Annotated in this window: 57 protein-coding genes, 2 tRNA genes and 3 pseudogenes (1 of these 62 only partly in view); 33 read left to right on the top strand and 29 right to left on the bottom strand. The window is 66.9% G+C overall.

Going from position 1 to position 55,945, the window contains the following annotated elements; translation table 11 throughout:
* Positions 1-21 precede the first annotated feature (21 nt).
* Both ACFFRH_RS14970 and ACFFRH_RS14975 read right to left on the bottom strand, forming a co-directional pair.
* A complete protein-coding gene (locus tag ACFFRH_RS14970) occupies positions 22-585 on the bottom strand; it encodes a hypothetical protein (protein WP_344744930.1) in 564 nt (187 codons plus the stop codon).
* A 187-nt stretch (positions 586-772) separates the two neighbouring features.
* Positions 773-1,342: a hypothetical protein gene (locus tag ACFFRH_RS14975; protein ID WP_344744931.1), complete on the bottom strand. Its 570-nt coding sequence runs from the start codon at positions 1,340-1,342 to the stop codon at positions 773-775.
* A gap of 219 nt (positions 1,343-1,561) precedes the next feature.
* Here ACFFRH_RS14975 and ACFFRH_RS14980 point away from each other — a divergent pair, with 219 nt between their 5' ends.
* Positions 1,562-2,992 (top strand): serine hydrolase domain-containing protein, encoded by a 1,431-nt coding sequence (locus tag ACFFRH_RS14980; protein WP_344744932.1) that lies wholly within the window; start codon positions 1,562-1,564, stop codon positions 2,990-2,992.
* A gap of 270 nt (positions 2,993-3,262) precedes the next feature.
* On the opposite strand, the gene ACFFRH_RS14985 is transcribed toward ACFFRH_RS14980, so the two are convergent.
* Positions 3,263-3,883: an AAA family ATPase gene (locus ACFFRH_RS14985; RefSeq protein WP_344744933.1), complete on the bottom strand. Its 621-nt coding sequence runs from the start codon at positions 3,881-3,883 to the stop codon at positions 3,263-3,265.
* Between the two features lie 183 nt (positions 3,884-4,066).
* Positions 4,067-5,020 carry an Imm10 family immunity protein gene (locus tag ACFFRH_RS14990; RefSeq protein WP_344744934.1) on the bottom strand — a complete coding sequence of 318 codons (954 nt, stop codon included), beginning with the start codon at positions 5,018-5,020 and terminating at the stop codon, positions 4,067-4,069.
* A 484-nt stretch (positions 5,021-5,504) separates the two neighbouring features.
* On the opposite strand from ACFFRH_RS14990, the gene ACFFRH_RS14995 reads away from it, so the two are divergent.
* Together ACFFRH_RS14995 and ACFFRH_RS15000 are read left to right on the top strand one after the other, a co-directional pair.
* Positions 5,505-6,068 (top strand): hypothetical protein, encoded by a 564-nt coding sequence (locus ACFFRH_RS14995; protein WP_386157001.1) that lies wholly within the window; start codon positions 5,505-5,507, stop codon positions 6,066-6,068.
* 115 nt (positions 6,069-6,183) lie between these two features.
* Positions 6,184-6,534, top strand: coding sequence for a tyrosine-type recombinase/integrase (locus tag ACFFRH_RS15000; protein WP_386157004.1), 351 nt, complete (start codon positions 6,184-6,186; stop codon positions 6,532-6,534).
* A gap of 196 nt (positions 6,535-6,730) precedes the next feature.
* Here the strand turns inward: ACFFRH_RS15000 and ACFFRH_RS15005 are convergent, their stop codons facing one another.
* On the bottom strand, positions 6,731-6,841 hold the full coding sequence (locus ACFFRH_RS15005) for a helix-turn-helix domain-containing protein (RefSeq protein ID WP_386157329.1): 111 nt from the start codon (positions 6,839-6,841) through the stop codon (positions 6,731-6,733).
* Positions 6,842-6,980: 139 nt separating this feature from the next.
* Between ACFFRH_RS15005 and ACFFRH_RS15010 the strand changes: the two are divergent.
* The 6 genes and pseudogenes from ACFFRH_RS15010 to ACFFRH_RS15035 form a co-directional block, all read left to right on the top strand.
* Positions 6,981-7,355 (top strand): annotated as a pseudogene (locus ACFFRH_RS15010) (SMP-30/gluconolactonase/LRE family protein); the annotation flags it as partial.
* 108 nt (positions 7,356-7,463) lie between these two features.
* Positions 7,464-7,952: a cupin domain-containing protein gene (locus tag ACFFRH_RS15015; RefSeq protein ID WP_386157007.1), complete on the top strand. Its 489-nt coding sequence runs from the start codon at positions 7,464-7,466 to the stop codon at positions 7,950-7,952.
* A gap of 40 nt (positions 7,953-7,992) precedes the next feature.
* The gene (locus ACFFRH_RS15020; RefSeq protein ID WP_386157010.1) at positions 7,993-8,337 is read left to right on the top strand and encodes a DUF1801 domain-containing protein; all 345 of its coding nucleotides are present in this window, start codon (positions 7,993-7,995) and stop codon (positions 8,335-8,337) included.
* Between the two features lie 196 nt (positions 8,338-8,533).
* Positions 8,534-8,704 (top strand): hypothetical protein, encoded by a 171-nt coding sequence (locus ACFFRH_RS15025; protein ID WP_386157012.1) that lies wholly within the window; start codon positions 8,534-8,536, stop codon positions 8,702-8,704.
* On the top strand, positions 8,704-9,177 hold the full coding sequence (locus ACFFRH_RS15030; protein WP_386157015.1) for a hypothetical protein: 474 nt from the start codon (positions 8,704-8,706) through the stop codon (positions 9,175-9,177). The genes ACFFRH_RS15025 and ACFFRH_RS15030 overlap by 1 nt, the downstream gene beginning before the upstream one ends.
* A gap of 36 nt (positions 9,178-9,213) precedes the next feature.
* The gene (locus tag ACFFRH_RS15035) at positions 9,214-9,537 is read left to right on the top strand and encodes a hypothetical protein (protein WP_386157017.1); all 324 of its coding nucleotides are present in this window, start codon (positions 9,214-9,216) and stop codon (positions 9,535-9,537) included.
* Between the two features lie 42 nt (positions 9,538-9,579).
* Here the strand turns inward: ACFFRH_RS15035 and ACFFRH_RS15040 are convergent.
* The 4 genes and pseudogenes from ACFFRH_RS15040 to ACFFRH_RS15055 all read right to left on the bottom strand — a co-directional run.
* Positions 9,580-10,083: pseudogene (locus ACFFRH_RS15040) on the bottom strand (ATP-binding cassette domain-containing protein); the annotation flags it as partial.
* A gap of 120 nt (positions 10,084-10,203) precedes the next feature.
* Complete coding sequence (locus tag ACFFRH_RS15045) at positions 10,204-11,427, bottom strand: amidohydrolase (protein WP_386157019.1); 1,224 nt, start codon at positions 11,425-11,427, stop codon at positions 10,204-10,206.
* Positions 11,424-12,920, bottom strand: coding sequence for an MFS transporter (locus ACFFRH_RS15050; RefSeq protein WP_386157022.1), 1,497 nt, complete (start codon positions 12,918-12,920; stop codon positions 11,424-11,426). Before ACFFRH_RS15050 ends, ACFFRH_RS15045 begins: the two co-directional genes overlap by 4 nt.
* Before the next feature lie 14 nt (positions 12,921-12,934).
* Positions 12,935-13,123, bottom strand: a pseudogene (locus ACFFRH_RS15055) (imidazolonepropionase); the annotation flags it as partial.
* 91 nt (positions 13,124-13,214) lie between these two features.
* Here ACFFRH_RS15055 and ACFFRH_RS15060 point away from each other — a divergent pair.
* Genes ACFFRH_RS15060 through ACFFRH_RS15070 form a run of 3 tightly spaced genes read left to right on the top strand, consistent with a single transcriptional unit; the run spans position 13,215 to position 16,990 of the window.
* Positions 13,215-14,270, top strand: a complete 1,056-nt coding sequence (locus tag ACFFRH_RS15060; RefSeq protein ID WP_344747500.1) for an Lrp/AsnC family transcriptional regulator — start codon at positions 13,215-13,217, stop codon at positions 14,268-14,270.
* A gap of 51 nt (positions 14,271-14,321) precedes the next feature.
* On the top strand, positions 14,322-15,719 hold the full coding sequence (locus tag ACFFRH_RS15065) for an L-serine ammonia-lyase (RefSeq protein WP_344747499.1): 1,398 nt from the start codon (positions 14,322-14,324) through the stop codon (positions 15,717-15,719).
* A gap of 50 nt (positions 15,720-15,769) precedes the next feature.
* Positions 15,770-16,990 (top strand): metal-dependent hydrolase family protein, encoded by a 1,221-nt coding sequence (locus tag ACFFRH_RS15070; RefSeq protein WP_344747498.1) that lies wholly within the window; start codon positions 15,770-15,772, stop codon positions 16,988-16,990.
* Positions 16,991-17,035: 45 nt separating this feature from the next.
* Here the strand turns inward: ACFFRH_RS15070 and ACFFRH_RS15075 are convergent, their stop codons facing one another.
* From ACFFRH_RS15075 to ACFFRH_RS15085, 3 genes are all read right to left on the bottom strand, one after another.
* Entirely contained in the window at positions 17,036-17,836 is an 801-nt protein-coding gene (locus ACFFRH_RS15075) for an alpha/beta fold hydrolase (protein ID WP_344747497.1), read from the bottom strand.
* A gap of 4 nt (positions 17,837-17,840) precedes the next feature.
* Complete coding sequence (locus ACFFRH_RS15080) at positions 17,841-18,695, bottom strand: enoyl-CoA hydratase/isomerase family protein (protein ID WP_344747496.1); 855 nt, start codon at positions 18,693-18,695, stop codon at positions 17,841-17,843.
* Positions 18,696-18,832: 137 nt separating this feature from the next.
* Complete coding sequence (locus tag ACFFRH_RS15085) at positions 18,833-19,363, bottom strand: TetR/AcrR family transcriptional regulator (RefSeq protein WP_386157028.1); 531 nt, start codon at positions 19,361-19,363, stop codon at positions 18,833-18,835.
* 362 nt (positions 19,364-19,725) lie between these two features.
* Here ACFFRH_RS15085 and ACFFRH_RS15090 point away from each other — a divergent pair, with 362 nt between their 5' ends.
* The gene (locus ACFFRH_RS15090) at positions 19,726-21,192 is read left to right on the top strand and encodes an MFS transporter (protein ID WP_344747494.1); all 1,467 of its coding nucleotides are present in this window, start codon (positions 19,726-19,728) and stop codon (positions 21,190-21,192) included.
* Between the two features lie 168 nt (positions 21,193-21,360).
* Here ACFFRH_RS15090 and ACFFRH_RS15095 read toward each other — a convergent pair whose 3' ends face one another.
* The 4 genes from ACFFRH_RS15095 to ACFFRH_RS15110 all read right to left on the bottom strand — a co-directional run bounded on the left by ACFFRH_RS15095 (position 21,361) and on the right by ACFFRH_RS15110 (position 23,367).
* Positions 21,361-21,984, bottom strand: coding sequence for an IS3 family transposase (locus ACFFRH_RS15095; protein ID WP_386157332.1), 624 nt, complete (start codon positions 21,982-21,984; stop codon positions 21,361-21,363).
* On the bottom strand, positions 21,981-22,274 hold the full coding sequence (locus ACFFRH_RS15100; protein ID WP_344747493.1) for a transposase: 294 nt from the start codon (positions 22,272-22,274) through the stop codon (positions 21,981-21,983). The genes ACFFRH_RS15095 and ACFFRH_RS15100 overlap by 4 nt, the downstream gene beginning before the upstream one ends.
* A gap of 158 nt (positions 22,275-22,432) precedes the next feature.
* Positions 22,433-22,666 (bottom strand): helix-turn-helix domain-containing protein, encoded by a 234-nt coding sequence (locus ACFFRH_RS15105; RefSeq protein ID WP_344747492.1) that lies wholly within the window; start codon positions 22,664-22,666, stop codon positions 22,433-22,435.
* The gene (locus ACFFRH_RS15110; RefSeq protein ID WP_344747491.1) at positions 22,666-23,367 is read right to left on the bottom strand and encodes a hypothetical protein; all 702 of its coding nucleotides are present in this window, start codon (positions 23,365-23,367) and stop codon (positions 22,666-22,668) included. Before ACFFRH_RS15110 ends, ACFFRH_RS15105 begins: the two co-directional genes overlap by 1 nt.
* A gap of 557 nt (positions 23,368-23,924) precedes the next feature.
* On the opposite strand from ACFFRH_RS15110, the gene ACFFRH_RS15115 reads away from it, so the two are divergent.
* A complete protein-coding gene (locus ACFFRH_RS15115) occupies positions 23,925-24,107 on the top strand; it encodes a site-specific integrase (RefSeq protein WP_344747490.1) in 183 nt (60 codons plus the stop codon).
* Between the two features lie 413 nt (positions 24,108-24,520).
* Here ACFFRH_RS15115 and ACFFRH_RS15120 read toward each other — a convergent pair whose 3' ends face one another.
* The gene (locus ACFFRH_RS15120; RefSeq protein ID WP_344747489.1) at positions 24,521-24,991 is read right to left on the bottom strand and encodes a hypothetical protein; all 471 of its coding nucleotides are present in this window, start codon (positions 24,989-24,991) and stop codon (positions 24,521-24,523) included.
* A 424-nt stretch (positions 24,992-25,415) separates the two neighbouring features.
* Here ACFFRH_RS15120 and ACFFRH_RS15125 point away from each other — a divergent pair, with 424 nt between their 5' ends.
* Positions 25,416-25,790 (top strand): nucleoside triphosphate pyrophosphohydrolase family protein, encoded by a 375-nt coding sequence (locus tag ACFFRH_RS15125; protein ID WP_344747488.1) that lies wholly within the window; start codon positions 25,416-25,418, stop codon positions 25,788-25,790.
* A 214-nt stretch (positions 25,791-26,004) separates the two neighbouring features.
* Positions 26,005-26,490 (top strand): tyrosine-type recombinase/integrase, encoded by a 486-nt coding sequence (locus tag ACFFRH_RS15130; protein WP_344747487.1) that lies wholly within the window; start codon positions 26,005-26,007, stop codon positions 26,488-26,490.
* 61 nt (positions 26,491-26,551) lie between these two features.
* Here ACFFRH_RS15130 and ACFFRH_RS15135 read toward each other — a convergent pair.
* From ACFFRH_RS15135 to ACFFRH_RS15150, 4 genes are all read right to left on the bottom strand, one after another.
* Positions 26,552-26,624 (bottom strand) — tRNA-Ala (locus ACFFRH_RS15135).
* Between the two features lie 187 nt (positions 26,625-26,811).
* Positions 26,812-27,549 carry an HAD family hydrolase gene (locus ACFFRH_RS15140; protein ID WP_344747486.1) on the bottom strand — a complete coding sequence of 246 codons (738 nt, stop codon included), beginning with the start codon at positions 27,547-27,549 and terminating at the stop codon, positions 26,812-26,814.
* Positions 27,550-27,578: 29 nt separating this feature from the next.
* Complete coding sequence (locus ACFFRH_RS15145; RefSeq protein WP_211264163.1) at positions 27,579-27,698, bottom strand: DLW-39 family protein; 120 nt, start codon at positions 27,696-27,698, stop codon at positions 27,579-27,581.
* A gap of 559 nt (positions 27,699-28,257) precedes the next feature.
* Positions 28,258-28,545 carry a GNAT family N-acetyltransferase gene (locus ACFFRH_RS15150; protein WP_344747485.1) on the bottom strand — a complete coding sequence of 96 codons (288 nt, stop codon included), beginning with the start codon at positions 28,543-28,545 and terminating at the stop codon, positions 28,258-28,260.
* A 397-nt stretch (positions 28,546-28,942) separates the two neighbouring features.
* On the opposite strand from ACFFRH_RS15150, the gene ACFFRH_RS15155 reads away from it, so the two are divergent.
* From ACFFRH_RS15155 to ACFFRH_RS15180, 6 genes are all read left to right on the top strand, one after another.
* A complete protein-coding gene (locus ACFFRH_RS15155) occupies positions 28,943-29,287 on the top strand; it encodes an STAS domain-containing protein (protein WP_386157038.1) in 345 nt (114 codons plus the stop codon).
* 224 nt (positions 29,288-29,511) lie between these two features.
* Positions 29,512-29,883, top strand: coding sequence for an STAS domain-containing protein (locus tag ACFFRH_RS15160; RefSeq protein ID WP_386157041.1), 372 nt, complete (start codon positions 29,512-29,514; stop codon positions 29,881-29,883).
* A gap of 284 nt (positions 29,884-30,167) precedes the next feature.
* On the top strand, positions 30,168-30,746 hold the full coding sequence (locus ACFFRH_RS15165; protein ID WP_386157043.1) for an ATP-binding protein: 579 nt from the start codon (positions 30,168-30,170) through the stop codon (positions 30,744-30,746).
* Positions 30,747-31,402: 656 nt separating this feature from the next.
* On the top strand, positions 31,403-31,669 hold the full coding sequence (locus tag ACFFRH_RS15170) for a ferredoxin (RefSeq protein WP_386157046.1): 267 nt from the start codon (positions 31,403-31,405) through the stop codon (positions 31,667-31,669).
* The gene (locus tag ACFFRH_RS15175) at positions 31,666-33,057 is read left to right on the top strand and encodes an NAD(P)/FAD-dependent oxidoreductase (RefSeq protein ID WP_386157049.1); all 1,392 of its coding nucleotides are present in this window, start codon (positions 31,666-31,668) and stop codon (positions 33,055-33,057) included. The genes ACFFRH_RS15170 and ACFFRH_RS15175 overlap by 4 nt, the downstream gene beginning before the upstream one ends.
* Positions 33,058-33,348: 291 nt before the next feature.
* On the top strand, positions 33,349-34,569 hold the full coding sequence (locus ACFFRH_RS15180; protein WP_386157052.1) for a cytochrome P450: 1,221 nt from the start codon (positions 33,349-33,351) through the stop codon (positions 34,567-34,569).
* A 36-nt stretch (positions 34,570-34,605) separates the two neighbouring features.
* Here ACFFRH_RS15180 and ACFFRH_RS15185 read toward each other — a convergent pair whose 3' ends face one another.
* Positions 34,606-35,322 carry a YqjF family protein gene (locus ACFFRH_RS15185; RefSeq protein ID WP_386157055.1) on the bottom strand — a complete coding sequence of 239 codons (717 nt, stop codon included), beginning with the start codon at positions 35,320-35,322 and terminating at the stop codon, positions 34,606-34,608.
* Positions 35,323-35,576: 254 nt separating this feature from the next.
* On the opposite strand from ACFFRH_RS15185, the gene ACFFRH_RS15190 reads away from it, so the two are divergent.
* The 3 genes from ACFFRH_RS15190 to ACFFRH_RS15200 all read left to right on the top strand — a co-directional run bounded on the left by ACFFRH_RS15190 (position 35,577) and on the right by ACFFRH_RS15200 (position 39,045).
* Positions 35,577-35,906, top strand: a complete 330-nt coding sequence (locus ACFFRH_RS15190; protein ID WP_386157058.1) for a putative quinol monooxygenase — start codon at positions 35,577-35,579, stop codon at positions 35,904-35,906.
* Positions 35,907-36,249: 343 nt separating this feature from the next.
* Entirely contained in the window at positions 36,250-36,837 is a 588-nt protein-coding gene (locus ACFFRH_RS15195; RefSeq protein WP_386157061.1) for a calcium-binding protein, read from the top strand.
* A 741-nt stretch (positions 36,838-37,578) separates the two neighbouring features.
* Entirely contained in the window at positions 37,579-39,045 is a 1,467-nt protein-coding gene (locus ACFFRH_RS15200; RefSeq protein ID WP_386157063.1) for a GMC oxidoreductase, read from the top strand.
* A gap of 275 nt (positions 39,046-39,320) precedes the next feature.
* Here ACFFRH_RS15200 and ACFFRH_RS15205 read toward each other — a convergent pair whose 3' ends face one another.
* Positions 39,321-40,196: an SDR family NAD(P)-dependent oxidoreductase gene (locus ACFFRH_RS15205; protein ID WP_386157066.1), complete on the bottom strand. Its 876-nt coding sequence runs from the start codon at positions 40,194-40,196 to the stop codon at positions 39,321-39,323.
* A gap of 95 nt (positions 40,197-40,291) precedes the next feature.
* On the opposite strand from ACFFRH_RS15205, the gene ACFFRH_RS15210 reads away from it, so the two are divergent.
* On the top strand, positions 40,292-40,726 hold the full coding sequence (locus ACFFRH_RS15210; protein WP_386157069.1) for a MarR family winged helix-turn-helix transcriptional regulator: 435 nt from the start codon (positions 40,292-40,294) through the stop codon (positions 40,724-40,726).
* A gap of 192 nt (positions 40,727-40,918) precedes the next feature.
* Here ACFFRH_RS15210 and ACFFRH_RS15215 read toward each other — a convergent pair whose 3' ends face one another.
* Positions 40,919-41,137, bottom strand: coding sequence for a hypothetical protein (locus tag ACFFRH_RS15215; protein ID WP_386157072.1), 219 nt, complete (start codon positions 41,135-41,137; stop codon positions 40,919-40,921).
* Between the two features lie 557 nt (positions 41,138-41,694).
* Here ACFFRH_RS15215 and ACFFRH_RS15220 point away from each other — a divergent pair.
* Complete coding sequence (locus tag ACFFRH_RS15220) at positions 41,695-48,366, top strand: LamG domain-containing protein (RefSeq protein WP_386157075.1); 6,672 nt, start codon at positions 41,695-41,697, stop codon at positions 48,364-48,366.
* A gap of 69 nt (positions 48,367-48,435) precedes the next feature.
* Here the strand turns inward: ACFFRH_RS15220 and ACFFRH_RS15225 are convergent, their stop codons facing one another.
* A complete protein-coding gene (locus tag ACFFRH_RS15225; protein WP_386157077.1) occupies positions 48,436-48,636 on the bottom strand; it encodes a hypothetical protein in 201 nt (66 codons plus the stop codon).
* Between the two features lie 79 nt (positions 48,637-48,715).
* Between ACFFRH_RS15225 and ACFFRH_RS15230 the strand changes: the two genes are divergently transcribed.
* The 4 genes from ACFFRH_RS15230 (at position 48,716) to ACFFRH_RS15245 (ending at position 51,030) form a co-directional block, all read left to right on the top strand.
* Positions 48,716-48,889: a transposase gene (locus ACFFRH_RS15230; protein WP_386157335.1), complete on the top strand. Its 174-nt coding sequence runs from the start codon at positions 48,716-48,718 to the stop codon at positions 48,887-48,889.
* Between the two features lie 19 nt (positions 48,890-48,908).
* Complete coding sequence (locus ACFFRH_RS15235; RefSeq protein WP_386157080.1) at positions 48,909-49,079, top strand: hypothetical protein; 171 nt, start codon at positions 48,909-48,911, stop codon at positions 49,077-49,079.
* A gap of 245 nt (positions 49,080-49,324) precedes the next feature.
* Positions 49,325-49,990: a nitroreductase gene (locus ACFFRH_RS15240; protein ID WP_386157082.1), complete on the top strand. Its 666-nt coding sequence runs from the start codon at positions 49,325-49,327 to the stop codon at positions 49,988-49,990.
* A gap of 473 nt (positions 49,991-50,463) precedes the next feature.
* The gene (locus ACFFRH_RS15245) at positions 50,464-51,030 is read left to right on the top strand and encodes a hypothetical protein (protein WP_344747970.1); all 567 of its coding nucleotides are present in this window, start codon (positions 50,464-50,466) and stop codon (positions 51,028-51,030) included.
* A 335-nt stretch (positions 51,031-51,365) separates the two neighbouring features.
* Here the strand turns inward: ACFFRH_RS15245 and ACFFRH_RS15250 are convergent, their stop codons facing one another.
* Complete coding sequence (locus ACFFRH_RS15250; RefSeq protein WP_344747966.1) at positions 51,366-51,920, bottom strand: shikimate kinase; 555 nt, start codon at positions 51,918-51,920, stop codon at positions 51,366-51,368.
* A gap of 225 nt (positions 51,921-52,145) precedes the next feature.
* On the opposite strand from ACFFRH_RS15250, the gene ACFFRH_RS15255 reads away from it, so the two are divergent.
* Together ACFFRH_RS15255 and ACFFRH_RS15260 are read left to right on the top strand one after the other, a co-directional pair.
* A complete protein-coding gene (locus ACFFRH_RS15255) occupies positions 52,146-52,673 on the top strand; it encodes a site-specific integrase (protein ID WP_344747965.1) in 528 nt (175 codons plus the stop codon).
* Positions 52,674-52,677: 4 nt separating this feature from the next.
* Entirely contained in the window at positions 52,678-53,022 is a 345-nt protein-coding gene (locus ACFFRH_RS15260) for a tyrosine-type recombinase/integrase (protein ID WP_344747964.1), read from the top strand.
* 66 nt (positions 53,023-53,088) lie between these two features.
* Here ACFFRH_RS15260 and ACFFRH_RS15265 read toward each other — a convergent pair.
* From ACFFRH_RS15265 to gyrA, 3 genes are all read right to left on the bottom strand, one after another.
* A tRNA-Ile gene (locus tag ACFFRH_RS15265) sits at positions 53,089-53,162 on the bottom strand.
* A 142-nt stretch (positions 53,163-53,304) separates the two neighbouring features.
* Positions 53,305-53,751, bottom strand: a complete 447-nt coding sequence (locus ACFFRH_RS15270; protein WP_386157338.1) for a DUF3566 domain-containing protein — start codon at positions 53,749-53,751, stop codon at positions 53,305-53,307.
* Between the two features lie 497 nt (positions 53,752-54,248).
* Positions 54,249-55,945, bottom strand: the 3' portion of a protein-coding gene (gyrA, locus tag ACFFRH_RS15275) for a DNA gyrase subunit A (RefSeq protein WP_344747962.1). It continues 853 nt past the right edge of the window; the window shows 1,697 of its 2,550 coding nt (coding positions 854-2,550); its start codon lies off the right edge, out of view — the gene reads right to left on this strand; it ends in the stop codon at positions 54,249-54,251.

Consider the following 55,945-nt stretch of genomic DNA (forward strand, 5'->3'; position numbering starts at 1 on the left):
CGGCCGGTGCGACGAGAGGGATCAGCCCTCGAACGACACGGTGGCGAACCGGTACCAGGTCTTGCCGTTCTCGTCCCCGTAGTGGGTACGGCCGGTCATGACCTTGCCGCTCCCCCCCTGCCAGCTGTGGCTGCTCTCCTTGTACTCACCGCTGGTGCCCCCGTCGATCAGCCACACCTGCCGCCCCTGCCAGTACAGCGCGGCGCTGCGGTACCTCGTGCCGCCGTTCTCGTCGTCCTCGTGCCACCTGCCGACGACCACCTGGTTGTCGGGGGCGCTGTAGTCGGACCTGCTCTCCCTCTGGGGGGAGGTCCAGTCTCCGCTGTGCACCTGGACCTGCTCACCGTTGATCAGAATCCGGCTGCAGTAGTAGGTGGTCTGCTTGTTCTCGTCGCCGTAGTGCGAGCGGCCGGTGAGCACCTGGTTCGGCGGGCAGGTGAACTGGACGCCCATCGACTCCCACACGGTCTCGGTGTAGATGCGTTCCACCTTGATCGTCGCCGCCGAGGCGGGAGAGGCCATGGTGGCGGCCGACAGGGCGGCGGCCACGGCGACGACGGACAGGGCCTTGCCATACGTTCTCATCGTCTTCGGTTCCTTTCGAAGTGCGATCACGCGCGAGGCGGCGGAGGCCGAGAAGAGTCCGGCCGGCTGCTCCCGGGATGCCGAAGGAGGGGACCACTGCGGGAATGGCCGGACCTGGCCGGTCGCGCCGCCCGGCGCGACGGTCAGCGGATCACCGCCGCTTCGAGGTCGGCGGCGGTCGGCGGGGTCAGCCCGCGAGGGTCACGGTGGCGAACCGGTAGTAGGTCTTGCCGTTCTCGTCCCCGCTGTGCAGACGACCGGTCATGACCGTGTTCCCGCTCGCGTGCCAGGTGTGGCTGCTCTCCTTGTACACGCCGCTGATGTCCCCGTTGGCCAGCAGCACCCGCTGGCCCCGCCAGTAGACGCCGGCGGTGCGGTACCTCGTGCCGCCGTTCTCGTCGCCTTCGTGCCACCTGCCGGCGACGGCCTGGTTGTCGGGGGCGCTGTAGTCGGACCTGCTCTCCTTCTGCCGGGAGGTCCAGTCGCCGAGGTGCACCTGGGCCTGCTCGCCGTCGATGAGGACGAAGCTGCAGTAGTAGGTGGTGGGGGCGTTCTCGTCGCCGTAGTGCGAGCGGCCGGTGAGCACCGTGTTCGTCGGACAGGTGAACGGGTCGATCCACTCCCGCACCGTCTCGGCGTAGGCGCGCTCGACCACGATCGTCGCGGCCGCGGCGGACGCGGGTGCGGGAGCCGCCACGGTCACGGTCGCCAGGGCGGTCAGGGCGGCCGCCGCGGCGGCCAGCGCCTTGTTCCTCATATGCGTGCCTCCTGTGACGCGTTTTCGCTTACCTCGCGGAGCGTCACAGGGCCTACTGGTGATCCACTTGTGTCTCGGTTGCAACGGCCGGGCACCTCAGCCGCACCCCTACCGGGGCTGGACGCGCTCCGCCGGGCGGCCGCGTTGGACCGCTACCCATTGCCCTTCCTGGCCCGTAATTCGATTGGGTGGATTTGGCCGTTTTGTTAGGGTGCGCGGATGCCTTCCCAACGCGCCCTACTGCCGCGGTCGACACCGGCCGCCTCGGGGATGTCGTCCCGCGCGGTCACCGCGCTGCTGGACCGGCTCGAAGCGCGATCCGTCGAGTGTCACTCCATCATGATCGTGCGCCGCGGTCACGTCGTCGCCGAAGGCTGGTGGGCACCGTACTCGGCCGAGCGCCCGCACCTTCTCTACTCGCTGACCAAGTCGTTCACCTCCGTCGCCGTGGGACTCGCGATCGCCGACGGGCTGCTCTCGCTGGACGATCGGGTGGTGGACGTGTTGCCCGGCCATGTTCCGGCCGGCATCTCGGATCAGGGGCGCCGCCTCACCGTTCACCACCTGCTGTCCATGACGACCGGACACCGTACGGACAGCCTCGCCGAGGCCTGGCGACTGGAACCGGACGACCTGGTGAAGGGCTTCCTGCGTGTGCCGTTTCCCGAGCCCGAGGGAACACGGCACGCCTACGACAACCCGACCACCTACGTCCTGGCCCGGATGGTGGAACGGGTCACGGGCCGCGGCCTCCCGGAACTGCTCGACGAGCGCCTCTTCAGGCCGATGGGCGTCGACCACGCCGAATGGGACCGGGTGGCGAGCGGTGCCGCCTTCGGATTCCACGGGCTGCACCTCACGACCGAGGCCGTCGCCGCCTTCGGCGAACTGCTGCTGCGCGGCGGCCTGTGGGGCGACCGGCGGCTCGTCCCGCGCGAATGGGTGGAACTCGCGACCAGACGGCACATCGAGACCCTGCAACTCGAGGATGGATCGGGGGGCGCCGACTACCTTTGCGGGTACGGCTACCAGTTCTGGATGTCGCGTCACGGTTACCACGGCAACGGCGCCTTCGGCCAGCATTGCGCGGTCGTACCGTCGCACGATCTCGTGGTCGTCGTGACCGGCGCCACCACGCGGGAACAGGAGACGTTCGACGCGATATGGGAGTGCCTGCTGCCCGGCCTGGACCAGGCGGGAAGCCTCCGGGACGACGAGATTCTCGCCGAACGGCTGCGGCGGCTGTCATTCGCGCCGGTGCCGGGTTCGGCCGTCCCGGAGCGTTCCGTCAAGGCGAGACTCGACGCCTCCGCCGAGGATTCGGCTCTGCCCGACGGAACCACGGTGATCGTCGATCCAGTGGCCCGCGGGTGGCTCCTGCGACTCGGGGCCTCCCTCGACGTCGAGGTCGGCCACGGCGAATGGCGGGAAAGCTCACCGCTCGGCCGCCCTGTCGTCGCGTCCGGCGCCTGGCAGGGCGACACGTTCGTCGCCGAGCTCCACGTCATCACCACCCCGCACCGGGTCCGGCTGGTGGTGGACACCGACTCGGGGACAGCGGTCGCGACGTGGAACATCGCGCCCCTGACCGGCTCCGATCTCGCGTTGCACCTGCGGTCGCCGCTGATGACACGACCCGACGTCACGTAGGCGATGTGGGCCGGGCTCGCAGGTGCCGGCCTGGTCCGGACCCTGATCGATCGTCGATGGACGCAGGTGTTCTCGGCCTCCCGGCCGGAGCCGGTCCACCGTTCATCGGGCCGCGGCCGGCCCGGTTCCACCACGGGTGCGCCTGGGCGCCCGACGTGGCGGTGACACCATCGCGGACGGCCGACCAGGCGCACCGGCGGCGTCGACCGGCGATGGGCCCGGCCGGGAGGTGATGGCCGACGGCGCCCGCCACGGCAGGACCCGAAGCGATCATCCCTGACCATGCCCCCTGACGGCTCGGAGCGGCGGGCGGCAGCGCCTACCAGGGCTCTTGGCGCGAGCCCGATGCTTCCGGCCAAGCTCCCGCGTCGTGGCCACGTATCGGCGTCGTGGCCACGTATCGGCTTCGGTTCGACGGACGATCTCGTCGACGACGTGCGCGAGCGGTGCGGTGGCGTCGATCGAGACGCCGTTTTTCGGAACGTCTTCTTTCGTCCGGTGCAATCGCACAACGAGTTCCCGTTCCGTCGGTTTGCCGCCCCACTCGTCTTCCGGCCGCCGGTCAAGCCGCCGGTTCAACGTGTCGAGGTCGACTTCCAGGACGAAGACGCCGTCAAACAGATCGATGAACCGTGAGAAGTTCCTGGAGCCGCCGCAGAAGAACGTCACCGCCTCGTCCTCGTCGGCGACCAGGGCTCTCACCTTGTCCACCTGCCAGATGTGGTGCTCGTGCGCCGGGCCACTCGTCGGCCTGCCCGTTTCCGGATCACCTTGGTAGGCCAACTCGGTGTCACCGTTGACGGCGTGGTAGCCGCGCCGCCGCAGTTCTTCGCAGACCGACGTCTTGCCGGTGCAGGAAACTCCTTCGATCAGATAGTTCCTGATGCCCACCGTCAGAGGGTAACCGAGGACGTGATCGCCCCCTCGATGTCGTCACCGACCGATTCCGGACCGCCGGCGGCTCGATGTCGCGGCGCTTCCGTTCGCCCGTCAAGCGGTGTTCTCGGCCGGTCGGGGGTGACCGTGATCGCCCCCCTCGTCACCCCCGTCGACGGCCCGCCACCGGCCCGGCGATCAGAGGTGCATGCCGTGGGGGTGCTGGTCGTGACGGCCGGACAGCAGGATCTCTCGCAGGCTGCTCCTGAGGAGTTCGACGCCGTCGTCGTCGATCTGGAGATCGATCCGGACGACGGGCTCCACGTTCAGTTCCTTCGCGGCCTCCGCGGTGAAGTGGAGCGTCAGGCGGCCGGAGTCGAGCTCGCAGTGAGTCACGCCGCCGTAGGTGGTGCCCGCCTGGTCCTCCCGGACGATGCAGTACGTGTCCATGTCCAGCTCGATCTCCTGCTCGTCCGTTTCCTCGGTGGACATCATGAAGATCAGGGCGTTCCCGGTGCCGTCCTCGTGTTCGGCCATCCCGAAAACGATCGTCTCCAGGGCCTCCTCCCGGCCGACGGTCCGCGCGACCATGGTTCCCAGAGGAGGCCAAGCGGAGCCGGGCTCGCCGTCCGCCGGTGAGGCGGGGAGGGAGCCGTCCTCGGGCAGGGGCACACCTTCGGGCCAGGCGGCGCGCATCCACGGCGGGGTGAGATCCGGCCTGCGCGGGAACATGGTCAGTTCCTCCACGTAGGCCCGGGCGGGCACCTCGACGGCCTGGGCGAAGGGCAACTCCATCCCGAAGGTGGGCGGCATCGCGGCGGTGTAGTCCCGGGAGAAAGGCGACTCCATGCCGAAGGTCTGCATCATGGAGTTGTACGACTTCCCGCGCAGGCTGTAGCCGAGCCGGCAGACGAACCACGTCCCCTCGTCCGGCTTGTACTCGGCCGCTTTCAGCTGATGGAAAAGGTCTCCGAGGTCCTTCCCATCTCGAATTCGCTGGGAACCGTCCGCCATCCGATAGGTGATCGCGGTCATACCGAAGGTGCCGAGCTGGCAGCGAAGGACATCGACCTCCCGCCATCCGTCCGGGGCGTCGGCCCGCACGGTCCGCCCGATTTCGATGCAGAGTTCGTGCGCGAGGTCGGACGACATACCCACCGTGCCTTTTCCATCGGGCGAACGAGAGCAGGAGCTTATCGGGCGTCTTTCCAGGTGGTTACGTCTGATCCTGGATGCGCTCAAGCTTCGCCCGCCGGAGGGTGAACCGCTCCAGGGTCAGTGGAGACTCCGATGTACCCCGGAGCGATTCACCACCGGTGCCGGCACGCTCTGTCCGGCCACTCGGGCGACAGTGCCAGTCTCAGGGAGAGGAACCCAAAGATCCCGGAACGGATAAGGCACCCGCCACCTCGACCAAAGCGAGGAACGTGCCCGCACGGTCCTTGGGAACGAAGTCCCGGGCCTTCGACCGCCCCCAGCCACGAGCGGAGATCGACCATCATCAGCCGATCGTGACAGTGGTACCGGCTCGCGTCGCCGGTACGAAAGGATTCTGACCGTGATCTTGTGACAGGCTTTCCGTCCGATTCGGAACCACTGGCGGAGAGCAGGACAGATGCGGATATGGCGTTGGTGGTTGGCGGCCGCGCTGTTCGCACTCTTCCCCTCCGTCCTGGCCCGGATCGGTGGTGAGCTCATCGCGAGTACCGGCCTTTTCTACTACGACATGCACGTCGTGGACGGGATCGGGATCTATCCCCTGGCACAGGGCCTCGGTGTCGGCTATCTCGGCTCTGCGGGCATGGACACCATGCGGGTGCTGTGGAACATCGAAGTGGCCGTACTCGCTTTCGCTCTTCCTGTGCCCGTGATAGGAGTCGCGGCTTTGCTCCGGCGACGGTGGCAGGATCGGGTCACCTTGGTCCTCGTCGTCGTACTGAGCGTCCTCGCGGCGGTCAACATCGCCGCCAACGTTGTCGGCCCCTGGTCGGACCTGACCCAGTGCCCGCCGACCGATTTTACGGGCCTGCCTGAGGACTACTCCTGCTACAGGAACGGCACAGGCGTGGGTGTTCCACCCTTCCTTTATAGCCCTGCGTATGCGTTCGCCGCCTACGTCCTGGTCACTCTTCGTCGTCGAGGACTCGCCGATGCACCTCACAAGCCTGTGAGCCGGGCCCCTTCCTCCACCGTTGCCTGACATCCAAGCGTTGCGCGTGGAGATCGGCCGACAGTGATGCGGCGGCGTGCCGCGGGGGTCAGCGGGTGCGCGGGCCGGTAGACGGCCCGGGTCGCCGCAGGCCGGGACCAAGCGCGTGGAACGTCAGTTGATGCAGCTCACCGGCGAGGGGCCCGTCTTCACCGAACCCAGGTCTGCGGCGGGCAAGCGAACCGCGGTGATCCCCGAGCTGATCATCGATGACCTGCGGGCGCACGTGAAGGACTTCACCCAGGACAACGACAACGGGCTGATCTTCGCGGGACCGGATGACGGGCCACTCCGGAACACCGACTTCAACCGCCGAGTCTGGGCTCAGACTCTCGTGAACGCGGACCTTCCGAAGATCCACTTTCACGACCTGCGACACACCGGCAACACCCTCGCCGCAAATGCCGGGGCGTCGATCCGGGAACTGATGGAACGCATGGGCCACTCCAGCACGTGAGCGGCGATGATCTGTCAGCACTCGACCGACGAGCGGCAACGGAAGGTCGCACGAAAGCTCGACGGCCTCGCCCGTGGGGCACTGGCGAAGGGATCGGGCACGCAACGAGAGCGGAAGAAGGCCGAATGAAGATCAAATCCCAGGTTACGGAAACATGCCTGACCTGGGCTTCTGTCTGTCCGAGAGGGAGCAGAGCCTAGAAGGTTCGAACTCCTGACATCCTGCTTGCAAACTGTGACACACGAGCCACGGATATACCCATACGATCGGCGACCTGAGTCTGGGTAAGCCCACGGCGCTTGCGCATCTCCGCGAGCCACCACCCCTGCGTCTCCTGACGCAGGGGTGGTGGCTCGCCTTCGAACGCCTCTTCGCCACCGGCGGTTTCAATCGCGCGCTCCAAGTGATCGCTCTCGCGCCACTCGCCGTCGACGCAGCAGGGTGGCCTATGGGTCGCGGTATGGGGCGGCGACCGCTTGGCACGGATCTCTTCGGACGGAGACTTGCTCGGCGGGGTCCCGCTGCCCGTGCACCAGTCTTCCTCCTGCACGTTCGGCGGATCCCGCCTCGACGTTCTGTACATCACGTCGGCCCGTGAAGGGCTCGACCTTTCCGACGACGACCCCGTGCACGCCATCGATCAGTTGGGCGCCTGGGCATGCCGTCGACGGCGTTCGCCGGATGAGTGGGGCCGCGATGGTTCGCCCCAACGTGGCAGCCGGTACTCCACAGTGAGGAACTCGCGCATCAAGAGGCGTACCGAGTCGTCGGATAAATTGGGGGTCCGGGGCGTATTTCGATGCGGCAGTGCTTCCGGATAGCGACTATTTGTCAGACCCGTTCGGTACGGTCGCGACCATGACCAACGTCACCTATGCCGCTGCCTGGGTGCCCGATGACGCCCCCCAGACAGTGAGTGCGGGACCTTCATGAGCTATCCAGAACCTCGCTACCTCGGCGACACGGGCGAGATCAACGCCACCTACCGCACCGCGGACCACGAGCCCGAGCTGCGGTCCTCCGGTGGCACCGTGACGCACTACCTCGCCACCGGGGCCTCGACGAACGGGCAGTTCGGGATGTACCGGTGGGAGATGGGCCCGGTGCCGGGCGGCCCGAGCCCGCACTTCCACCGCTCGATCTCCGAGTCGTTCTACGTCCTCGCCGGCACAATCCGCATCTACGACGGCACCCGGTGGATCGACACCGTCCCTGGCGACTTCGTGCACGTCCCTGAGGGCGGCATCCACGGCTTCCGGAACGAGTCCGGTGAACCGGCCAGCATGCTGCTGCACTTCTCGCCCGGCGCGCCCCGCGAGGGCTACTTCGAAGGGCTGGTCGAGTTCGCCGTGTCCGGGCGCCCCAGCGAGGAGGAACTCGCCGAGTTCTACCTCCGCCACGACACGTTCTGGGTATAGGCCCATCCTTTCCAACGAACAGTAAATAAAGGTGAAGAGCATGAACGACGACGTCACCCAGTACATCAACAAGACGCAGCCGTGGCAGATCGACGTGTGCGAGAAACTACGTGCGATGATCGGCGAGAGCATTCCAGGTGTCGAGGAACGGCTCCAGTACGGCAAGCCGCACTACCTCAAGAACGGGCACTACGCGGCCGTCATCGCGGTAGCCAAGGCCAAGGTCTCGTTCATGGTGTTCAACGCGACGGACGTCCCTGAGGTCAAGGGATTCCTCCGGGCAATGGGCGCCGGTGAACGCAAGACCGTCGACATCAAGGAAGGAGACGACGTCGACTACGCCGCACTTGCCGGCATCCTGGAAAAGACCACGGCCACCTTGTAGTCGCGAGGGCGTCTGCCGCGGCAGGGCCACGGCCCCGGCATCAGGGCTGACGGAGTTCTCGAATGTTGAGACGACCAGAAGGGGATTCGCAGGTCACGGGTTGATCGCGTACGGCGTGGCGAAGTCCCGACATGCAACAAGGCCCCGTAGAACGGCGGTTCTCACGCCAATCCGATCTACCTGAGCCTCGTTGTCCGTGCACTTTGCCATGCCGCCCGTCGTGTCCGCCATCAGCGCCACCACCAGCGCCGCTGACCAGCACGGATCTCTCACACCAGCCGATGAGGTCGTGGACACGGCCGGTCTGCGCCAGGCATGGGCCCAGATCCTCGTGATCGACGCGGACGGCGCTATCCACTTGCCTTGATGTTGGCCCTGGTCCAGGCGGCGATCGTGTCCGGCGCGGTCTCCTCCGCCGCGATCCGGCACTGGATCGCCCGCGCTCCGCAAGAGGTCCTGGCCCAGCTCGGCGCCCAGCGGGATCGGTGGACCGGCCTGTTCCACGCCCCGCGCCCCGATGCCGTGTGCCGAACGATCGCGCAGGTCAACGCCGCATATGTGGACGCTGCCTACGCCATGCACCGGACCGGCCAACTGCGCGAGTTGTACGACGATCCCGACGAACTGGTCCCCATGACCGTCGACGGCAAGACCCAGCGCGGCACCGCCACCCCCGGCACACCCGCCCGACATCGACTCGGCGCACAGTTGGCCGACGACGCCCTCATGGTCGCGACGATCGACGTCAGCTCCTCCAACGAGATCACTGCCTTCGCCCCGCTGCTGGACCAAATCGGCTGCCTGAAGAACGTCGTGATCAGCGCCGACAGGCTCCGATAGAGCAGAACTGATGCGACGGCCGCAAGAGCGGCGACGATGCCGGTGATGACGGCTGCCTTTGCCAGCATCACACCGGTGCGACGAGGGTTGACGGTGAGGCTCGTCCGGATCGACCCGCTGGAGTATTCGGTACTCACGCCCGCGGACGAGGAGCGTGTCACGATCGGTCTGTCGGATCGATACGTTCTCGCCACGCAGGGCGTCGGCAAGGCTGAGGGCGTCGGGCGAGACGACGCGCGTGGCCTGGGGTGCAACCGAGTCGATGACGTCGTCTATCGAGCCGGACGCGAGCAGCCTGCCCTGCCCGATGACGACAAGATCCTTGGCGACCAGGGACAGCTCGCTCATCAGGTGGGATGAGAGGAAGACGGTCCTTCCCTCGTCTGCGAGTTTCACGAGCAGGTGTCTCAGCCAGAGCACACCGTCGGGATCGAGACCGTTCACGGGCTCGTCGAGGACGAGCACGGCCGGATCACCGAGGAGCGCGGTCGCGATCCCCAGTCGCCGGCTCATCCCGAGCGAGAAGCCGCCAGCACGACGGCCAGCGACGATTCCGAGACCCACCATCTCGAGGACCTCGTCCACGCGAGCCCGGCCGATGCCGCGGGTCTCCCCAACCGCGAGCAGATGGTCGCGCGCACTCCGGCCGGGGTGGACCGATCGCGCATCGAGCATCACCCCGAGGTGCCGCATCGGGTCGCGGAGTTCCTGGTAGTGGCAGCCTCCGACCGTGATGCCGCCGCGGGTCGGGCGGTCGAGGCCCACCATCAGCCGCATCGTCGTCGATTTCCCCGCGCCATTCGGCCCGAGGAATCCGGTCACCACCCCGGGACGGACGGTGAACGACAGGTCGTCGACGACGGTCTTCTCGCCGTAGCGTTTGGTCAGATTCTGAGAAACGATCACCCCCCACGCTAGGAATCCGTCGACGGTGTGACATCTGCCCTCAGTACCAACATGGGTGTGTCCGTGGTACCGACCTCCGATGTCCGCAGTACCGGTGATGACGCTCGGTGCGTTCCCGGCTCACGTCCCGGTGGGCTCGAGACCCGCGCGCAACGCCTCATGTGAGAGTTGACCGAGGTGAGGTCCCGTGACGACGTCGACGACGGTGAGAGCCATCGCTAGGGCGCCGTCGATGGCGGCGCGTTCCGCGGCCGGGCCTGTCGCGTCTGCGGCGAACTCGGGGGTGTGCGGCGAGGACGTACTCCCGAGGACCGCGATAAGAGGGTGAATCGATGGCACCACGTGCGACACGTTTCCCATGTCGGTGGACCCGGCCGCGGGGCGCGGCCGTTCGCGTATTTCGCGGCCGAGCGATGCAAGGCTGCGGTCCCATGCGGCTGCCAGGATCGGATCCTGCCGCATGTCGGCGTATGTCGGCTCCGCTTCATCCCAGCTCCATGTGCATCCCGCCGCCGTCGCTCCTCCCTCGAAGCAGGTGAGAATTCGTCGTCGTGTCTCTTGCAGGTCCTCAAGGGTGTCGGCCCGAACCTCGACACGCACGGCGGCCGCGGCGGGGACGACATTGGTCGTCTGCCCACCCTCGGAAACGAACGCATTGGCGCGAACGCCGTCGGGGAGATGCTGGCGGAGCAGACCGAGGGCGACGAGTCCGATTGTCGCCGCGTTTGAGGCGTTGTCGCTGCTCGGAGTAGGCCCGCCCGTATGTCCCGGCCGGCCTTGGAACATGATGTGCAATCGGCACACGGCCTGCGTGCGGACATCGAGGCAGCGGACGTCCTCGCCGGGAGCACCGTGCACCATGAGGGAGAACGTGACGTCGTCCCACGCGCCCGCATCCAGCATGATCACCTTTCCGCCGCCGTGCTCCTCCGCGGGGGTGCCGAGCAGCTTGATACGGAGGCCGATTCGATCGGCGACAGCCGTCAGTGCGATGGCCGCGCCGACGGCTGCCGCGCCGATGATGTTGTGACCGCACGCGTGACCGATGCCGGGGAGCGCGTCGTACTCGGCGCAGATCGCCACGGTCACGTCGCCGCTCCCATAGGTCGCCTCGACCGCGGTGTCGAGTCCATACGCGCCGATCGCGACGTCGAAGCCCGCGGCCTCGAGCTCTCGCGCGACGAGGGTCGACGCGTAGCGCTCCTGGAAGGCGATCTCGGGAACTCGGTGTATCTCTCGGCTGAGTGCGATCGCGGACTCCTCCCATTCCGTCCGGGAGGCGAGGATTGCCTCCCGGACGGAATTGGACAATTCCGGATGGGAAGGGCGTTTTGCGATGGTCATCTTTCCTCGATCGGTTCGGCGGTGGGGGATTCGACGGTGGATGTCTCGTCGGTGTCAGGTTCTCTCGCCACGCGCATCCGCAGGGCGAGGGCGGAGAGCGCCAGGGAGATCGCTAGGCAGATCCCCCAGACGGCGAAGAACGACAGGGGCGTCGAACTCACCGCGGTCGATCCTTCGACGCTCCGCGTGGTGACGAAGAGGGACATCACCAGCGCGAAGACGGCGCCCGCGACCGCGCCCGCCGCAGTGCGCGCGGTGTTGAACAAAGCCGAGGCGATGCCCACGGAATCGGCGGGTGCGTTGCGCACCACGATCGAGGGGAGGACGGCGAGGAGGACACCGGCGGAAAGACCGCCCAAGGCCATCCAGGCGATGAACATCGCCGTCGACCCGGAGAAGATGATCATGAGGGCGAAGCTCGCCCCCGCGACGACGCCGGCCAGCGCGACGGCTCTCGGCGGGGTGACCCACCGCGCAAGGCGTTCGCCGAGCAGCGTCCCGGCGAACGCGGCGATCGCGTAGAGCACGATGATGGCGCCGGCACCGGCCGGGGGCAGACCGAGTCCGTATCCCTCCCGGGTCGGATCGCTGAGAAGCCAGAGGAAGCTCGCGGTCTGCCCGCCGTAGGTCTGCGCTCCGAAGAGGGCGGATACGACGATCGGCAGGCCGATGCCGCTCTTCGCCAGCATTGACAGATCGACCAGGGGGTTCTCCACCCGGCGCTCCACGAACACCCAGAGCGTGAGCACGGCGACGCCGCCGAGCACCAGAGAGAGGGTCCTCGCCTCGAGCCAGCCCCAGGCGCCGCCGTTCGAAATTCCCGTGAGGGTGGCGAGGAGACCGGCCGTGAGCAGGATCGCGCCCGCCCAGTCGATGCGGCCTTTCTTGCGTACGGTCGTCTCGGGCACGAGGAAGATCACCACCGGAACGCACAGGGCGATGAAGATCGCGGGGAACAGCAGGACTACGTTCAGGTTCTGCGTCGAGGCGTACAGCAGGCCAGAGGCGAGTGAGCCGACAGCCGCGCCGAGAGTGAGGGCACCGACCAGGACGCCGATGTTCCTGCTTGCCGACTTCGGGTCGCGGGAGCGGACGATCGCGAACTCGAGCGGCAGGAAAGCCGCCAGCGGCGCCTGAAGCGCGCGACCGAGAAGGAACAGCTCGAAGGTCGGCGCGAAAGCGACGACCAGCGAACCGACGGCAACGAGTGCCGCCGCGGCGACGAGGAGCCGCTTGTGACCGAACATGTCCCCGAGCTTCGCCAGGATCGGGACACACGCGACCGTGACCAGCATGTACATCGCGTTGACCCAGTTGAGGGAGCCCGCACTGACGGAGAACTGCTGCCCGATCGCCGCGAGCAGAGGCGAGAACCACCCCTGCAGCATGCCGCTCCCCAGCTCCATGACGACCAGAAAGCCCACGACGCCGAACGGCGATCGGGAGCGGAAGGCGAATCGCATCATCAATGACTCCAATGTCGGCGCGGACACAGACGCTTCATCTCACGCAGGCGCTCGCGCACGCCGTCGCGCAGGTTCACGGATCAGTGCCGCGCGTCACGGTGACGGTGGTGCCGATGCCGCCACCGGTCGCGGTGATCGCGCTCGGCGTCGCGGTTGCCCGGGTAGACGAGGTGGGTGCGGGCGTCGATCAGGCCCGGCGTGACGGGCGCGCCGAGGTTCTCCACGTCCTCGCGGTGACCGTATCGCCGAGATCATGATCAGGCGATTTCAGTCCAGTTATGTGCTGATAGTCGTACGCCGATGGCACTAAAGTGACAGTTTATGGACAAAAGAGACATTAATCCGCAGGTTCGCGGCCTTGATGAGATCGACAGGAGATTGATCCACGCGCTTCAGATCCATCCTCGGGCGCGATGGGCGGCGATCGCACCCATCGTGGGGGTGGATTCGGTGACGCTTTCCCGCCGCTGGGAACGCTTGTCCGGCGACGGTCTTGCCTGGGTCACCGGGCATCCGGGGGCTGACGCTCGCGGACCTTGCGCGATCCTCGAAGTGGAATCCAACCCTGGTTCGACCCTTGACATCGCTCGGGCATTGGCGGCCGATCGGGAGGCGTTCACCGTCGACCTCACAGCAGGCGGCCGCGACATGCTGGTCATCGTGGGCGCCGAGAGCCTGGACGCCCTCGGCGAATACGTCATGACCCGGATGAGTCGGCTTGAGGGCGTCCGCGCGACGCGGACACATCTCCTCTCCTCGCCGTTCACCGACGCGGGTCAGTGGCGACTCCGCTCGCTGAGCGCCGCCGAGGTCGCCGCGGTCAAACGCACGGTCTCGGCCGACACGCCCGAACCGGCGCGCATCGACCCCCGACTTGAGTGTGAGCTCCTGAAACTGCTCGGTGTGAACGGGCGTGTGACCATCGCCTCGATGGCGAGGGTTCTCGATGTCAGTGAGCGGCGCGTGCGGGAGACCATGGCTTCGCTGACGAGTAGCGGCCGCCTGGTGGTTCGTCTCGACCTCGCGCGGGCGCACTCCGGCTGGCCCGTACACGCATGGTATTTCCTGCGGGTCCCTGCCAGGTTGACCGCTCGGGCGGGGGCAGTCCTCGCCGGCATCAGCGAGATCCGCCTCGCCGTCTCGACAGTCGGCCCGTCCAATCTCGTCCTCTCCGTCTGGATGAAGACGCTGGCGGACGTTCAGAGGCTCGAGGTGGCGATCGAGGAGAACATCCCGGAAGTGGCGATCGCGGATCGATCGTTGGTGCTGCGGACGCTCAAGAAGGAGGGCCGCCACCTCGACGCGAACGGGAACGCAACCGGCGATTTCGTGCCGCTTCCGATGTCTTTCCCGCGTGCGGGAGCGCCTCCACGATAGAAACCTGCATCGGATGGATCGGGACCGCCATGGTGCGTACGGTCCTCATTCATGACTGTCTCGGAGCCAACTGTCGGCGTGTTCGACCTTTTCACGATCGGTATCGGCCCTTCGAGTTCGCACACGGTGGGCCCCATGAGAGCCGCTGCCGAGTTCGTTGATCGTCTCACGGGCGAGACGATCATCGATCGGGTGGACAAGGTGCGCGTGGAGATCTTCGGTTCCCTCGCCGCGACCGGTGCCGGACATGGCACATTCAGTGCCGTGCTCCTCGGGCTGGAGGGAGTCCGGCCCGATGCGGTGACCCCAGCGGAGATCACCGCAAAGCTCGCCGTGATCGAAGACACGGGGTTTGTCGCTCTCGGCGGCCGTCATCGCATCCACTGCCGCGCCGAAGACTTCATCCTCCGCCCGCTGACGGTCCGCGCCCGGCACAGCAACGCGCTGTCCTTCACCGCGTTCGACTCCACCGGCGCGGAGCTTGCCACGGATACGTACTACTCGATCGGTGGCGGCTTCGTCGTGCGTGATGGTGACGAGGACAATGCCGGACCTCCGGCGGCGCGTCGGCCCTTTCCGTTCCGCACCGCGGCCGAGCTGCTCACCATTTGCGAGGAGACCGGGTTCAGCATCGCCGAGGTAATGATGGCGAACGAACGGGTCCTGCGCTCGGAAACCGACATCCGGCACTTACTGCGAGGTTTGTGGGATGTCATGGAGTCGTGTGTCCGCTCGTCGATCGCCCGCGACGGCATTCTGCCCGGCGGCCTCGGCGTACGTCGCCGCGCCGGGGAATGGGCCGCCCGTCTCGCCGCGGAAGACCCCGACCACGTCAACGGATACTGGCAGCAACGAGTCAACCTCGTCGCCCTCGCCGTGAACGAGGAGAACGCGAGCGGAGGACGTATCGTCACGGCACCTACAAATGGTGCCGCGGGCATCATCCCCGCCGTGCTGTACTACGCCTTGCACTACACGCCGGCCAGCCGATCCACGACCACCGGCGAAGACGACATCGTCCAACGGTTCCTGCTCACCGCCGCGGCGATCGGCACCCTCTACAAGGCGAACGCGTCCATCTCCGGCGCAGAGGTCGGTTGCCAGGGCGAGGTCGGCTCCGCCTCGTCGATGGCCGCCGCCGGCCTTGCCGAGATCCTCGGGGGCACCCCCCAGCAGGTCGAGAACGCCGCCGAGATCGCCATGGAACACAATCTCGGCCTCACCTGCGACCCTATCGGCGGACTCGTCCAGATCCCGTGCATCGAACGCAACGCCATCGCCGCGGCCAAAGCCATCAACGCCGCGAACATGGCGCTCTGGGGGGACGGCGAACACCACGTCTCCCTCGACCAGGTCATCGCGACCATGCGGGAGACCGGCGCGGATATGAGCGACAAATACAAGGAAACCTCCCGCGGCGGCCTCGCCGTCAACGTCGTCGAATGCTGATCGGCGCCCAATGCGCCCCAGCCGGATCAGTCCAGGAGAAGCGAGCCCGCATGCACTCCCGTACCGTGTTCAAGAACGGCGTCGTCTTCGATGGCACGTCCGTCTCCGACGCCGATGTCGCCGTGGCCGGTGACCGCGTCGTCGCGATAGGCGTGGACCTGGATGGCGACGAGGTCGTCGACTGCACCGGAATGTCGATCGTTCCGGGCCTGTTCGACTGTCACGTCCACGTGATGGCGCGCGATCTCAACGTCGCGCGCACCGAACAGCAAGCCTTCTCGCTTCAGTACTTCGAAGCCGGTCGCAATCTGTCCCTGCTACTGGACCAGGGCATCACCTCCGCGCGAGACGCTGCGGGGGCGGACCTCGGCATCAAGCAGGCGATCGAGCGCAAGCTCATCGAGGGGCCGCGGCTGCAGATCGCCATCGTGATGCTGTCACAGACCGGAGGGCACAGCGATCTGCATCTCCCATCGGGCGGAGAACGCTCGGTGCCGATGATGCTCGAGCATCCCGGCCGACCACGCTCGATCGTCGACGGCGTGGACGGCCCCGGCGGCGTTCGGCGTGGCGTCCGGGAGGTCCTGCGCGCCGGCGCCGACGTGATCAAAATCGCCACGACTGGCGGGGTCATGTCGCTGGGAGACAATCCTCGGCATTCACACTTCCGTGACGACGAGCTCGCGGCCATCGTGGCGGAGGCCGCGGCAGCCGAAACCTACGTCTTCGCTCACGCGCAGGGGACCGAGGGGATCAAAGCGGCATTGCGTCACGGGGTTCGCTCGATCGAGCACGGCTACTATCTCGACGACGAGGCGGTCGCCCTCATGCTGAAGAACGAGACCTGGCTGGTCCCGACGCTCTCGGCGACGCGTGCCATCATCGACGCGGCGGCAAGCGGGGTGCCTATACCGGCCGAAAGTCTCGCGCTCGCCCAAGAGGCGCTCGAGGCTCACCGCGCGAGTTTCGCGCTGGCGGTCAACGCCGGCGTGAAGATCGCGATGGGAACGGATACCCCGCCGTACTGGAGCCCGTCCGCCAGTAACCTGGACGAGCTGGGACTCATGACCGAGGCGTCCTCCATGTCGGCGATCGAGGCGTGGCGAGCCGCGACGTCGAGCGCGGCGAAGCTGCTCGGGCACGACGATCTCGGCGTTATCGAGCCGGGCGGGCTGGCTGACATCGTCGTCGTGGACGGCGACCTGCTCGATCTTCGAGACCTTCGCGGCCGGATCCGTCAGGTGTGGCTCGCGGGTGTTCGCGTCCGCTGAGAACTCGTACAGGGAACGGATCCCGGCGGGGATCCGTTCCCTGTACTAATCCGAGCCGGTCAGGAAGGCCGCGATCAGCGCGGCGGCCGATTCGGGTCGTTCGTTCTCCCATGCGTGACCCGCGTCCGCGAGCTGCAGAACGCTGGCGCCGGGGATCTCGTCCGCCATCGCCAGGACGTCGGCGACCCGTATCGTCGCGTCCCGTCGACCGTGCACCACGAGGGTCGGCGACGTGACGGAGCCGAGAAGGCCACGCGTGTCGAACCCGCGCGTGGCGGCGAACCGTCGCACGAGCTGCTCGCTCGCGGACTCCGGCGTCTCCCCTTCCGAATCCCGCGGTCTCGCAGCGGCGCGGCCGACGGCGGGGGCCATCTGAGCCAGAAGAGCTCGGGCTCGCGCGTGATCGCCCGTTTCAAGCGCCCCGAGAAGGGCACGGACGCCGTCAGGAAGCCGGGCGGGATCGAAGGGGAACCGATTCGTGGAGCCGAGGATGAGCCGGTCCAATCGATCCGGATGCCGCAGTGCGAACGCCTGCGCGATCATTCCCCCGTAGGAGGTGCCCAGGACGTGGGCCTGGTCGAAGCCGAGAGCTGAGATCAACGCGGCGAGATCGTCAGCGAGATCGTCGATCGTGTACGGCTCCGGGGCGAAGACACTGGCACCCCGATCGCGCTGATCGTACGTTACGACCGTGAACGTGTCGATGAGGTAACGGCGGAATGCGTCGAAGAGGTCCTGCCCGATCTGCAGTCCGTGGACGAGGACAACCGGGGGCCCCGCTCCGTCGATCCGGAAGGAAGTGCGGCCACCGTTGGTAACGGTGACCGCACCCTCACCTCCGGTCACCGTCTCACCAGACCTTGCGCCGGCGTGCGTCCGTGACCAGATCAGGGTCGGGGATCAACGCCTTCGACCCGACCGTCGCGAGCGACTGCTGCGAGAAGTGAAAGCCGAAGTCCTCCGCGACGAGCTTGCGCCAGGGGCGGTTGACGATGTTGTGCGTCGCCCATCGTGCGAATCGCGGCCGCTTCATGATGTCGCGCGCGAGCTCCCACGCCTTGGGCAGCAGTTCCTCGCGGGGCAGGACGTCGCTCACGAGCCCGTACTCAAGCGCCTTGGGTGCCGGGATGGAGCTGCCCCCGTAGATCGCGTAGGCGGCGCGCTTGCTCCCCATGAGATGCTGCAGCGCGAGCGCGAGACCGTCACCGGGGGCGGTGCCGGCCATGAAATGGGGATCCATGAAGTCCGCGTCCTCGGCGGCCAGGGTAACGTCGCACATGAGTGCGAACTCGGTGTGAATGCCTGGCCCGTTCACCGCGGCGATCGTGGGGATGTCGATGTTGTTGACGAAGTTCTCAATCAGCTTCCAGGCGTCGATCGTCTGCTGAAAGATGTAGTCGGGCTCCTCCTCGACCAGCGGCTTCGGCCACGTCTGTCGCGGGTCGCCCTGGAACCAGGTCTCGCCCGTGCCGGTGATGATGAGCACGTGGTTCTCGGAGTCGTTGCCCACGTCCTGCCACACGCGGCTCCACGCGTTGTGGGCAGCCCAGTTGTGGACGTACGGGCCGCCGTCGGTGTGGAGCCGCAGCTCGATGATCCCGTTCTCGCGACGCATCTTGAAGAACGCCGCGTACCTCTCGGAGTACTCCTCAAGCGTCGTGGGGGGCACGTGACCGGCCCATCCGAAGCTGGACGCATTCGCCATCATGGCTCCTTTCGCCGAAGCGAGCCGACCTCGCTCGTTAATGAGACAAAGTATCTCTTTAACTGCGGTCGGTCGGTCTCCGCCACGCGGTGCGCAGGGAACGGCACTCGAACGCGCGCCCGTGAAGATTTCGCGACCTATACGGCATCTCCTTGCCGCAAACCGGCGAGGACTATGCCGACGATCTTGTCCGCGTCGTCTCTGGTGAATGGTCGAGTCCGGCGGACAAGGAACCACTGCACAGGTCCGGCGAGCATCATGTTCACGAAACGCGCATCGACGGCCGGCAGCTGACCAAGGGCCGCTGCCGCATCGAGCCGGAGTTGCAGATCATCCGTGCGCCGCTCAAGGAGTTCCAGGCCTATCTCGCGCAGGCCGTCGCTCTCGTCGGCCTTCCGCATCAGGATTTGCAGGACCGCGCGACCCTCCGGAGTGGCGGAGGCCTCTGCGAAGGCACAGACGAACGCGACCAGATCGTCGTGGATGTCACCGGAGTCGTGGAGGGGAACAAATGCCTCCGCGAACCGCGCGAGTATGTCGCGGAACAGGTCCCCTCGATTCGGCCAACGTCGGTACACCGTCGCCCGAGCGACCTGTGCTCGCGCGGCGAGGTCCTCGTACTGGAGGCCGTCAACCCCCTTCTCGGCCAGGATCTCGAGCGTGGCCACCCACAGACGCTCGCTGACCAGCCGCGTGCGGCCCCCCGGCCGGCGTGCCGGTTGTAGTTCTGCACTCATTCTCGTCGCATCGACGCGGATCCGGCCCACCTGCGTGTTCTGTCGACCGGTACGGCCACATCGATGACTCTCCCTCCGCTTCTCGTCGGCGACTCCCGATCGTAGTGACCGGACGATCATGCAACGATGTCGACCGAAACGTTCGCAAGACGCTCCATCCCGGCAGTTTCACGCGTCGAGTCGCCGCCCATGGCCATTTTCCTGCAAACGCTAGGGACGCCAGCCGGGCAGGCCGACAATGTCCGGAATCTCAGATCGATGCCCCGATCGAGTCCAGATTCAGGGAAGTGGCCATGCCTCAGACACCCACGAGCCCCTCCGAGACCGAGACTCCAGGCAGCGGGTGGAGCGGTCGGATCCTCTGGTGGGTCATCATCCTAATCGTCGCCAACACGGTGGTTGACACGGTCATCGTCGCACCGTTACTCGTGCTGCCGCAGATGTCGGAGTTCTTCGGAACCGACCAGAGCGCGTGGCTCAACGCCAGTGCGATCCTCGCCGGCGCGATGTGGGCACCGCTCCTCGGCAAGAGCGCCGATGTCTTCGGCAAACGCCGAATGCTCGTCCTCGCACTACTCGTGGGCGGCATCGGCGCGCTGGTCTGCCTCCTGGCCCCCAACATCGGGATCTTCCTGGTCGGCCGCGTGATTCAAGGCGCCGCCGTCGGCTCCGTGTTCATCACCGTCGTGTTCATCCGCCAGGTCTTCCCGCCCCGCGTCAGTATGACGTCCGTCGGCATCGTCACCTCTGGCTCTGCGGTCCTTGGCATCGTCTCGCCCTTCCTCTTCGAGATCGTCGTAGGTGCGTACGGTTTTCGCTCGGTCTTCGTCGTGTCCGCCGTGCTCGCGTTCTTCGCTGCGCTGACCGTCCGCATCTTCTTGCCTGAGTCGCCGATCAAGTTGAGAAGCCGCGTGGACGTCGCCGGCGCCGTTCTTCTCGGGGCGGGCCTCGCGGGCGTCCTGGCGTACATCAGCCTGGGCCATGACCTGGGCTGGATGAGCGCCGGCATGATCGCCCTGCTTACTGTCGGGATCGTCCTCCTTGGCGCATGGGTCCTGACGGCGCTGCGCCTGCCCGAACCCGTCATCGATCTGCGGATGCTTACTCGTCCCGTCGTAGCCACCCTGGTGGTCGTTGTGCTCGGCGCCGGCGCCTACCAGGCACTCCTTCAGCTGGTCGGGCTGATCGCGCAGACCTCCGTGGACGAAGGGCTGGGGTACGGGCTCGCCGGCGCGTCGGGTGCGCTCGGCTTGCTCTTCGCCGTGCCGTCCTTCGGCGCCATGACAGGCGGGATCCTCGCCGGATGGCTCGCCGGACGGATCGGCCCAGCCCGCACACTCGCCGGCGGAATGGTCATTGGCACATTCGCCACACTCGGGCTGCTGTTCTCCACCTCCGCTTTCCTCCCCGCCGTCATCTCCGCCGGATTCCTCGGCTTCACCGCCGGGGCCGTGATCACCTCCGGCTTCAATCTGTCGACAACGCTGGTGAGCGAGGAGAAACAGGGGATCGTGGCCGCTCTGGTCCAGGTAATGCTTGGTGTCGGCGCTGTGATCCTCAACATCATCGGAGGAAGCATCCTCCGGGCAACCTCCCTCACCAGCAACGGCGAGCCGGTGAACTCCGCGGCGGGAGTTTCCCTCTACATCCTCGTGACGCTCGTGCTGTTCGCCATCGCGACCATCGTCGCGCTGGCAATCTCCCGCCGTCGACCACGTGACCGTGGCGCAACGCACGGAAACGCGGCTCAGCCCGCCTGAGCCCCGCCCGCGACAAGAGCATCCTCGGAGATGCGGACAGACATACCGCCCTCCGTCAGCTCCATAGCCAGGTCAGCCGCGGCAGCGTTCATACCCTGACAACGCTCTGCGCCGAGACGGCTACCAGGTTGATGTTCCCGTGTTGGGTGGAGTCGGATTGTTGGACTCTTATGCCGGTTGGCGGGTTGGGTAGAGCATCTCGTATTCGACAGGTGTGCGCATTCCCAGGGCGCTGTGGCGGCGTTGCCGGTTGTGGATGGCCATCCCGAGCGCGTTGGTCACCAGTGCCGAGGTCTGGGTGGAGTCGATGGACCAGCCCACGACGCGGCGGGAGTAGACGTCCAGGACGACGCAGCAGTAGACCTTGCCTTCGCGGGTGGGGTGCTCGGTGATGTCGGTGACCCATAACGTGTTGGGTGCGTCCCGGTGGAAGTCCCGGTCGACCATGTCGGCTGGGGTGGGGACCTGCTGGACCGGCCGGCTCCGGCGGGGGTTGCCGGGCAGGCCGCGAATGCCCTCACGCTGCATCAGCATTTCGGTGGTGTGGTAGGCGACGACCACCCCGCTGCCCAGGGTGAGCTCGGCGTGAACGCGCGGCGAGCCGTGGCTACCGCGGGACTTGACATGGATCTCGCGGATGATTTTCGTGAGTTCGGTGTTCTCCTGCTCCCTGGCGGATGCCGGCCGGCCGAGCCAATCGTGGTATCCCGAGCGCGATACCTTCAGCACTCGGCAGGCCACCGCGATAGGGATATCGTCGTCGGCGAGTTCACGGACCAGCGAGTACGCTATTTTGGGAGAACGTTCTCACGCGCGAAATACGCGGCTGCGCGTTTGAGGATCTCGTTTTCCAGCTCCAGCTGTCTGTTCTTACGTCGCAGCTCGGCGATTTCGGCTTTCTCGGCCGTCGTGAGCCGACTTGACGTTTGCCCTTCCTGGTCGGCGTCGGCCTGGGCCGGCCAGTTTCGCAGGCAGGAGCGGCTGATTCCCGGTTCCTTGGCCAGAGTGATGATCGGTTTGTCACCGAGTCGGGCCAGCGCGACGGCGCGCTCACGAAACTCAGGCGAGTGAGGCACAGGCACGGGTCTCTTCCTTCCCAGCCGACACAAGGTCGACTCAGACGAGGTGTCCGTCCTGCGGGGGGAAGCTCACATCGAGCTCTTGGTTTTGAAACGCTTTATCCGATCGCGAGCTGTTGCTCCTGACCCCTGACGGGAGCAACGACGCAGGTGTCATCTCGTCAGGAGCGGGGTGTGAAGGACAGTAGGTCGCCGGGCTGGCAGTCGAGGACCTCGCAGATCTTGCTCAGTGTGGAGAACCGGATCGCCTTGGCGCGGTTGTTCTTGAGGATCGACAGGTTCACGTTGGTGATCCCCACCTTGTCGGCCAGTTCGACCAGCGTCATGCTGCGCTCTTCGAGCAACCGATCCAGATGCACCTCAATGGTGTGCTCGGGGTTTTCAGCAGGCGACATCAGATGGTTCCTTCGAGTTCCTCGCGCATGTGCGCGCCGACGCGGACGACCTTGGACATCACCACGAGCCCGAGCCCGGCAAGCAGGAAGGCCCACGGGAAGGCCCAGCCGAACAGGGCCATCTCCCACACATTCCTGATGGAGCCGGCCACCATCGATACGGCCAGGCCGGTCTCAACGATGGTCGTGTAGAGCGACGCCGCGAGTGTACTCACACCGAGGAACACACCGAGGAACCACAGCCTGTGGACGACCACCTCATCGAAACCGCTCTCCCGTCGTGCGCCTCTGATCAGCCGGTCGAGCAGGAAGAGCGCGACGAGCAGCGCCAGCGGGGTGGCGAAACGTGAGGTCTGATACAGCAGCTGGGTGCCGAGGCTGGAGTCGTCCTCGCAGATCCGAGGCCGCGGGTGGATGAACTCAACCCCCTGCTCCACGGGGTAGGGGTCGCTGTCGACGGAGCTCCCTGTAGTCATGGCCTTCAGGCGTTGGGGATCCTCGGCGAAGTTGCCCTTCACGTCGCCGATGTTCGGCGACGGCACACACACCAGGCTTTGGGCGCCACGAGAACCGTAGGCGTTCTCTCCGCCGGTCAGGGCCGTACCCCCGACCGTGTAGATCATCATTCCTGCGAACAGCACCAGGAGGACGCGGACGGTGACCGCCGTCCATTTCAGAGGGGTGGATCTGTCGAGAGGCATAGCATGTCTCCACATCGTTCATCGATATTATCGTTCATCGATATTATCGAAAAGCGATAAGGAGTCAAGGGTGCCCCGAACGAGACCCTGTCGCCCCCACATAGGGTGCGAGCCCGTCCCGAGCGATGCGCCACGGCCCCGAAACGAAGAAGATCCGGGGAGAGACGCGTGTCTGCCGAGATCACGCATCGTCAGGAGTTCGTGTGCTGTTTTGCCGAGCCGCGCGGTCCATGTCACGTTCGACCCTCACCTATCCGGCCGGGCTCATCTGCCGTAACCGCAAGGCGATCGGCTCGCCCCGGCGCAAGCTCACCCCGGTCGGCAGGCCCTGCTCGCCCTGGTTCACCTGCGCAAGGACGAGACATTCGCCGAAGTCGCGGCCGGGTCCGGCATCGGTACGGCGACCGCGTGGCGCTACATCCGCGACTACGAAGACGGGCCGGACATCGCGTCGGGCGGCTACACCGTGGCCGATGCGGTCAAGTACTGGCTTGAGCACGGGCTGTAGGGGCGGGAGAGTAAGACGGTCGGCCGACGCGGAGTGGACTCCCAGGGAGATGCGCCACAGCTTCGTGTCACTACTCCCGGACTCGGGCGTCCCCATCGAGCACCTCTCGCGGCTGGTCGGCCACGCCAACGCCGTGGTCACCGAGACGGTCTACCATCTCCAGATCCGCCCCGTCATACAGGAAGGCGCGACGGCGATGGACGGTCTCTTCGGAGGCGGGCGGGAAGCTTAGTCACCCAGATAGTCACTCAAGCCCGGTTTTCATGATCACAGACTGAGCGTTTTTGCTGGTGGAGCCTAGGAGATTCGAACTCCTGACATCCTGCTTGCAAAGACGGATACCGATCTTGCTTGACCTGCGAAGACGCAGATCAGCCACCTGATCGCGTTCCCCGTGACTCCCCGCTGTTCCCCCTCGTTTCCCGCTCCATCGGGCACGCGACGGGCACGGCGGTACTCTCATTGAGGCGGTCTCCGGCATTGCGCCGCGCCTCCTCGCATGGGTGCGGCTTGCCGTAGGCGATCGGGCACGACGCCGGGGATGCTGGATAGCACCGGAGACCGTCACCTCCCTGTGCCCCAGGGATGCATGCCGACCCGAAAACCTGCGGATTAAAAGATCGATCTTGCGCTGTTCCAGACAGTTCAATGCAGGTCAGCGGGCCTGCGCGGTCCATCCTGAACGGCTTTGAACGCCCCTGTATTGCAACCCGAAGTGCAACCCTGGTACCCGCCGGCCCCCAGCGGTGAGAACCACCCCCAGCGCTTGGGAACCTCGACTGTGTAGCCGTCCGGAAGCTCGGCCTTCTGGAGCTCGTCGGTAAGCTCTGAGCCTTGATCGCCGACCTCGCCCCAATAAGAGTGAAAGCGCTTCTTGTCCCTCGTAGTGATCTCGATTCTCCGCTCGGCCTCGATGAGCTTGGCGGTTAAGACCTCGCCCGAACGGATCTGGTTGAGCACGGTGGACATGTCTGTCCGCTGAGAATCGTCACGATTAAGAAAGAGCAGGCCGCCGATGAGCACCAAGCTTGCGATGGCGGAGCACACGAGGAACATCCTGAACCGCGAGGCTTTTTTCTGATGCTGGCGAGGGGGCGCGGACTGCTTCTCGATCATGCCTACAGCATGCCAGTCCAGGCATTGAGCTTGGAGGTTTTGGCTTCATTTCTATAAACGGACACGGCCAACGTGAGAGCAATCCCAATCGCAGTAGGACATCACCAGTTTGGAAGATTGCGGCGCGCGTCTCTGTGGCCTGCTACTGCCCAGGTAGGAGATGGTTTCGCCTTATCCGTGAATCCCCGTGAGTCCCCCTTGTTGACCCTCCTGACGGGCACGCAACGGGCACGCCGGGCACGGCCCCCAGCTCTGCCGCTCGGTGGGCCGGGGTTGAGGAACGAAACCCCGGACCGTCGATCGCCCCCAGCCCTGTATGAAGATCAGCCACTGCCAGGCGATCGTGAGGGTGGTACCGGCCCTTTTCGTTGGCTGCCCAGCTGGGACGCCTCCGGCTTCCGCCCTTGCCTCTTACACTTCCGGCATGGATCTGCGGCAGCTCACAGACAAGGTCGAAGCGGTATCGAGCGCCTATGCCCGCAAGCATGGGATAACCCGGGATGACACCTGGTTCCTGCTGAAGCTTCAGGAAGAAGTCGGTGAGCTGACGCAGGCGTTCCTCATGCGCTCTGGACAGGCCAGAGATAAGGGATGCTCTCCAGATGAGCTGGAATTGGGCTTCCGAGCCGAGCTGGCGGATGTTTTGTCTCAGGTCCTGCTGATGGCACGACATCATGGAGTCGATCTGGAGGCGGAAGTCGAGCGGAAGTGGATGCCGTGGCACCCTGATCGGCTTTCTACGCGGGATGAGAGCGGGACGGCTGGCGCTGATCTGAACGGCGCCGTAGACCCCGTGTAGCGCTTGGGGCTGGTGGCCGGAACGACTATGAGCGGCGGTGCGCCGTTGGAGTCGGCGCGTGGGTTGGGTACGGCGGGTGCGTGGTGCGGCTACGGCCCGGGGCGCCGCCGGCCGGGATCGGCCCCCAGGCCGCACGCCCGGGCGGCGTGCGGCAGAGGGCCGGGTACGGCGGCGCGGCGCCCCGCCGCTTGACCTGGACGCCGGGACCGTGCGCGTGGAGCGTCAGTTGATGCAGCTCACCGGCAAGGGGCTCGTCTTCACCGAACCCAAGTCGGCAGCGGGCAAGCGGACGGTGGTGATCCCCGATCTGATCATCGAGGACCTGCGGGCGCACGTGAAGGACTTCACCCAGGACGGCGACAAGGGGCTGATCTTCGCGGGTCCGGACGACGGTCCACTCCGGAACACCAACTTCAACCGCCGCGTCTGGGCTCAGGCACTCAGGGACGCGGGCCTTCCGAAGATCCACTTTCACGACCTGCGGCACACCGGCAACACCCTCGCCGCGAACGCCGGGGCGTCGATCCGGGAGCTGATGGAGCGCATGGGCCACTCCAGTACGCGGGCCGCGATGGTCTATCAGCACTCGACCGACGAGCGACAGCGGGAGGTGGCACGGAAGCTCGATGACCTCGCCCGTGGGGAACTTAAGAAGGGATCGGGCACGCAACGGGCACGGGAGCGCAAGAAGGCCGAATGAAGATCAAAGCCCAGGTTGCGGCAACATGCCTGACCTGGGCTTTTGTCTGTCCGAAGGGGAGTGGAGCCTAGGAGATTCGAACTCCTGACATCCTGCTTGCAAAGCAGGCGCTCTGCCAACTGAGCTAAGGCCCCGAGATTCAAGCCGGTGGCCCGGGGACCTGGGAAGACACCCTTACACACGACCTGCTTCAGTCGTACACGGTAGCAACAGGAACCGCTCCTACGCCACTTGGATCCGCGTGGCGGGCGGGCTTCCGCGGACGGCGGCAGCGACGGGGGGCGACGACCGGCGTGATACCGAGGGAGGACGGGGCGGGCCTCAGTGGACGGCGGCGATGACGGGGGGTGCGACCGACGTGACGCCGAGGAGGAGTTCGGGGAGATCCGCGACGGAGTCGAGGAGGTGGGTGGCTCCGCCGTTGAGGAGCCGCTCCTTGCTGTGGACGCCGGTCAGGACGCCGGCGACCACCGAGGCGCCCGCGCGGCGGCCGCAGAGCATGTCGCTCTCGGAGTCACCGGCGACCGCGACCTGGCGAACGTCTTCGACGCCGAGGCGCATGACCGCGGTGAGGACCATGTTGGGTAGGGGGCGGCCACGCCCGGCGTCTTCGGGGCACAGGGCGAGATCGATCTTGTCAGACCAGCTCAGGGCGCTCAGCACGCGGCCGAGCGTGGCGCGGCTGAAGCCGGTGATGAGGCAGATCTTGATATCGGCACCGCGGAGCTTGTCGAGTGCCTCGACGATCCCGGGCAGCGGGGTCAGACCCGCGCGGGCGATGGCGCCCTCGTAGGAGCGCTCGAAGGTGAGATTGGCCGCCTGGGCCTGGGCCTCGTTGTCCGGGAAGATGCCCCGGAAGACATCGATCGTGGAGCATCCCCGGGACCGGTGCACGTGCACCATGGCGCGAGCGTACGCACCGGTCCCGGGCACGATGCCCTGCGTGGCGATCGCCTCGGCGAACGCCCGCTCGACCATGGCGACATCGCCGATCGTGGTGCCTGCCAGATCCAGGCAGACAAGCCTGATGGGTGTTATTCCATCTTGGGCAAGGACCATGAAAGCACCCGAATCGGTAGCCGCGTCTATCAGTTCTCGCTGCCGGTGGCCTCGGTCCACAGGTCAAGCTCGGCGCGGTCGGCCTGCACCTTGCGCCAGACCAGCAGCCCCCCGAGGGCGACGAGCGCCAGAACGAGCAACTTCTTCACGGTGTGACCCCACTTCTTGAGAAGTCTCACCTGCCGGGGTGAGACAACGCCCGGTTCGAACGGTTCCCTGCAGCCTAGCAAGGGATCGGGCCATGATCCGGTTTGCACGACAAGCCACCAGGGCCGATCAACACCAACCGGGTGATTTTCAGTATCTTGCCGCACGGTACGCGTTCCGACGATCACAATCCGCCGTGAGTCTTGTCGCGAAACCGTCCTGGTTCTCACGATAACCCTCGTGACGCTCTCGCTTTACCCAACGCGAAGTTCCGGTCCTCGCCCGGCCGCGAATGGTCTTGCCCACATGGACACGACCTGGGCGTTCGTTGGCTCCGGCCCGATTACGCGGAGCGCGAATGACACAAACCCGCTTGGTATGGAGCCTTCGGACCCGGCGAGCCAGGGAAGCCTCGGACCCGGCGCGGCCGGCGAAGGCTTTTGAGCCCGACAAGGCCGCGGAACCTCCGGAACCGGCGAGGTCGAGGAAACCCCCGCAGAGGCGAGTTCCAGAACCCTCGGGTCGGACGGCGGCCGGTGAGGCTTTTGGAGCCGGGAGAGGTCAGGTGGTGCCCTCGACGAGGTCGGCGTAGTCGGGGTGACGGTCGATCCACTCCCGCACGAACCAGCACAGAGGGACGACCTTCGCGTTCTCCGCGCGGGCCGCGTCCAGTGCCGTACGGACGAGCGCGGACCCCACCCCCTGTCCTTCGTACTCCGGCTGAACCTTGGTGTGGGGATAGACGATGACCCCGTCACGCCGGATGAGCTCCAGCTTTCCCGCCTGCCTGCCGTCCACCTCCGCCACGAAGGAATCACCGCCGAGGGAGAGCTTGACGTCCGCCTGCATGGAGGTCCTCCTTCGCCAGGCCGCCGTACGGCCGTACGGGGGCTCCTTGGTCAGCCGATGTGGTCAGCCGATGTGGTCAGCCGATCCCGCGCGGTGTTCATTCCCGGAGCCTCGCCCTACCCGCTCCCGCAGCGGGTATCCCGCCGTGCTGCGAGCACGGGGGCCTCCCAAAGGGCGCGAATAGAGCGATCAGCGGAGATCGAACACGGAAAGAATCTGATTAAATACTTTAAGTGGTCAAAAATCGCAGGCGGGGGACCGTACCGGTAGCCGTTCGATTGACGGATGATGGGAGCAGGTGCCCGGCATGACCGGCGCCCCATGGCGATCAGCCGCCCCATCTGTGCCGACACGACAGATGTGACTGACCTTCATGCGCACCCAGAAGGTGATCGCGATGACAGGTGACGTCGACCACGGTTCACTGCGAATCCTCTTCACCGGCCAACCGGCCGGTGTCTACTGCGAGGGAGACATCGATCTCTGTACGCGGCGCGTTCTGACACGCGCGCTCGCCATGGCGGCGGAACGGACCGGTGGCGATCTGTACGCCGACCTCCGCGGCGTCGACTTCGTCGACGTCGGCGGCCTGAGAGTGCTGGCGGAGACGGCGTTCGGGATGGTGGGCGGCCGGAGGTTGATCGTCGACGGTCTCCGTCCGCACACGCGGCGGATCATCGAGCTGTGCGGCTGGACGGAGGTGCTCAGCGTGGATCCAGGCACCGTAACCACAGTGGGATAACGGCTGATTGCTCCTCAGTTGTACCGTAAGGGTTCTCTAGAGGAATTCGGAGGATCGTACGCTGAGAGCAACCAGATCGGCCCCCTCCACGACTCCCGGTCCCGGTTCCGGTCCCGGGACGATCGCGATCGGGTCACCGCTCTCCGGTTCCGATCAGGGCGTCACGCCCGGCGGCCGCCCCCGGCCGAGTCTTCCTCCCACCGACTGTCTGCAGAGGTATATCCGTGAGCGCTGCCGTCCGCGTGACCGACGTGTCCGACCCCGCCGTGAAGGAGATGCTTCTTCTGGCCTTGGCCGGCGAGCTCGACTACAGCAACGCCGAGCGGTTCCACCACGACCTGCAGGAGGCCATCGGTCAGGGCAGGAACGATCTCGTCATCGACCTGACCGACCTGACCTTCTGTGACTCCACGGGGATCCAGAGCTTCCTGAACACCCGCCAGACCGTCCAGGACCGCGGCGGCAGCATCGTCCTGGTCAATCTGCACCCTCGCCTCGAACGGCTCTTCCACCTCACCGGCCTCGCCCAGGCCTTCGGCATCCAGCCCACCGTGGCCGACGCCCTCAAGGTGCTGCGGCCGAGCCGGCCTTCCTAGCGGACCCCGGACCCAGGACCCCGGACCCCGAATCCCGGACCCCGAATCCCGGCCCCCGAATCCCGGCCCCCGAATCCCGGCCCTCGGATCCCGAACCCGGGCCCCGGTCGGCCGCCGCTTTCCCGGACGCGACCGAGCGAACATCTGTTGGCTCGGGCGGTCGTAAGTTGGCAATGAGCGGGCAGGTGTCTAGCATCGTGTAACTCGTCAGCAACGCCCTGATTCTGGAGCAAGTCGGCTCGCCCCCCGGTGACTGCCAGACAAGGCGACCTCAAGGGGGTGTCGTGACCGGCGACCACGGCCAGCACTGGCCGATCGACGAGGATCTCAGTGCTCTGCGAGATCGTCTCGAATATCATGCCGCTCGAGCCGGCATGCGGGGCGAACGGCTGGACGATCTCCTCCTCGTCACGAACGAGGCGGTCATCAACATCCTGGAGCACGGCGGAGGCAAGGGCACGCTGGCCATCTGGCAGGACGAGACCTACCTGACCGTCGACGTCACCGACACCCTGGGCCTCCTGACCCTCTGGCACGTCCCCAGCGAACGCCCCACGGGCACCGTACGGGGGTTCGGCCTGTGGCTGATGAACCAGCTGTGCGACGAGTTCACCATCGATCAGGTGGAGGAGGGGTCGCGCGTCCGCCTGCGCATGCGACTCGGCCTTCCGGCGGCCCGAAGCGGGGCCAGCGGTTCGGCCGGCTCCGCGCGGGACGACCTCGACACCTCCGCCGACGCCCCCGCCCCCACCCCCGTGCGAAGCGCCGCCGATCCTGTCCGGGGCAACGCCGACTCCGTACGAGGCGCCGCCGACTCCGCGCAGGACGATCCCGGCCAGGGTGAGCTCCGGGTCTCGTTCTGAGAGGTCCCGGGGAGCCCTCGGGAGTTCTGACGGATCCGGCCGTCTCCGATGATCGTCATGCGGTGATCCGGAGCCCCTACCTTGGTCAAACCCGTCGTGCGCCCTCGGCAGGCGCGGGGTCGGGGTCGAGGTCGGGGTCGAGGTCGAGGTCGGGGTCGAGGTCAGGGCCGAGGTCGGGGTCGGGTGCGCCGCCTGGGCACCCGGCTTCGTCGCGTTCAACGCGTTCATCGCGTTCAACGCGGCGTGGCGCGGGGTGGCGCGTTGTCATCTTTCCGTCACCGATCCTCTCTCTCCGTACGCAATCCTTGACCGTCCTCTGACGCAAGGGCGATGTACCGGCCATATGTCCGGGTTAGCCTTATTTAGGCAGGTCAGCGCCGTACCAGGTGGTGTCATGGGATGACGTCTGATGTTCTCCGGAACCGGCCGAGGGCGCCGAGGGCGCCGCGAGCGCCGTCTCGCCCCGGAAACCCACGTCCAACCCTCGGTATCCGTCGCGCCTCCCGGCCCTTCCGGGAGCTTCGGCACCGCCCGAACCCCACGGAGTCGTCCACCGGGACGAACCCAAGACCGCCATCTCCCTTCGGACTCGACTCCTCCGTCCCGGTTCTCTCCGTCTCGCCCAGTCGTACGAAGGTTCGAAAGGGATGGTCCGTATGAGGGTTGTCGTCGACCTGGCGCGATGCCAGGGATATGCGCAGTGTGCCTTCCTGGCTCCGGACACGTTCCGGATGTGGGGCGAGGAGGCGCTCATGTTCCACTCCAGCCCGGATGAGACGCAACGGGACGAGGTCCTGCGCGCGGTGGCCGCCTGCCCGGTCCAGGCGATCCTCGTCGACTGGCTGGACGCGGCCCCGACCCCGCCCCCGACGACCGTAGCGGGGGCAGCCCCGACGGCGGCGACCGGAACGGCGACGGCGTGACCAGCGAACGGAGCGCGGAGACGTTCAGGCACGACGGCCGCATCGTCATCGTCGGCGCCTCCCTCGCGGGGCTGCGGGCCGCGGAGGCGCTCCGCGACGAGGGCTTCACCGGCTCGCTCACCCTCGTCGGGGACGAGGCGCGTGAACCCTATGACCGGCCCCCGCTGTCCAAGCAGGTCCTGACCGGCTGGGTGCCCGCGGACTGCACCGCACTGCCCCGGCGTCGGGAGATCGGCGCGGAATGGGTGCTCGGCGTGCCCGCCTCCGCGCTGGACCTCGCGGGCAAGCGGGTGGAGCTCGCGGACGGGCGGGAGATCCCCTTCGACAGGTTGCTGATCGCCACCGGTGTGCGCGCCAGGCTCTGGGCCGACGAGTCCGAGGCCGCCCTGGACGGCGTGTTCGTGGTACGCACGTGCGACGACTCCGGCCGCCTGTGGGAGCGGCTGGCCGCCGGGCCCGACCGGGTGCTCGTCATCGGGGCCGGTTTCGCCGGTTCCGAGATCGCCTCCGTGTGCCGTGAGCGCGACATACCGGTGACCGTCGCCGAGGTCGCCGAGGCCCCGCTGGTGGGAGCCCTCGGAAGCATGATCGGCTCGATCGCCGCGAACCTCCAGCGCGCCCACGGCGTCGACCTGCGCTGCGGCGTCAAGGTCACGCGGCTGGAGGGGGACGAGCGGGGACGGGTGTGCCGCGCCCACTTCTCCGACGGCGGCACGGTCGACGCCGACGTGGTGGTGGTCGCGCTCGGCGGCGTGCGCAACACCGAGTGGCTGCGGAATTCGGGGCTCGCCGCCGGTGTCTGGGGCGTGGCCTGCGACTCGGGCTGCCGGGCGTTCGACGTCAACGGCCTGGTCACCGACGACGTCTTCGTCGCCGGGGACGTGGCACGCTGCCCGCACCCGGTCTACGAGTACCGCTTCCTGTCGCTGGAGCACTGGGCCAACGCGGTGGAACAGGCCCAGGTCGCGGCCCACAACATGGTCAGCTCGCCGACCGACCGCTGGCCGCACCTGTCCATGCCGACGTTCTGGTCGACGCAGTTCGGCGTCAACATCAAGTCCGTCGGTGTCCCCGTCCTGTCAGACGAGGTCGTCGTGACGCAGGGATCGGTGGAGGAACACCGGTTCGTCGCGACGTACGGCTACCGCGGCCGGGTCACCGCGGCGGTCAGCTTCGACAACGCCAAGTGGCTCGACCACTACCGGCATCTGATCGAGACGGCGGCGCCCTTCCCGCCCTCCGGTCCCACCCCCGACCAGCCCGCCGACATGAAGCCGGTGCCCGCCCACTTCCCCGACCCGGTGATCATCACCCACGGAGCCACGGTGATGGTCACCGGCTACGAGCCGAACGAGCGGCGCGTGGCGTTCGCCCGGCCGGGCGGTTGACCGGGTTCAGCCGGACTCGGCGGATTCGACCAGGCTCGACCGGGCTCAATCCGGCTCGACCGGGCTCGATCGGCTCGACCAGGCCGGATCGGGCCCTATCGGTCTTGATCGGGCTCGCTCGGGTTTGACCAGGCCCGATCGGGCTCTATCGGGCTCGCCCGCTTTGAGCAGGATCGATCGGGCTCAATCGGGCTCCATCGGTTTGACCAGGCTCGACGGGCTCCCTCGGTTCCGGCCGGGGACGGTGGGACTCCGGGCGGCCGGAAGCGGCACATCCTAGGAGAAGCGGCCATGACAGTTACCCAGGCGTCCAGTACCTTCCAGCGGATCCTCGACCACTCCAGCCGGGCCGATCCGTACCCGCTCTACGCCGAACTGCGCAGGACCCCGGTGGCCCGGCAGGAGGACGGCGGCTACGTCGTCAGCACCTACCGGGAGATCACCGCGCTGCTGCACAACCCGCACCTCAGCTCCGACGCGCACAACCTCGACCAGCCGGGGCCCACCCTCGCCATGCGCGGGGACACACCGGCGTTCATCGGCCTCGACCCGCCGCAGCACGACCGGCTGCGCCGCATGGCGATGCGGCACTTCGGCCCCCCGCACTCGCCCAGGCTGGTGAACGACCTGCGGCCCGACCTGAACGCCATCGTCACCCGCCTGATCGACAACCTGGTGAGCAAGGACGAGATCGACATCGTCGACGACTTCGCCTACCCCTTCCCCGTCACCGTGATCTGCCACCTGCTCGGCGTACCCCGCGAGGACGAGCCGCGGTTCCACGGGTGGGTCGAGGCGATCGTCGCCATGCTCGACGTCGACCCCGCGACGGGCTCCGAGGAGCGCGTGCGGGAGGGCGTACAGGCCCGCGAGAGCCTCAGGGAGTACCTCGCCGGGCTCCTGGAGAGCCGCCGCGGTCGGCCCGCGGGCGACGACCTGCTGTCCCGGCTGGCCAACGACGACGGACCCGACGGGCGCATGACGGACGAGGAGATCGTCAGCACCGCCAACCTGCTGCTCATCGCGGGCCACGAGACGACCGTCAACCTGATCACCAACGGCGTGCTCACGCTGCTGCGCCACCCCGATGTACTGGAGCGTCTGCGCCGCGAACCGGAAATGATCATCCGGACGGTCGAGGAGCTGCTGCGCTACGAGCCGCCGGTGCATCTCATCCCCTGGCGGGCCGCCTACAGCGACCTCACCGTCGCGGACACCGTCATCCCGAAGGGGTCGCGGATCACGCTCGTGCTCGCCTCCGGCAACCGCGACCCCGCCTACTTCCGCGACCCCGACCGGTTCGACCCCGACCGGCGGGAGAACCAGCACCTCGGCTTCGGCGCCGGCGTCCACCTGTGCTTCGGCGCCCCCCTGGCCCGGCTGGAGGCCCAGATCGCGCTGAACGAGCTCTTCCACAACCTGGAGAGCCCCCGGCTCGTCGCCGACCCGCCCCCGTACCGGCAGAGCGCGGTCCTGCGCGGGCCGCGCCACCTCCTCGTCAGGCAGGAGTGACCGTACGGATCCAGATCGGGGGAAAGGACTCGTACGTCACCGGGCCCACATCCCGATCCGTACCGGCACCCCGGATGAGGCGTGCAGCACGGGAGCGCGATCCGGGGCGTCGAGCCCTCCCGCCTGGAGCAGGTCCTGCTCCAGATGGATCAGCCGGGCGTGGCGCAGCGGCCAGTCGGGGTGCTCGATCTGGGCGGTCGCCGTCCTGCCCGCGACCGTGGTGAACAGCCGGTAGCGGGCGGTCAGGAAGTGCGCCAGCTCGTCGCGCTCCGACTCCTCGAACGGCGGGCCGAACTCCACGACCGCGTCGCACCGCGCGCCCACGGGCCCCGGCAGGCGTCGGCGGCAGCGGTAGCCGCGCCGCTCGCCGACGGCGCGGACGGCCATCCGGGACCAGAAGTAGGGCAACCGGTATCCGGCCCGCGCGCCGAGTACCGCGAGCAGGCGCCCGGCGTCCAGCGACAGGAACCACACACCGTCCCGTCCCCGCTCGTCGCGTACGTACGTGCGCACGTTCGTCTCGGGAAAGCGCGACAGCCACGGCAGCGCGGGCACGCCCGGCGCTCGCACGTCCTCCATCAGGAAGGTGGTGAGGCCGACCCAGGCCGTGCCGTCGAAGGTGTCGGCCGTGAGACCGGGTGGCAGCAGCCGCTGGATCGCGGCCGGTGGGTACCGCCAGTGCATGAAGGTCATCTCCGACCAGCGGTGGTACATGACCGGGCGGGTGAGGTGAGGGGACGGCGGAGCCTGCATGATCCGCTCCTTCTCGGGTGACGGCTTCTCGGGTGGCGGCGCCCGGGTGGAGCGTCCGCCACTTATCTTGGCCATGGCACCGGGTGGCGTCCCGCGCGACACCCGCGAGCGGGCATCCGTCTTGATTCTCGGCAGAGTCACGACGGAACCACGACGAAGCCATGATTTCCACAGAACCGCGATTCCGGCACGACCGCGATTCCGGCGGAGCCGGCGTCTCGCCAGAGCCGGAACAGAGCTGAAGAGGCCAACCCATGATCTTCATCGCCGTCAAGTTCACCATCCGTCCCGAGCGGGCCGAGGAGTGGCTCTCGCTCGTCGACGACTTCACCCGGGCCACCCGCGACGAGCCGGGCAACGTCTTCTTCGAGTGGTCCAGGAGCGTCGAGACGCCCGGCCAGTTCGTCCTGCTGGAGGCGTTCGCCTCGTCCGCCGCGGGTGCGGCGCACGTGGGTTCGGACCACTTCAAGACCGCGATGGCCTGGATGCCCGAGGTGATCGCGAGCACGCCGGAGATCATCAACGTCGAGGTGCCTGGTGAGGGCTGGTCGCGGATGGCGGAACTGACACCCGCCCAGAGCTGACACGGGCCTGGAAACGACCCCGGCCCGGAACTGACACAGACCTGGAACTGACCCCGGCCCGGAGCTGACCCCGGCCCGGAAATGGCACCGGAAAGCCGGGCTCAACCCGGAAGAACGGGCTTCGCCCCCGGTGCCGCGTCTGTCACGGGCACATCGGCCGGGCACCGGGGTGCCCGGCCACGAAAACGGTCTAGCTTTCAGAACTCTCCGTAAAACAGTTCTCCCACCGCGCGCGCAGCGACACGAGATCGCGGACGGTCACGGGATGTAATCGTCCCGGGCACAGGAGCCCGTCCGCCGGTCACCACCAGAAGCGGCCGGCGACCGAACACACGGGGGATTCATGCGTACACGGAGGAACGTCACGAAGTACGAACCGTCGAGGCCGGGCGTGATCCGCAGAGCCGGGCTGCGGATGCTGGCAGTGGGGATCTTGATGGCCACCCCGCCGCTCGCCTTCGCCGGGCCCGCGCTGGCCGGTACCAACGTGGTCGTGACCGGAAGCCTGCTGTCCGTCAACGCGGGAAACCTGTCCGACAACATCAGCATCGACGTCGACGTCGAGGGCTCGCTCCTCGTCAAGAACTCCAACGACACGCTCTCCACCGGAGGGACCTGTCAGAACGTCGACGACAACACGGTGCGCTGCCCCGCCACCGGGATCACCAGCATCCAGGCCAGCCTCCAGGGCGGCGCCGACACCCTGCGAAACAACACCCCTCTGACCATGCGCGCCTTCCTGGGCGCCGGCAAGGACGGCTTCTCCGGCGGTTCGGGCCGTGACGTCGTCTCCGGCCAGACCGGCGGCGACACCATCATCGGGAACGACGGCGACGACGTCCTCGAAGGCAACGCGGGTTCCGACTCCGTCATCGGCGGCGCGGGCAGGGACGTCTGCAGCGCCGAGGTCAGGGAGTCCTGCGAGAGCTGACGTCCCGCACACCGGGGCGGACGGCCGCCGCGTCCGTTACACCCCTCGAACCCCGGGGGACGGTCGCCGCATCCGTACGCTCCTCGAACATCGAGAGACGGCCGACGCACCCGTCCGCCCCGCGAAACATCGAGGGACGGCAGCCGCCCCGGCAGACGCCCCGCGAACGCCTGCCGGGGGGCGGTTGTCGGGGGCGGCTGCCGTCATGACGCCCGAATGCCGTGGGGACTCGCGACGGCAGACCGTCCCGAGGAGTCCGGCGGGCTCTCGGCCGAGGGGCCGCCGGGCGGCACTCGCCGCGCGTCCCTTCAAGGGGCGTGTCCCTTCAAGGGGCCCGCATGTCCCTTCGAGGGGCCGCGTGTCCCTCAACCGAAGTCCGGAGCCGATCGAGGCACCGGCCCGGCTGGGCGCGGATCCCGGCTCGACCGAAGGTGACCTTCCAGCCGCACCGTGCCCGGAGTTTCCGGTAGCCCGCAGGACACAGATCAATCGCGGACACGTGGTGGATTAACGCATCAGAAACATATAGAACTGGTTCCACCCCTCAAGTGTGAGGAAAATCACATGAGCGATAAAGGCTCAGCTGAATCCGGTCAAACAGGCGTGTCACGTCGCGGATTCTTAACTGGAACTGGTTCCATTCTGGGAATCACCGCCCTCACGGGTCACACAACGGCGGCCCAGGCGCAGACTGTCACCGCAGCCGCTCCGATCGCCGACGGCGCTCACGTCCCGGCCCTGGTGATCGGCACCGGATACGGCGGTTCCGTCGCCGCCCTGCGTCTCGCCCAGGCCGGCGTCGACGTCCACATGATCGAGATGGGCATGGCCTGGGACACCCCCGGCTCCGACGGCAAGATCTTCTGCGCCACGACCTCGCCGGACCACCGTTCGTACTGGCTGCGTACCAGGACCAAGGCCCCCCTCAACTACTTCCTCGGCCTCCCGATCGACAGGGACATCACCCGCTACACGGGGATCCTGGACGCCGAGGAGTTCGGCGGCATCACGGTCTACCAGGGACGCGGTGTCGGGGGCGGATCGCTGGTCAACGGCGGCATGGCCGTCACCCCCAGGCGCGAGAACTTCGGCGCCGTCCTCCCGTCGGTGAACGCCGACGAGATGTACGACACCTACTACCCGCGCGCCAACGCCGGGCTCGGGGTCACCTCCATCGACCAGGCCTGGTTCGACACCACCGCCTGCTACCAGTACGGCCGGGTCGGCAGGAAGCACGCCCAGCGCTCCGGTCTCCCGTTCGTCTTCGTGCCCAACGTGTACGACTGGAACCACATGAAGCAGGAGGCGGCCGGAACCGCCACCAGGTCGGCGCTGGCCGGTGAGATCCTCTACGGCAACAACCACGGCAAGAAGTCGCTGCAGAAGACCTACATCGCCCTGGCCAGGGCCACCGGCAACGTCACCGTCTCACCGCTGCACAGGGTCACCTCGGTCGCCCCGGCGGCCGGTGGCCGCTACACGGTCGTCATCGAGCAGCTCAACACGAGCGGGGACATCACGGCCACCAAGACCGTGACCGCGGACAGGGTGTTCTTCGCCGCCGGCAGCGTCGGCACCAGCAAGCTGCTGGTCAAGCTGAAGGCCACCGGCGCGCTGCCCAACCTGAACGGCGAGATCGGCAGGAACTGGGGTGACAACGGCAACGTCATGTGCGGCCGCGCCAACCACCTGTGGGACCCGACCGGCAGCCTCCAGTCGACCATCCCCTGTTCCGGTATCGACAACTGGGCCAGCGGTGGCGCGTTCGCCGAGGTCGCGCCGCTGCCCGTCGGCATCGAGACCTTCGCCTCGTTCTACCTGTCGATCACGAAGAACCCCAACCGCGCCCAGTTCTCCTGGAACGCCGCGACGGGCAGGGTCGACCTGAACTGGCAGACCTCCTGGAAGCAGCCGTCCATCGACATGGCCAAGACGATCTTCGACAAGATCAACGCCAAGGAGGGGACGATATACCGGACCGACCTCTTCGGCGTATACAAGATCTGGGGCGACCACCTCACGTACCACCCGCTCGGCGGCGCGGTCCTGAACAGTGCCACCGACAACTACGGCCGCCTCACCGCCTACCCCGGCCTGTACGTCATCGACGGCTCGCTGATCCCCGGCAACACCAGCGTCAACCCGTTCGTCACCATCACGGCGCTCGCCGAACGGAACATCGAGAGGATCATAGCCACCGACCTGTGACGACGGTCCGACGCGACGGCCGGTCAAACAGACCAGGCCGGTCAAACAGATCAGATCGGTCAAACAGATCAGACCGGTCAGGCCTGTCACGTCGCGTCAGGCCAGGCCCGTCGTACCACGGGGTCACGGCTCCCCGTCGAACCTCGCCTGCCCGCGCTCGCCACCGACATGGCGCCTGGGACGCGGGCAGGCCCAGGGACGAGGCCGTCGCGCCCGGCGCGGTGAGCCTGATGACCGCCCGCTCCATGGATTCCTCCCCGGCCTGGCGACACCATTCAGCGGGGTCGGCGGGTGTCGTGGAGGAGGTCGGCGGTGGCGTCCCACAGCGCGCGCTGAACCGCCTCGTCGCGGCCGATCTCGGGGCACTCCAACGGCCTCGCGGTCCTGGCGGCGAAGTAGCCTCCCGTGATGCCCGCGAAGGCGGGGTCGGTCGCGAGCCTCACGATGATGTCGGCGCCGTGCCGGGGGTCGCCGATGTTCAGCCGGGTGAGGACCTTCTCCAGGGTATGGGCGAGGGGGAGTTCACGCCCGAGCCCGGTGGTGTTGAAGCCCGGGCACAGGCAGGTGACCGCGACGCCCGTTCCCCCAAGCCGTCGACCGAGTTCCTGGGTGAACATGATGTCCATCAGCTTGGTCCGGCCGTACAGCCGGCTCGACTCGCGGCGGGTGAAGCCCGCCGTGTCGGTCAGGTCCTTGAACGGGTCGATGGTCCGGACCCGGCGTGAGGCCCGGGAGGCGACCGTGACGATCCGGGAGGGGGCCGAGGCGGTGAGCTTGTCGCGCAGAGCGTTGGTGAGCGCCCAGGGGGCGAGGTAGTTCACCGCGGTCATCTCGGCGAATCCCTCGGAGGTGACCCGCTGGGAGAAGGCGTGCAGGCCCGCGTTGTTGACCAGTACGTCGATGCGCGGGTAGTGCGCGTCGATCCGCTCCGCGGACCGCCGGACATCGGCGAGCAGGGACAGGTCGGCGAGGAAGACATCGACCGAGGTCCGGGGGGCGACCTGTTCGACCTCCCGGCGCAGCGCGTCCGCTTTGCTCCTGCTGCGGGCGACGATGCCGAGGCGGACGCCGGTACGGGCCAGGTCGAGAGCGGCCAGGCGGCCCAGACCGTTCGTCGCACCGGTCATCACGATGACGGGCCGGGTGTCCATTGCTTCTCCTCTTCACGACAATGGTGAGGTACCTCATTAAGGTAGCATTCCAATGAGGTACCTCACCAATCGGGCGACGACGAGAGAAGACGACCATGAAGGACCGGACGGCGACGCCCGCGGAGATCGGCCTGCGGTACCTGTCGCTCGGCCACCGCCTGCGCAAAGTCGTCGACGACGGCATGACAGCGGGAGGACTGTCACTGGCCCGTACGAAGGTCCTGCGGGCGCTCGACGGACGCGGTGCCATGCGCCAGTCGTCACTGGCGCGAGAACTCGGTCACGCCCCCCGCTCGGTCACCCAGTCCGTCGAGGCCCTGGAGCGCGAGGGACTGATCGAACGGGCAGCGGATCCCGAGGACGGGCGTTCCAAACTCGTCAGCCTCACCCCCGAGGGCACCAGAGCACTGGCCGCCGGTACGGCGGCGGGCGAACGCGTCCTGCACGAGATATTCGGGACACTGGACAGCGGGCAACTGGCGGACCTGGCCAAACTCCTCGACGCCATCGACGCGGGCCTCGGCACCTGACACACGCTGCCGCGAAAACGAGAACCGGCCTCGACCACCCGCCCACCGGTGAGATCCTGCCCAACGGTCAAATTCGTGTTCCGGACCACCGGCCAACCTGGTCGGCGCCGAGGCCGCCGTCACCGCCTGCTGTCGCCCAGCGCGCGAGGCGAGCGGCGGAGCTTCTTCAGCGATGCGCGAAGGCAGGCTCGCTCAGCGCGGCCAAGCGTCGCGGGGGACGCGGTGGAGGACGCGTGACGTCGCGAACCAGTCCCGGTCAAGGAACCGGCCCGTGATCCGCCCCGCCAGGATGAGGTAATACTCCACCAGCTCTCGGAATCCGGCGTCATCCGGGTCCAGGTCCGGCGCGTAATCCTGGAACGCCTCCTCGCCCACCCTGCCCACATGCTCTCCGTCGTGGTGGTAGACCATCCCCTCATCGGCAAGCTCACATAAGTCTGCATGTGCCAATGTATCGGCCGTTTCCCTTACAGAAAAAAGGCTGAGCCGTATCTCTGGCGACGGTTGAAAACTGCAAGGATCACGAGTCAATGATACGGAAATCGCAGCCGAGCTGAAAAACGGCGCAACATACCGAAACTGTTGGTTGTTATTTGCCGCGCCATGTGATGTCTTAGTGATGGTTCGTGTTGGGCGGGCGGTATCGGCGGGATGTGCATCGCTGTCACCTAAGACGCACCTCGGTCCTACGCAGAGAGGGAGTGGAACTGGGGGGTGGCGCCTGTCTGCCCAGGTGATCGGGCAGAAGCTCTATAGCGCCGCCGGGCATGGGTCGCACACGTCGGCTCACGGCGCCGACGTGTGATATTTGAGCCGTTGTTGCACGCACCCTTGACGGGTGCGCAAATCTAATTCTTTCGCGTGCGTGTTTTCGCGCATGCATTCAATCCGGCCGCATCACGTTTTGTTTTGCGGTGCGCGGATGTCTTCACGTGTTTCTCAGGCGGCAATGGTCAGGAGTTTGCTTCGTGCACGACAAAAACCTGGTGAAGGTCTACAAGGACCGCGAGTACACCTCCACGACGATGGTCCGCCACGACGGCATGGTCGTCGCCTTCGCGGTGGGGGCCGACCGACGCATCTACTACAGCGTGCTGAGCCTGGATCAGGCCGACCGGGCGCGGGGAGCGCTGGACGCGGCCTATTGGAACAACGATCCGGGACTGCTGTCCTTCCCCACCGAAATCGTCGACGTGAGCACGGAGGCGCCGTTGGTGGCGGTCATGCCGACGGTGAAGAAACGCGGCTCGGTGGAGGCGTCGTTCTCGGAGAAGTTGCTGCCGGGAGAGGATGATCCGTTCCTGTCGACGACGGCTCGGCTGACCTCTGCCTTCCCGATCCAGGTGCTCTCGGACGGGCGGCACATCCTGGTGTTTCGGCAGTCGGTCGCGGCCGGTGATTCGGGGTCGGTGTATGAGACGACCGGGGGCCTGTGGTCGGGGGATTCGGCGCGCAAGGACTACACCCTGGTCGGCGGGGCCAAGGTCGCCGTGGCCGACTCGGTGTTGTTGTGCGACCGGTTCGTGCTGGTCGGCGCCGAACTCAAGCCGGTCGTGGAGGTGCGCTACCAGCGCAGCCGCAGCAGGGTCGCCCCCGCTTCGGGCGGAGACACGCTGGGCACGCGCGACATGGAAGGGCGGCTGTTCTTCGAGCCGACCATGAAGTTGTCGTTCGCGGGCAAGCTCACCGGCGGGATCTTTTCGGTGTTGTCGCTGCCGACCGCGATTTCGGGGTTTTCGCGCTGGCAGATCTTCACCGCCGACGACGCCGGTCTCCTGCACAGCTACAACCTGGAGCAGAGTCCCGAGGGGTTGTTCAACGTCGCCGGCACTCAGCTCTACACCAGTCCCGACCCCAAATTCGCCGGCTCAGTGCTGGAGCGGGCGCCGGGCATCGACTCCCATACCGGGAAACTGCTGGTGCCGGTACGCCCGCCGCAGAATCGGGGGGGAACCGCGCTGCGGTTCGACAATACGGCCGGCGCCCCGGTGATCTTGGGGAAGGTCGCCACGGCGGTGCCCGCGGGGCCGTACACGATGGAGGCCTGGATCAAGCCCGCCATCGCCACCACCACCGGCCTCATCGTGGGCCGTACCGACACGACCGGCTTGGCCACGCCGGTCCATCTGAGCCTGAAAGCCGACGGCAAGCTGCTGTTCGGCCACGGCTCGCAGAGCCTCACCTCCACCTCGGCGGTGCCGATGGGCCTCTACTCGCATGTGGCGGCGGTCTTCGACGGATCGCAGATGCAGCTGTTCCTGGACGGCGTGCCGGTGGGAACCCTCGCCACGACCGCGAAAGTCGAGGTCACCGCCCAGCTCCTGGTCGGCAAACGGGTCGTTTCGGGTCCGGCGCAGGCCGATCCCTTCAACGGGCATATCGACGAGGTGCGGATCTGGACGCTTCCCCGCGGTGATTTCTCGGCGCGGGGACAACGGCCGGCCGGCACGGAGACCGGGCTGTATGCCTACTTTCCCTTCGACGAAGGCTCGGGCACCAAGGTGCACGACCGCGGTGCGAACAAGTTCGAGGGCACGTTTGAGGCCGGTCCGGTGTGGACGGATTCGGACGCACCGTTGTTCGACGGCCCGGGGGTGAGCCGCCAGTCGTTCTCGATCACCGGGCGTAAGGTGGCCTGCGGTCTGACCGCGACCCTGTACTACCAGCAGCAACCGTCGGTGACGGGATACGGTCGCACGCCGTCGCCGGAGAAGGGGCAGGCGCGGGTACTGCTGGCCTTCGCGACCTCGGGGCCATCGCCGGCGGGTGAGCCGGCCGGCCGCTCCTACGTCGCGACCCTGGACTTCGCACTGTCGCGGGAGGGGAAGCTGGCCACGGCGCCGGGAGTGATCGATCTGGCCTGGATCGGCACGCCCGACCCCACCAAGGACAACGACAAGCTGCGGGCCGCCCAGGAGGCCGTCACCGCGGCTCGTGGTCAGCTTTACAACGACCAGGCGCTCGCGGAGCGGCTCGTGAGCACCAGGGCGCGGTTGGCCCAGATCAATCACGAGCTGTACGACGGAGGCGCCATCAGCCTGTACACACTCAACCGGACCATCGTCGGTCCGGCCCGCGACTGGGGCGGCCACCGGGAGAGGGAGAGAAGACTCTTCGCCGAGATGGCCGTCCTGAGTCCGGAAGCCGACCGCCAATTGGAGGCTCAGAAGCGAATCGGTGCGGACAAGGCGGCCTTGGAGACGGCTCTCAACGCGCAGGCCACGCTGACCGGGGCGCTGCTCGGTGCGGCCGAGGCGACCTTGGCGATGCCCAAGGTATGCATCGACCGCTCGGGCCTCACCGTGCTGGGTGCCCTGTTGTCCTTCGCCTGGACGACCCACGCCCCCGCGCTGCTGGACAGCTCCACCGGTGAGGTGGCGCTGTACTTCCGTGGCGGGGAGGGCCAGTTCTTCGCCGTCTACTACGCGACCACCATTTCCCCCGCCGTCAAGGAGATCGCCGTGACGGGCGGCACGTTGCGCCTGTCCGGCCGCGACGTCGCGATGAAACTGGCCGACTTCGACGTGAAGGTGACCGCGACCGGGACCGGCATGTGCAAGGTGGAGGTGAGCCGGGGTACGACGGTCGAGACGTTCACCTCGGTACCCGACCAGGCCGACCTGCTGGCCGCGGTGCTGAACGGTTCGGCACGAGGATCGGACCTGGGGACGGTCCTGTCGGTCCAGGACAAGACCGTGACACTGACCGAGCCGCTGACGACCACGCTGAGAGCGGGCTTGGTCATCACGGTGGGCGGGGACAGCCGCACCGTCGCGGGCGGGCAGTCGGGGTCGGCGCAGATCACCCTCACCACCGGCAACCTCACCGCCGGTACGGGTGCCAAGGTCCGCATCGCGGCCTACGACTACACGCTGGCCTCCTGCAACGTGGCCGGCATGTCTCCGGCCCACGGCTCACTGCTCGTCAGCGCCTACGCCGGGACCCTCTCCGCGCCGGTGCCCGCGGGGGCCGCGTCGAATCTCAGCGAACCGCTGGGGCCGCGCTGGCACGGTGACGCACCGGGACGGGCGTTCTCCTTCGACGCCGCCCAAAAACACCGTTTGGAACTGACGAGCACGGCGAACATCTCCGCCCTGGCCGCGTCCGGGAACCTGACCCTCGAAGCCTGGGCCAAGCCGACGTTCGTCGACGGCATGGACACCATCCTTCATACCGATCTCGTCGACACGTGGTACTCGCTGGGCGTGCAGGACGGCACCCGGACCAACGGGGAGCGCGGATACGCCATCAACGTGAACATCAACAAGCAGGTCTTCCGCAGCTCCGAGGTGTTTCCCCTGGCCGAATGGGCGCATCTGGCGGTGTCGTTCGAGCAAAGCTGGGCGATCCAGATGGACGGCACCGGCCACCTGAACGCCGGCGGCGCGGGCGGCCTGGACATCGTGGACGACCTGACCATCGAGGCGTCCGTGAGGCTCGACTCCATCGGCGCCAAGCAAGGGCTGGTCGGCAAGGGCGCGCTCGGCGCCGGCAACCACACCGCCGTCCCCTACTGCCTGTATGTGGACACCGACGGTCGCCTCGCCTTCACCTTCGAGCCCGGCTCCGGCGCGGACGCGGCGAAGGTCTACAAGTCGGACACGGTCCTGTCTGCGAGCACCTTCTACAAGGTCGCCGTCACCCGCAAGAACCCCACCGGCCTTGAGAAGAGAGTGGAGATCTGCTTCTTCGTCAACGGCAAGAAGGTCGGCGATTCGCAGTGGTACAGCGGTGCCAAGCCCGTGGGCAACGACGCGCCGGTCGAGCTGGGCCGGATGATGGTGGGCAAGGCGGCGTCCGGTCTGAAGGGCGCGCTGTCGGAGGTGCGGATCTGGACCGTCGTCAGGGACGGCGACCAGATCGGCGTGCCGATCACCACCAAGGCCTCCGGCCTGACCGCGTGGTGGACCTTCCCCGAGAGCAAGGGCTCCCAGACCAAGGACTTGTGCGGCTCCTACCCGGCCACGCTGCACGCGGTAACCCGCGTCCGCACCCCCGACCCCGACGGAAACCGGTGCACCTTCTACCGCAACGGCAGCCCCGTCCCCTCGGAGAAGACGACCTCGACGACGTCGAGCGTGGTGCGGCCCACCTCCGCGCGCTCGGTGGTGGCCGACGGGTTCACCGGCGACCTGGACGAGATCAGGGCGTGGCGCACCGCCCGCACCCAGGAGCAGATCCTGGACAACATGTTCGGCCGCATCCGCGGCGACCGCCAAGACCTGCTGGCCTACTATCCCTTCGACGCCGATGACACCGTGGCCGGGGCGGCGGTGAAGGACGCCGGCCTGAGCGGTCACCACCTGAACCAGTCGAGCCCGCCCCCCAAGATCGTGCTGTCCACCGCCCCGATCTCCACCGACACCGCCCAGATCCGCTCCGCGCTGACCGGCATCCGCACCGCCTTCCACACCTCGATCGCGCACACCCCGGCCGCCACCGAGTACGGCGACATCCAGCGCCTCACCGACGACTCGCTCATCGGGGTGCTGAAACGGGCCTACACCTACCTGCAGGCCGACAAATCGTGGGCACTCAACACCGGGTACAAGGTCGGTGAGCTGACCACCACCTGGGTGGGCCAGGCCCAGTTCGACCCGCAGCTGATCGGCTACATCGAAGGCGCTCCGCCGATCCCGTCGGAGAACCTCATCGCAGGCACCGCCGACAACTACAAGGGCGCCTCGTCGGTCGCCTTCGTCCAGGCCGACAACGTCGTCAACGCCCTGTCGTCGAACAAGAACAACAGCATCGACACGTCCGCGAAGGTGAAATTCGAGATAGCGACCGCCCAGAGCATCTGGACCGTCGCCGCACCCCTGGGCGCCGGTACGGCACAACCCCTGGCCGAAGCCACCTTGGATCTCGGGCTCAACGTCGAACTCAAGTACGCCAACACCTGGAGCAACGAGACCAAGGTCTCCCAAGGCACCAACACCACCCGTACCAGCAAGGTAGAGGTCACCGGCGGCTGGGAGGACCCCGACCCGGCCAAGCAGCTCAACCCCACCGCCGGGCGACGCTGGGTGCCGGCCAACACAGGGTTCGCCGTGGTGCAGTCCGAGACCGCCGACCTGTACGCGCTGCGTCTGGTCCACAGCGGCGCCCTGGTCGCCTACCGGATGCTGCCCAGCCCCGACATCCCCCGCGACTGGAACCTGATCCCCTTCCCGATCAACCCCCGCTACACCAAGCAGGGCACCCTGGACGGCGTCGTCGGCTACGCCAAGCACGAGACGGCCCAAGGACTGCGCTCCTTCCCCGACCCGCACTTCCCCAAGGCGGGCCAGGGTGAACGCGGCGAGTTCAGCTACTACCGGCCGGTGGAGGCCTACCGGATCAAGAAGCGGATCCAGCGGGAACAGCAGCAGCTCCAGGGCTTCTACGAATCGGTGTCCACCGAGACCCACGCCCCCGACCCCACCCACGGCCAGGCGGCCAAGGTGCTGAACGGCATGATGGGCGGCACCGGCGCAGAGGTCACCCAGGGCGGCAACCCCGAGGCCGGACGCGCGGCCACCCGGGCCGCCTCACGCCGCAACATCGTCAACACCTACGTGTGGACAGCCGCCGGCGGGTTCTTCGCCGAGACCACCGGCACCACCGACCAGGTCACCGAGACCACGACCGGATCCTTCACCTTCACCGCCGCCATCGGCTGGAGCGAGGTCGGGGGCTTCGCGATCGGCAACGTCGGCGCCAAGTTCGGCTTCGAGTCCACCACGACCACCGGCTACAGCGTCACCCGCAGCAAGTCCAAGGACGCCACCCGCACCTTCAGCCTGGACGTCACCTGCGCCCCCGGCAACCAGTTGCAAAAACACAACGGCGACACTCCCCTGTTTGACGCCGACGGCAAACCGATCCTGGTGCCCGGCCGTGTCGACGCCTATCGCTTCATGACCCTCTACCTCGACACCACCACCGACAACTTCGAGGACTTCTACGGCAAGGTCATCGACCCCGAATGGCTGGACCGCGGCAAGGACCCCAACGCGCTGGCACTCAAGCGCGCCCAGCAATCCGACCGCAAACCCCCCTGCTGGCGAATCATGCACCGCGTCACCTTCGTCAGCCGTGTCCTGGACACCGCCACCACCACCCCGTCCCTGGCCCAAGCCATGGGCGCCCTCGGCATCACCAGCGACTACGAGCTCATCCACCGCCTCCAGCCCTACCTGACCGGCGCCACCGGCGACTTCAACGCGCTGAGCAGGGCAGCCAAAACCGCCCTGGCCACACACTTCGCCAGCCTCGTCCCCTACGCCGAGACCATCGTGGGCCGCCTGGCGGCCTACTACAACCTCCCCCCCGACACCCCCGCCCTCACACCCGCCGCACCGACGCCCCTGAGCACCCTCACCAGCACCACGAAGTCCATCCCCCAGGGGACGAACCTCACCGTCCAGTACTCCACCCCGCCCGGCACCGTCAGCACCAAGAACTGGATCGGCCTGTATCCGGTCGACAAGAAGCCCTCGCAGGTGGAGGCCCTCGACTGGAAATACGCCCCCGAAGCCGACGGCACCATCGCCATTCCCACCACCAAGCTGCCCGGCCCGGGAACCTACGCGGCCTGGTACCTCCACAACGACGGCTACACAGCCCTGACAGGCGTACTCATGTTCACCGTGACATGACCCACCGTCATTGACGAGCCACCTTATGCGCCGGGCGACCTCGCCCGGCGCATAAGGGTCGGTGACCTCTTATCGGGGATCGAGGGCGATCCAGTCCTCGGTGATACACCCCTCCTCGTACTCCCACCAGCCCACTTGTCCCTTCGCCAGGAGTTGTTTGGCGCCGGCGAGGTCGGCTTCGGGAGGAAGGTTCAGCGCTACCAGGCCGAACCGCTCTAAGCCTTCCCCCTCGATGCCCAACGGCGCAAAGAGATCGAGGACGGCTTGCAAGCCAGGGCGTGTCCCGTGGACCTTTAGTGGCGGTTTGGTGTAGATCAGTCCAGCGGAAGATCGCCTGAATCGTCATGATCTGACTGATGCCGAGTGGGAACGGCTGGCGCCCTTGCTGCTGGCCAACCCGAGGCAGGGCGGTCGGTGGGCCGATCATCGGACGGTCATCAACGGGGTCTTCTTCCGGGTCCGGACCAACATCACCTGGCGTGATCTGCCGCCGTGTTACGGGAACTGGAAGACCGTTTTATAACCGGCACCGTCGTTGGTCGATGGACGGCACCTGGGAGAAGATCCTGGACGGGTTGCGGGCCGGATGTGACGAGGCCGAAGGCGAGGACTGGACGGTGAGCGTGGATTCCACCGTGGTGCGCGCCCATCAGCATGCCGCCGGAGCCCGCCATCGGCCGCCGACCGATTTCCCGTCAAAGGGGACGGCGTAGATCACAAACCGGCCAAGGGACGGGAAGCGCTGGGCCGTTCGCGTGACGGGTTGAGCACGAAGGTGCACCTGGCCGCCGACCGGCGTTGCCGTCCGATCGCCCGGATCATCAGCCCCGGCCGACATGGCGACAGCCCGTACTTCCGGCGGGTGCTGGAGGGCGTGCGCACTCAACGACCCGGTTCAACGACGACACTTCCTAGACGGTAGAGGGGTGGTTGTCGATGAGTGAGAGGACGAGAAGACGTGGATGTGTATGAAGCCGTGGACAGTCGCCGGGCCGTGCGGGCGTTCAGCGATGAGCCCGTGCCCAAAGAAGTACTCGAACGAGTGCTGACCGCAGCGACGCGGGCTCCATCGAGTGGGAACCTCCAACCGTGGCATCTGTACGTTGTGACCGGTGAGCCCTTGGCTGAACTGAAGAAACACGCGACGGCCAGGGCACTGGCAGGAGACCCGGGCGATGAGCGGGAGTATCCGATGTACCCGGCAGAACTGACCTCGCCATATCTGGACCGCTTTTCCGCTGCTGCTTCCCAGCGGTACAAAGCGCTGGGAATCGAGTGCGACGACCCCGACAGGCCCATGAAGATCGCCGCCTTGAACTCGGAGGCGTTCGGGGCGCCGGTCGTACTGTTCTGCTACCTCGACCGGACGATGGGGCCCGGGCAGTGGGGGGACGCGGGGATGTACCTACAGACGGTCATGCTGTTGCTGAGGGCGGAAGGGCTGCACAGCTGTCCCCAGGTGATGTGGACGATGTATCGCAAGACCGTCAGCCGCATAGTCGGAGCCGATGACAGGCTCGCACTGTTCTGCGGTGTCTCGGTGGGGTTCGAGAAGGAAGACGTGCCACGGCTGCGTACCGAGCGCGCGGAAATGACGGAAACAGTGAGCTTCATCGGAGCGTGATCCTCAGGCGGTCAAGATCTACGGGACAGACCGTAGATCCATATGGTCATTCTGGCCGGAATCGCAGCACGTGGCTCTTGAACCGAGAGGTCTCCACTCAGCTTCAGGAGAAAACAATCAAGGTGTCCAGGAAAACTCACTTGAACACGGCCGTGCCCTCTGGCGAGGTCCTGCCCAACGGTCAAATGACGGTCAAACGATCAAAAGGCCAGATCCGTGATCTTCGGATCTGGCCTCTGAGCTGGTGAAACTATGTGGGGCTACCAGGACTTGAACCTGGGACCTCTTCCTTATCAGGACCATCCTGGCCATGCTCGAGGACTCGGAACGCGGTCCTGACCAGTGCTGGACGGGTGTGGACGTGAGCCGCTGTGTGCCTCTGTTGCAGTACCGAGTTCCATGACCCCGTGACGACCCAGAACGACCCGAAAACCAGATGAGCACCAGATGCACGAAGTGGGACGATCCGGATCATGGCTAAAGGGGCGATCCTCCAGGACCTGAAGAGAGCACGACGTTCCGGCAAACCCGTGAGGGTCGACCGCGAGATCGACTGCGCAGATCGGCTCGATGCCTACGTGGTCGGCATCGGCCGCAAGTGGGTACTGCTGCACACCATCTCCAACGAACTTCGTCTCGACGGCCACTCGGTCATACGTCTCCGTGACATCAAGTGCGCGACGCGTTCGGGCTGGAAGGGCGCAGCCATGACCCATCGTGCCCTCGCCTTGCGCGGGGAGTGCGTCCAGTCTCCGGCTGGGATCGACCTTGATTCCACCGCGGGTCTGATCGAGACGCTGACCGAGGCGTTTCCTCTCATAGCCGTCTACCTTGAGAAGGTCGACCCATATGTCTGCTACATCGGTCGCGCTCAGAGGATCACCCGGAAGAAGCGATTACGTCTCCAGGAGATCGGGCCAGCGGCGGACTGGGCACTTACCTACTCCACGAACAAGACAACGGACATCACCCGGTTCGACGTCGGCGGCGGGTACATCGATGCCCTCCACGCGGTCGGCGGAGATCCGCCAGAATGTTGATCTTCGGCAGTGCGGCGTCTGAGCGGCCGGAATGCGACCACCAGTTTGGAAGATCTCAGTACGCGATCCTGTGAGCTGCTGCGTCCCAGGTCAGAGATGGTGTTGCCCTGTCCGTGAGTCTCCGTGATTCCCCCCGTTCCCCGGCCTTGCTGGCACGCGAGTGGCACGCCTAGAACGCCCCAAAGCCTCTGCACGGTGCTCGGTGGGCCGGGGCTGAGGAACGAAGTCCCGGCCCGTCGATCGCCCCCAGCCCCGTATGGAGATCAGCCGTCATCAGGCGATCGTGAGAGTGGTATGAGTGCGGCAGACGTTTGGTTCCATCCGACTATCTGAGATCAGTCGCACATGGTCATGAGGCGACGGATGCTCTGCTCGGGTTCTTCTCCCTCGGTGTAGAGGACTGTCGTCGCGAGAGCGTGATTCCCCGTGTTGTGCACCCACTGATGGAGGAAGTCGTACCCGTCCCTGCTGATCCAGTTGGTTCCCTTCGTGGCGAGGCTGCGCTGCCGCAGGACCTGGACGGATCGTTCGAGGTCAGGGGAGGGCAGCACAAGCACCACATGGTTGACAGGGCAAAGCGCAGTCTGGACACGCTGGAACAGCTCGGATTGCGTGTAGTGGCTGTGGCCGGCCCCCAGGGAGATGATCGTGCCCGGGTGGTCAGCAACAATGCGTTCCACGGCATGAGCGCGCGCAGGTTCCCACTCCTGCTCGGCTGTGACTCGGCCCACGGCCTGGATGCGGTCACGCAGCTTGTCCATGCTCCATCCCACTTCGGCGTAATAGGTCTCGCCGAGTGCGTCAACGTCGACGAAGTTTTTTTCTGCCGCTGAGGCCAGTCCGTCACCGAGTGTGCTCTTTCCTGCTGCGGCCGGACCGATGAGGACCATCCACGGGGCTGTATGCATTCATGCATTCTCGTCCTGCCTGGTCGTGCACCGGCTGCGGTTTCCGTTCGGAGGAAGGAGGCGCTGTGGGCCACCGATCGTTCCCTGATCGGAGACCAGACAGATCGTGGGGCGGCATCTGGGCGGCGGTGCGGCCCACGTGCGACGGGCAACGATTGGGTACGGCGTGGGTGCGGTGCGGTGGGCGGCCCGAGTGCGGCCCCGGCCGTGACCGGCCCCCAGGCCGCATGCGCGGCCGGGGTCCGCGGCGCTGGGCCGTGCGGCGGCGCGCCGCGCCGCCGCCTTGACAGGCTGACCGTCGCAGAAGTTCAGACGTTCCTCAACGGCAAGATCAATGGGGAAGAGCATTCGATCGGGACCGTGCACGTGATGCGGAACGTTCTCAGTGCGGCCCTGACTCGGGCGATGCGGGAAGAGATCATCTCCCGCAATGTCGCACGGCTGGCGACTCTTCCGATGATCGACTCCCAGCGTAATCAGCCCTGGACGGCCGATGAGGCAAGGGCCTTCCTTAGGGTCGCGCGCTTCGACCCGCTGTATCCGGCCTTCGTGCTCCTGCTGCTGTACGGCCTGCGCCGGGGTGAAGCCCTGGGGCTCCGCTGGGTAGATGTGGACTTCGACGAGGGACACGTCAACATCCGCCGCCAACTCGTCCGTGTCGGTAAGGATGCACCATGGGCCGGTGAAGACCAGGGCAGGAAACCGCTCACTGCCTCTCCTCGGTGTCGTCCGTGAAGCCTTGGAGATCCAGCGGGGCGGGCAGAAGATCCGCAAGGAGGAAGCGGGCGAGGAATGGGTGGACACCGGGCTCGTGTTCACGACCAAGTCGGGGCGGCCGATCGAGCCGCGTAACCTCGCCCGGTCCTTCGCCCGGATCGTGGCGGCGAACAAGCTGCGGCCGATCCGGGTTCACGACCTGCGGCACACCGCCGCGTCGCTACTCAAGAAGCTGGGGGTCGCGCCACGTGACGCGATGGAGATCCTCGGGCACAGCCGAATCTCGGTCACGATGGAGATCTACACCCACGGAGACGGCGAGAGCCGCCAGGACGCCCTCAAGAAGGTCAACGGACTGTTCGAATGAGGCCGTTGCAGTACCCGTTGCAGCAAAACGCCCCGGAGCATGATCGCTTCGGGGCGTTTGTCGAGGTGGGGCTACCAGGACTTGAACCTGGGACCTCTTCCTTATCAGGGAAGCGCTCTAACCGTCTGAGCTATAGCCCCTCATCACACAGACGAACGGTCTCGCATCCGTTTGGTGGAGGCGAACCCGTTCGCTCGAACAGGGAAAAGCTTACCCTGTTTCGGTACCTGCTCGCGCCATGTCCCCGCCCTCGAAAGAGGGCGAGGACACGCGGCGGGCCGGCTACTCGGCCTCGCTGAAGGTGACCTCCACGCCGCCGACCAGGTCGGAGGCGATGTTGTAGATCACCGCGCCGAGAGTGGCGAGGGCGGTGATCAGCATGACGTTCACCGCGCCGATCAGGGCGGTGTAGCCCAGGATGCGGACCGGCTCGAACCAGGAGGCGATGTCGACACCGCTGGTGGCCTTGCCGTCGGCCGTCGTCAGCTGGGTGACCGTCTGGATGATGTTCTCGAAAACCCCGAGGCCGGACAGCACCATGTAGAGGACCGCGACGGCGATGAACAGCACCACGAAGCAGACCAGCGACACGACGAAGCTGAACTTCATCGCCGACCACGGCTCGACCCTGCGCAGCACCAGGTGCGCCTTGCGGGGCGACCTGGAGCCGCCGCCGACGTCCTTGGCCTTCCTGTCGGCCGCGTCCGACGGGGCCTGGGGCGACGACAGGCTGCCGGGCGACCACGGGGCCCGGTCGTTCTGCGGCCCGGCCGGGCCACGGCCCTGCTGCCCCCCGGGCGGGGACGCGGGCGGGGCGACCGGGGAACGGCCCTGCTGCCCCCCGGGCGAAGACGGTGTGGCCGGGGAACGGCCCTGCTGCCCCCCGGGCGAAGACGGTGTGGCCGGGGAACGGCCCTGCTGTCCTCCCGGCGAAGGGGAAGGCTGCGCGGACGACTGCAACGGTGGCGCGGAGGGCGGTGGAGATCCGCTTGGACGGATCCGCACCGTGGTCTCGGCCTGCTTGCCGTCCTCTGTCGTCGTCACTTTTTTCCTGCCCTTGCGATCGTCGGATACCGATTCATCGGTCTCCGGCGCGGGCGCGCTACCGTTAACCGGTGACGAGGCCGCCTCGACGTCTTTCGTTCCAGCGGTCTTGTCCATCTTCTCCGTCGCCTGATCGCGTGTCGACGAGGAGGCGGGGCGCGATCCCGGTTTGCCCTGAGCACTCACGGATTCTCACCTTCCCCGTTCTCCCCGGTGTCCACCTGCGCTTCGGCGCTCTCCCCGGTCGCCAGGCTCTCCCCGGTCTCCAGCGCCTCAGCGTTACGGGCCAGCGCCACGACGCTGTCCCCTTCCGCCAGATTCATCAGCCGAACCCCCATCGTCTGGCGGCCAGACTGCTTGATCTCCCCGGCACTCGTCCGGATAACCCCTCCGGCGGACGTGATCGCGAAAACCTCGTCCTCGGGTCTGACCATGACCGCGCCAACCAGCTTGCCACGAGCGCTGACGATCTTGGCGGTCAGGACTCCCTTTCCGCCCCTTCCCTGAAGAGGGTACTGATCGACGGGAGTGCGCTTGGCGTATCCGCCCTCGGTCGCGATGAGCACGTTGTCGCCGTCGGCGATCCGGTTCATCGCCAGGAGCTCGTCGCCGTCGAGGAAGCGCATGCCGATCACACCGCTGGTCGCCCTGCCCATCGGGCGCATGGCCTCGTCGGAGGCCGTGAAGCGGATGGACTGGGCGCCACGCGAGACGAGGAGGAGGTCGTCGTCCTCCGACACCAGCCTGGCGGCGATCACCTCGTCATCCTCGCGCAGATTGATCGCGATGAGGCCACCCGTGCGCGGCGAGTCGTACTCGGAAAGGCGCGTCTTCTTCACCAGGCCGCTGCGGGTGGCGAGCACGAGGTAGGGGGCGACCTCGTAGTCACGCAGGTCGAGGACCTCCATCACGACCTCGTCCGGCTGCATGGCCAGCAGGTTCGCGAGGTGCTGCCCGCGCGCGTCGCGGCCGGAGTCGGGCAGCTCGTACGCCTTGACGCGGTAGACGCGGCCCTTGTTCGTGAAGAACAGCAGCCAGTGGTGCGTCGTGGTGACGAAGAAGTGGTCGACGATGTCGTCCTGGCGCAGCTGCGCGCCCCGCACGCCCTTGCCGCCGCGCTTCTGCGCCCGGTAGAGGTCGGTGTTGGTGCGCTTGGCGTAGCCGCCGCGGGTGATCGTGACGACCATGTCCTCCTCGGCGAGGAGGTCCTCGATCGACATGTCGCCCTCGTAGGCGATGATCTCGGTCTTGCGCTCGTCGCCGTACCGGCCGGTGAGCTCCGTGAGCTCGTCCTGGACGATCGTGCGCTGGCGCTCGGGCGAGGCGAGGATCGCCTGGTACTCGGTGATCTGCGCCATCAGCGAGTCGTGCTCGTCGGTGATCTGCTGGCGCTCCAGGGCGGCCAGCTTGCGCAGCTGCATGTCGAGGATGGCCTGCGCCTGGATCTCGTCGATCTCCAGCAGCGTCATCAGGCCGCCCTGCGCCGCGGACGCCGAGGGCGACTGCCGGATCAGGGCGATGACCTCGTCCATCCGCTCCAGGGCCTTGAGCAGCGCGCGCAGGATGTGCGCCCGCTCCTCGGCCTTGCGCAGCAGGTATCGGGTCCTGCGGACCACGACCTCGATCTGGTGCGCCACGTAGTGGCGGACGAACTGGTCGAGTCTGAGCGTCCGCGGCACGCCGTCGACCAGGGCGAGCATGTTGGCGCCGAAGGTGGTCTGCAGCTGGGTGTGCTTGAAGAGGTTGTTCAGCACGACCTTGGCGACCGCGTCGCGCTTGAGCACGATCACCAGTCGCTGGCCGACGCGCGAGGAGCTCTCGTCGCGGACGTCGGCGATGCCGCTGATCCGGCCGTCCTTGACCGCCTCGGCGATGGTCA

This window comes from Streptosporangium vulgare, assembly GCF_042428775.1.
GTDB lineage: Bacteria > Actinomycetota > Actinomycetes > Streptosporangiales > Streptosporangiaceae > Streptosporangium > Streptosporangium vulgare.

Excerpts from the sequence above, each read along its gene's own strand:
- ACFFRH_RS14970 (WP_344744930.1), bottom strand. The coding sequence starts at position 585 with ATGAGAACGTATGGCAAGGCCCTGTCCGTCGTCGCCGTGGCCGCCGCC.
- ACFFRH_RS14975 (WP_344744931.1), bottom strand. The coding sequence starts at position 1,342 with ATGAGGAACAAGGCGCTGGCCGCCGCGGCGGCCGCCCTGACCGCCCTG.
- ACFFRH_RS14980 (WP_344744932.1), top strand. The coding sequence starts at position 1,562 with ATGCCTTCCCAACGCGCCCTACTGCCGCGGTCGACACCGGCCGCCTCG.
- ACFFRH_RS14990 (WP_344744934.1), bottom strand. The coding sequence starts at position 5,020 with ATGTCGTCCGACCTCGCGCACGAACTCTGCATCGAAATCGGGCGGACC.
- ACFFRH_RS15005 (WP_386157329.1), bottom strand. The coding sequence starts at position 6,841 with ATGCGCAAGCGCCGTGGGCTTACCCAGACTCAGGTCGCCGATCGTATG.
- ACFFRH_RS15015 (WP_386157007.1), top strand. The coding sequence starts at position 7,464 with ATGAGCTATCCAGAACCTCGCTACCTCGGCGACACGGGCGAGATCAAC.
- ACFFRH_RS15020 (WP_386157010.1), top strand. The coding sequence starts at position 7,993 with ATGAACGACGACGTCACCCAGTACATCAACAAGACGCAGCCGTGGCAG.
- ACFFRH_RS15030 (WP_386157015.1), top strand. The coding sequence starts at position 8,704 with ATGTTGGCCCTGGTCCAGGCGGCGATCGTGTCCGGCGCGGTCTCCTCC.
- ACFFRH_RS15035 (WP_386157017.1), top strand. The coding sequence starts at position 9,214 with ATGCCGGTGATGACGGCTGCCTTTGCCAGCATCACACCGGTGCGACGA.
- ACFFRH_RS15045 (WP_386157019.1), bottom strand. The coding sequence starts at position 11,427 with ATGACCATCGCAAAACGCCCTTCCCATCCGGAATTGTCCAATTCCGTC.
- ACFFRH_RS15060 (WP_344747500.1), top strand. The coding sequence starts at position 13,215 with ATGGACAAAAGAGACATTAATCCGCAGGTTCGCGGCCTTGATGAGATC.
- ACFFRH_RS15065 (WP_344747499.1), top strand. The coding sequence starts at position 14,322 with ATGACTGTCTCGGAGCCAACTGTCGGCGTGTTCGACCTTTTCACGATC.
- ACFFRH_RS15070 (WP_344747498.1), top strand. The coding sequence starts at position 15,770 with ATGCACTCCCGTACCGTGTTCAAGAACGGCGTCGTCTTCGATGGCACG.
- ACFFRH_RS15080 (WP_344747496.1), bottom strand. The coding sequence starts at position 18,695 with ATGGCGAATGCGTCCAGCTTCGGATGGGCCGGTCACGTGCCCCCCACG.
- ACFFRH_RS15090 (WP_344747494.1), top strand. The coding sequence starts at position 19,726 with ATGCCTCAGACACCCACGAGCCCCTCCGAGACCGAGACTCCAGGCAGC.
- ACFFRH_RS15105 (WP_344747492.1), bottom strand. The coding sequence starts at position 22,666 with ATGTCGCCTGCTGAAAACCCCGAGCACACCATTGAGGTGCATCTGGAT.
- ACFFRH_RS15110 (WP_344747491.1), bottom strand. The coding sequence starts at position 23,367 with ATGCCTCTCGACAGATCCACCCCTCTGAAATGGACGGCGGTCACCGTC.
- ACFFRH_RS15115 (WP_344747490.1), top strand. The coding sequence starts at position 23,925 with ATGCGCCACAGCTTCGTGTCACTACTCCCGGACTCGGGCGTCCCCATC.
- ACFFRH_RS15120 (WP_344747489.1), bottom strand. The coding sequence starts at position 24,991 with ATGATCGAGAAGCAGTCCGCGCCCCCTCGCCAGCATCAGAAAAAAGCC.
- ACFFRH_RS15125 (WP_344747488.1), top strand. The coding sequence starts at position 25,416 with ATGGATCTGCGGCAGCTCACAGACAAGGTCGAAGCGGTATCGAGCGCC.
- ACFFRH_RS15140 (WP_344747486.1), bottom strand. The coding sequence starts at position 27,549 with ATGGTCCTTGCCCAAGATGGAATAACACCCATCAGGCTTGTCTGCCTG.
- ACFFRH_RS15150 (WP_344747485.1), bottom strand. The coding sequence starts at position 28,545 with ATGCAGGCGGACGTCAAGCTCTCCCTCGGCGGTGATTCCTTCGTGGCG.
- ACFFRH_RS15155 (WP_386157038.1), top strand. The coding sequence starts at position 28,943 with ATGACAGGTGACGTCGACCACGGTTCACTGCGAATCCTCTTCACCGGC.
- ACFFRH_RS15170 (WP_386157046.1), top strand. The coding sequence starts at position 31,403 with ATGAGGGTTGTCGTCGACCTGGCGCGATGCCAGGGATATGCGCAGTGT.
- ACFFRH_RS15180 (WP_386157052.1), top strand. The coding sequence starts at position 33,349 with ATGACAGTTACCCAGGCGTCCAGTACCTTCCAGCGGATCCTCGACCAC.
- ACFFRH_RS15185 (WP_386157055.1), bottom strand. The coding sequence starts at position 35,322 with ATGCAGGCTCCGCCGTCCCCTCACCTCACCCGCCCGGTCATGTACCAC.
- ACFFRH_RS15190 (WP_386157058.1), top strand. The coding sequence starts at position 35,577 with ATGATCTTCATCGCCGTCAAGTTCACCATCCGTCCCGAGCGGGCCGAG.
- ACFFRH_RS15195 (WP_386157061.1), top strand. The coding sequence starts at position 36,250 with ATGCGTACACGGAGGAACGTCACGAAGTACGAACCGTCGAGGCCGGGC.
- ACFFRH_RS15205 (WP_386157066.1), bottom strand. The coding sequence starts at position 40,196 with ATGGACACCCGGCCCGTCATCGTGATGACCGGTGCGACGAACGGTCTG.
- ACFFRH_RS15210 (WP_386157069.1), top strand. The coding sequence starts at position 40,292 with ATGAAGGACCGGACGGCGACGCCCGCGGAGATCGGCCTGCGGTACCTG.
- ACFFRH_RS15215 (WP_386157072.1), bottom strand. The coding sequence starts at position 41,137 with ATGGTCTACCACCACGACGGAGAGCATGTGGGCAGGGTGGGCGAGGAG.
- ACFFRH_RS15235 (WP_386157080.1), top strand. The coding sequence starts at position 48,909 with ATGGACGGCACCTGGGAGAAGATCCTGGACGGGTTGCGGGCCGGATGT.
- ACFFRH_RS15245 (WP_344747970.1), top strand. The coding sequence starts at position 50,464 with ATGGCTAAAGGGGCGATCCTCCAGGACCTGAAGAGAGCACGACGTTCC.
- ACFFRH_RS15250 (WP_344747966.1), bottom strand. The coding sequence starts at position 51,920 with ATGGTCCTCATCGGTCCGGCCGCAGCAGGAAAGAGCACACTCGGTGAC.